The 57,671-nt window shown below is 42.4% G+C and carries 48 protein-coding genes, 1 tRNA gene and 1 riboswitch (1 of these 50 running past the window's edge); of the genes, 14 read left to right on the forward strand and 35 right to left on the reverse strand.

What is annotated here, in order from left to right:
• Positions 1-123: 123 nt before the first annotated feature.
• The 10 genes from G4417_RS11220 to G4417_RS11265 form a co-directional block, all read right to left on the reverse strand.
• Positions 124-1,212: a GntR family transcriptional regulator gene (locus G4417_RS11220; protein ID WP_173683496.1), complete on the reverse strand. Its 1,089-nt coding sequence runs from the start codon at positions 1,210-1,212 to the stop codon at positions 124-126.
• Between the two features lie 107 nt (positions 1,213-1,319).
• Entirely contained in the window at positions 1,320-2,174 is an 855-nt protein-coding gene (gene srtB, locus G4417_RS11225; RefSeq protein WP_173683497.1) for a class B sortase, read from the reverse strand.
• Complete coding sequence (locus G4417_RS11230) at positions 2,171-6,838, reverse strand: isopeptide-forming domain-containing fimbrial protein (protein WP_243872133.1); 4,668 nt, start codon at positions 6,836-6,838, stop codon at positions 2,171-2,173. Before G4417_RS11230 ends, srtB begins: the two co-directional genes overlap by 4 nt.
• Before the next feature lie 178 nt (positions 6,839-7,016).
• A complete protein-coding gene (locus G4417_RS11235; RefSeq protein ID WP_173683501.1) occupies positions 7,017-7,478 on the reverse strand; it encodes a DUF1700 domain-containing protein in 462 nt (153 codons plus the stop codon).
• Between the two features lie 300 nt (positions 7,479-7,778).
• Positions 7,779-8,657, reverse strand: a complete 879-nt coding sequence (gene aguB / locus G4417_RS11240; RefSeq protein WP_173683502.1) for an N-carbamoylputrescine amidase — start codon at positions 8,655-8,657, stop codon at positions 7,779-7,781.
• A 102-nt stretch (positions 8,658-8,759) separates the two neighbouring features.
• Positions 8,760-9,863: an agmatine deiminase gene (gene aguA / locus G4417_RS11245; protein ID WP_173683504.1), complete on the reverse strand. Its 1,104-nt coding sequence runs from the start codon at positions 9,861-9,863 to the stop codon at positions 8,760-8,762.
• A 34-nt stretch (positions 9,864-9,897) separates the two neighbouring features.
• Positions 9,898-11,019 carry a carboxynorspermidine decarboxylase gene (nspC, locus tag G4417_RS11250; RefSeq protein ID WP_173683505.1) on the reverse strand — a complete coding sequence of 374 codons (1,122 nt, stop codon included), beginning with the start codon at positions 11,017-11,019 and terminating at the stop codon, positions 9,898-9,900.
• The gene (locus tag G4417_RS11255) at positions 11,009-12,289 is read right to left on the reverse strand and encodes a saccharopine dehydrogenase family protein (RefSeq protein ID WP_173683506.1); all 1,281 of its coding nucleotides are present in this window, start codon (positions 12,287-12,289) and stop codon (positions 11,009-11,011) included. The genes nspC and G4417_RS11255 overlap by 11 nt, the downstream gene beginning before the upstream one ends.
• Positions 12,286-13,146 carry a polyamine aminopropyltransferase gene (gene speE, locus G4417_RS11260; protein ID WP_173683508.1) on the reverse strand — a complete coding sequence of 287 codons (861 nt, stop codon included), beginning with the start codon at positions 13,144-13,146 and terminating at the stop codon, positions 12,286-12,288. Before speE ends, G4417_RS11255 begins: the two co-directional genes overlap by 4 nt.
• A gap of 2 nt (positions 13,147-13,148) precedes the next feature.
• Positions 13,149-14,606 carry an aminotransferase class I/II-fold pyridoxal phosphate-dependent enzyme gene (locus tag G4417_RS11265; RefSeq protein WP_022380826.1) on the reverse strand — a complete coding sequence of 486 codons (1,458 nt, stop codon included), beginning with the start codon at positions 14,604-14,606 and terminating at the stop codon, positions 13,149-13,151.
• An 876-nt stretch (positions 14,607-15,482) separates the two neighbouring features.
• Positions 15,483-15,568, forward strand: a riboswitch (ZMP/ZTP riboswitch).
• A gap of 164 nt (positions 15,569-15,732) precedes the next feature.
• Between G4417_RS11265 and G4417_RS11270 the strand changes: the two genes are divergently transcribed.
• Complete coding sequence (locus tag G4417_RS11270; protein WP_008708136.1) at positions 15,733-17,418, forward strand: formate--tetrahydrofolate ligase; 1,686 nt, start codon at positions 15,733-15,735, stop codon at positions 17,416-17,418.
• Positions 17,419-17,526: 108 nt separating this feature from the next.
• Here the strand turns inward: G4417_RS11270 and G4417_RS11275 are convergent, their stop codons facing one another.
• Complete coding sequence (locus G4417_RS11275) at positions 17,527-18,969, reverse strand: aspartate ammonia-lyase (protein WP_008708134.1); 1,443 nt, start codon at positions 18,967-18,969, stop codon at positions 17,527-17,529.
• 97 nt (positions 18,970-19,066) lie between these two features.
• Between G4417_RS11275 and G4417_RS11280 the strand changes: the two genes are divergently transcribed.
• Positions 19,067-20,002, forward strand: coding sequence for a LysR family transcriptional regulator (locus G4417_RS11280; RefSeq protein ID WP_173683509.1), 936 nt, complete (start codon positions 19,067-19,069; stop codon positions 20,000-20,002).
• Between the two features lie 78 nt (positions 20,003-20,080).
• On the opposite strand, the gene G4417_RS11285 is transcribed toward G4417_RS11280, so the two are convergent.
• Together G4417_RS11285 and G4417_RS11290 are read right to left on the reverse strand one after the other, a co-directional pair.
• Positions 20,081-21,082: an asparaginase gene (locus tag G4417_RS11285; RefSeq protein WP_173683511.1), complete on the reverse strand. Its 1,002-nt coding sequence runs from the start codon at positions 21,080-21,082 to the stop codon at positions 20,081-20,083.
• Positions 21,079-22,512: a purine-cytosine permease family protein gene (locus G4417_RS11290; RefSeq protein WP_173683512.1), complete on the reverse strand. Its 1,434-nt coding sequence runs from the start codon at positions 22,510-22,512 to the stop codon at positions 21,079-21,081. Before G4417_RS11290 ends, G4417_RS11285 begins: the two co-directional genes overlap by 4 nt.
• 284 nt (positions 22,513-22,796) lie before the next feature.
• Here G4417_RS11290 and G4417_RS11295 point away from each other — a divergent pair, with 284 nt between their 5' ends.
• From G4417_RS11295 to G4417_RS11305, 3 genes are all read left to right on the forward strand, one after another.
• On the forward strand, positions 22,797-23,438 hold the full coding sequence (locus tag G4417_RS11295) for a GntR family transcriptional regulator (protein WP_173717688.1): 642 nt from the start codon (positions 22,797-22,799) through the stop codon (positions 23,436-23,438).
• A 19-nt stretch (positions 23,439-23,457) separates the two neighbouring features.
• A complete protein-coding gene (locus tag G4417_RS11300; RefSeq protein WP_173683514.1) occupies positions 23,458-24,207 on the forward strand; it encodes a creatininase family protein in 750 nt (249 codons plus the stop codon).
• A 65-nt stretch (positions 24,208-24,272) separates the two neighbouring features.
• Positions 24,273-25,616, forward strand: coding sequence for an aspartate aminotransferase family protein (locus tag G4417_RS11305; protein WP_173683515.1), 1,344 nt, complete (start codon positions 24,273-24,275; stop codon positions 25,614-25,616).
• A 194-nt stretch (positions 25,617-25,810) separates the two neighbouring features.
• Here G4417_RS11305 and xylB read toward each other — a convergent pair whose 3' ends face one another.
• The 11 genes from xylB to G4417_RS11360 form a co-directional block, all read right to left on the reverse strand.
• Positions 25,811-27,268, reverse strand: a complete 1,458-nt coding sequence (gene xylB / locus G4417_RS11310; protein ID WP_025578933.1) for a xylulokinase — start codon at positions 27,266-27,268, stop codon at positions 25,811-25,813.
• Positions 27,269-27,412: 144 nt separating this feature from the next.
• Entirely contained in the window at positions 27,413-28,894 is a 1,482-nt protein-coding gene (locus G4417_RS11315) for an L-fucose/L-arabinose isomerase family protein (RefSeq protein WP_173683516.1), read from the reverse strand.
• Positions 28,895-28,987: 93 nt separating this feature from the next.
• Positions 28,988-29,605, reverse strand: coding sequence for a DUF4867 family protein (locus G4417_RS11320; RefSeq protein WP_008708127.1), 618 nt, complete (start codon positions 29,603-29,605; stop codon positions 28,988-28,990).
• 94 nt (positions 29,606-29,699) lie between these two features.
• Complete coding sequence (locus G4417_RS11325) at positions 29,700-30,548, reverse strand: AraC family transcriptional regulator (protein WP_173683517.1); 849 nt, start codon at positions 30,546-30,548, stop codon at positions 29,700-29,702.
• 192 nt (positions 30,549-30,740) lie between these two features.
• Positions 30,741-31,178 carry a GatB/YqeY domain-containing protein gene (locus G4417_RS11330; RefSeq protein WP_173683518.1) on the reverse strand — a complete coding sequence of 146 codons (438 nt, stop codon included), beginning with the start codon at positions 31,176-31,178 and terminating at the stop codon, positions 30,741-30,743.
• Between the two features lie 156 nt (positions 31,179-31,334).
• Positions 31,335-32,888 carry an ATP-binding protein gene (locus G4417_RS11335; protein ID WP_173683519.1) on the reverse strand — a complete coding sequence of 518 codons (1,554 nt, stop codon included), beginning with the start codon at positions 32,886-32,888 and terminating at the stop codon, positions 31,335-31,337.
• A 116-nt stretch (positions 32,889-33,004) separates the two neighbouring features.
• Complete coding sequence (locus tag G4417_RS11340; protein WP_173683520.1) at positions 33,005-34,372, reverse strand: VWA-like domain-containing protein; 1,368 nt, start codon at positions 34,370-34,372, stop codon at positions 33,005-33,007.
• Between the two features lie 21 nt (positions 34,373-34,393).
• Positions 34,394-35,479, reverse strand: coding sequence for a leucine-rich repeat protein (locus G4417_RS11345; RefSeq protein ID WP_025578942.1), 1,086 nt, complete (start codon positions 35,477-35,479; stop codon positions 34,394-34,396).
• Between the two features lie 96 nt (positions 35,480-35,575).
• The gene (locus tag G4417_RS11350; protein ID WP_025578944.1) at positions 35,576-36,274 is read right to left on the reverse strand and encodes a metallophosphoesterase; all 699 of its coding nucleotides are present in this window, start codon (positions 36,272-36,274) and stop codon (positions 35,576-35,578) included.
• 31 nt (positions 36,275-36,305) lie between these two features.
• Entirely contained in the window at positions 36,306-36,824 is a 519-nt protein-coding gene (locus tag G4417_RS11355; protein WP_118614291.1) for a GNAT family N-acetyltransferase, read from the reverse strand.
• Between the two features lie 76 nt (positions 36,825-36,900).
• The gene (locus G4417_RS11360; RefSeq protein WP_020437247.1) at positions 36,901-37,137 is read right to left on the reverse strand and encodes a hypothetical protein; all 237 of its coding nucleotides are present in this window, start codon (positions 37,135-37,137) and stop codon (positions 36,901-36,903) included.
• 291 nt (positions 37,138-37,428) lie between these two features.
• Here G4417_RS11360 and G4417_RS11365 point away from each other — a divergent pair, with 291 nt between their 5' ends.
• Both G4417_RS11365 and G4417_RS11370 read left to right on the forward strand, forming a co-directional pair.
• On the forward strand, positions 37,429-38,460 hold the full coding sequence (locus tag G4417_RS11365; RefSeq protein ID WP_008708081.1) for a 3-deoxy-7-phosphoheptulonate synthase: 1,032 nt from the start codon (positions 37,429-37,431) through the stop codon (positions 38,458-38,460).
• Positions 38,454-39,203 carry a DUF5714 domain-containing protein gene (locus tag G4417_RS11370; protein WP_242832762.1) on the forward strand — a complete coding sequence of 250 codons (750 nt, stop codon included), beginning with the start codon at positions 38,454-38,456 and terminating at the stop codon, positions 39,201-39,203. Before G4417_RS11365 ends, G4417_RS11370 begins: the two co-directional genes overlap by 7 nt.
• A 75-nt stretch (positions 39,204-39,278) precedes the next feature.
• Here the strand turns inward: G4417_RS11370 and G4417_RS11375 are convergent, their stop codons facing one another.
• The 8 genes from G4417_RS11375 to G4417_RS11410 all read right to left on the reverse strand — a co-directional run bounded on the left by G4417_RS11375 (position 39,279) and on the right by G4417_RS11410 (position 48,468).
• Positions 39,279-40,475 (reverse strand): DVU_1553 family AMP-dependent CoA ligase, encoded by a 1,197-nt coding sequence (locus tag G4417_RS11375; RefSeq protein ID WP_330598287.1) that lies wholly within the window; start codon positions 40,473-40,475, stop codon positions 39,279-39,281.
• On the reverse strand, positions 40,472-41,797 hold the full coding sequence (gene trsS, locus G4417_RS11380) for a radical SAM (seleno)protein TrsS (RefSeq protein ID WP_019160626.1): 1,326 nt from the start codon (positions 41,795-41,797) through the stop codon (positions 40,472-40,474). Before trsS ends, G4417_RS11375 begins: the two co-directional genes overlap by 4 nt.
• Positions 41,794-42,225: a DVU_1555 family C-GCAxxG-C-C protein gene (locus G4417_RS11385; RefSeq protein ID WP_019160625.1), complete on the reverse strand. Its 432-nt coding sequence runs from the start codon at positions 42,223-42,225 to the stop codon at positions 41,794-41,796. Before G4417_RS11385 ends, trsS begins: the two co-directional genes overlap by 4 nt.
• Positions 42,226-42,228: 3 nt before the next feature.
• The gene (locus tag G4417_RS11390) at positions 42,229-42,762 is read right to left on the reverse strand and encodes a class I SAM-dependent methyltransferase (protein WP_019160624.1); all 534 of its coding nucleotides are present in this window, start codon (positions 42,760-42,762) and stop codon (positions 42,229-42,231) included.
• Entirely contained in the window at positions 42,763-42,984 is a 222-nt protein-coding gene (locus tag G4417_RS11395; RefSeq protein ID WP_019160623.1) for a DVU_1557 family redox protein, read from the reverse strand.
• The gene (locus G4417_RS11400) at positions 42,984-45,278 is read right to left on the reverse strand and encodes a pyridine nucleotide-disulfide oxidoreductase/dicluster-binding protein (protein WP_173683522.1); all 2,295 of its coding nucleotides are present in this window, start codon (positions 45,276-45,278) and stop codon (positions 42,984-42,986) included. Before G4417_RS11400 ends, G4417_RS11395 begins: the two co-directional genes overlap by 1 nt.
• Positions 45,279-45,361: 83 nt before the next feature.
• Entirely contained in the window at positions 45,362-48,124 is a 2,763-nt protein-coding gene (locus tag G4417_RS11405; RefSeq protein WP_019160621.1) for a molybdopterin-dependent aldehyde oxidoreductase, read from the reverse strand.
• Between the two features lie 83 nt (positions 48,125-48,207).
• Complete coding sequence (locus tag G4417_RS11410) at positions 48,208-48,468, reverse strand: hypothetical protein (protein WP_055199670.1); 261 nt, start codon at positions 48,466-48,468, stop codon at positions 48,208-48,210.
• A 210-nt stretch (positions 48,469-48,678) separates the two neighbouring features.
• Here G4417_RS11410 and G4417_RS11415 point away from each other — a divergent pair, with 210 nt between their 5' ends.
• From G4417_RS11415 to G4417_RS11430, 4 genes are all read left to right on the forward strand, one after another.
• Positions 48,679-49,608: an NTP transferase domain-containing protein gene (locus tag G4417_RS11415; RefSeq protein WP_173683524.1), complete on the forward strand. Its 930-nt coding sequence runs from the start codon at positions 48,679-48,681 to the stop codon at positions 49,606-49,608.
• A complete protein-coding gene (locus tag G4417_RS11420; RefSeq protein WP_173683526.1) occupies positions 49,601-50,674 on the forward strand; it encodes a histidine phosphatase family protein in 1,074 nt (357 codons plus the stop codon). The genes G4417_RS11415 and G4417_RS11420 overlap by 8 nt, the downstream gene beginning before the upstream one ends.
• A 65-nt stretch (positions 50,675-50,739) precedes the next feature.
• Complete coding sequence (locus G4417_RS11425; protein ID WP_019160617.1) at positions 50,740-51,765, forward strand: XdhC family protein; 1,026 nt, start codon at positions 50,740-50,742, stop codon at positions 51,763-51,765.
• Positions 51,765-52,622 carry a TylF/MycF/NovP-related O-methyltransferase gene (locus G4417_RS11430; RefSeq protein WP_243872134.1) on the forward strand — a complete coding sequence of 286 codons (858 nt, stop codon included), beginning with the start codon at positions 51,765-51,767 and terminating at the stop codon, positions 52,620-52,622. The genes G4417_RS11425 and G4417_RS11430 overlap by 1 nt, the downstream gene beginning before the upstream one ends.
• A gap of 90 nt (positions 52,623-52,712) precedes the next feature.
• Here G4417_RS11430 and G4417_RS11435 read toward each other — a convergent pair whose 3' ends face one another.
• On the reverse strand, positions 52,713-53,837 hold the full coding sequence (locus G4417_RS11435) for an ABC transporter substrate-binding protein (RefSeq protein WP_019160615.1): 1,125 nt from the start codon (positions 53,835-53,837) through the stop codon (positions 52,713-52,715).
• A 169-nt stretch (positions 53,838-54,006) separates the two neighbouring features.
• Between G4417_RS11435 and G4417_RS11440 the strand changes: the two genes are divergently transcribed.
• Genes G4417_RS11440 through G4417_RS11450 form a run of 3 tightly spaced genes read left to right on the forward strand, consistent with a single transcriptional unit; the run spans position 54,007 to position 56,430 of the window.
• Positions 54,007-55,050 carry a FecCD family ABC transporter permease gene (locus G4417_RS11440; RefSeq protein ID WP_019160614.1) on the forward strand — a complete coding sequence of 348 codons (1,044 nt, stop codon included), beginning with the start codon at positions 54,007-54,009 and terminating at the stop codon, positions 55,048-55,050.
• Between the two features lie 4 nt (positions 55,051-55,054).
• Entirely contained in the window at positions 55,055-55,861 is an 807-nt protein-coding gene (locus G4417_RS11445; protein ID WP_025578960.1) for an ABC transporter ATP-binding protein, read from the forward strand.
• Positions 55,858-56,430 carry a nucleoside-triphosphatase gene (locus tag G4417_RS11450; protein ID WP_202048524.1) on the forward strand — a complete coding sequence of 191 codons (573 nt, stop codon included), beginning with the start codon at positions 55,858-55,860 and terminating at the stop codon, positions 56,428-56,430. Before G4417_RS11445 ends, G4417_RS11450 begins: the two co-directional genes overlap by 4 nt.
• Positions 56,431-56,672: 242 nt before the next feature.
• Here the strand turns inward: G4417_RS11450 and G4417_RS11455 are convergent.
• Together G4417_RS11455 and G4417_RS11460 are read right to left on the reverse strand one after the other, a co-directional pair.
• A tRNA-Arg gene (locus G4417_RS11455) sits at positions 56,673-56,746 on the reverse strand.
• Positions 56,747-56,937: 191 nt separating this feature from the next.
• On the reverse strand, positions 56,938-57,671 hold the 3' portion of the coding sequence (locus G4417_RS11460; protein WP_022380789.1) for an ABC transporter permease. Its footprint extends 499 nt past the window's final position; only the last 734 of its 1,233 coding nucleotides appear in the window; its start codon lies beyond the right edge, outside the window; the stop codon is at positions 56,938-56,940.

Genomic DNA, 57,671 nt, shown 5'->3' on the forward strand with positions numbered 1-57,671 from the left:
AGACATACAAGCCAAAATTCCATTGCCGCAGGCAATCTGGAATGAATTTTGGCTACGTTGCTGTGAACGGAGTGAACAGTAACGTCCGCTATTCTATTGCGTAAATTAATGAACAGATACATTTTATTTCTTTCTGCATGAGCCCCTGATAATCAGTTCCGGATGAATCAGTCTTTCAACCCTGCTCTCTTCCTCGGGAACTCCATTAATTTTTTCCAGAATCAGTTCTGCTGCCATTTTTCCCAGCTTTTCCTGAGGATGGGCAATCGTTGTGATTCCGTTTCCACGCTGTGCATACAGCGAATTATCATAACCGGTAACTGAGATATCATCCGGTATTCTGACCCCCAGCTTTTCCAGTTCTTCCATAACCTGAACAGCTATCTGGTCATTATAGCAGACAATTCCATCCGGAAGTTGCCCGCTCTGCACCATTTCTTTTGCCATTAATGCGGGTTTTACTTTTCTGTCTTCTGTATGAAACCAGACAACGTCATCCGGATCATAGGAAATCCCGGCTTCCTGCAATGCCTTCACATATCCTTTGTGACGTTCCAGTCCCTGCATATCATCTGCCTTAAAGAAACCTTTAATCTTCTTATGTCCCAGTTGCAGCAGATATTTTGTCACAAGATAACCTCCCTGCGCATCATCCATAAGGATATGCGGCTTGTCCCGCATTTCTGAATAGATTCCCTGGATGAACACATATGGGATTTCAAACTTGTCCAGATTCTGATAAAGATTTCTGTGCTTACAGATCATCTCACTTTTACTTGGTTCAATGATCAGCCCGTCAATATCTTTCTTCAGAAGTTCCTCCAGACATCTGGCTTCTTTCTGCCTGCTGTTTGCTGTATTTTTCAGGATAATACTATAACCACTTTCTGAAAGGACATTATCCATTCCCTGTATCAGTCTCGGAAAAATATAATCAGAGATATATGTGGTAACTACTGCAATATTCTTTGATTTCTTGATATGACGCATATTCTCAGAGCAATAAGTGCCTTTTCCATGAAATGCCTCCACATATCCATCCTGTTCCAGGATTCCCAGTGCCTTGCGGACTGTATGTCTGCTCAGGGAATATTTCTGTGAAAGTTCGTTTTCTGAAGGAAGCTTCTCTCCCGGCCGGATAGCTCCTGATACAATATCACTTCTGAGCTGTTCCATCAGTGAGAAATATTTCGGCTTTCCATTATCTGTCATGTCTTCTTCCCTCCTGTATTTAGCATACAACTTGTACGCACATACGAACAAGTTGTTTTTTATGCATAAATTATACAAAATATCGGGGGATTTTTCATTAGTTTTTTCTACTCAGCCTTCTCTATTTCATAACAGATTCCGTGTACTGCCATACGAATTTCCTTATCCAGATGTGAATTGCAGGTTATCAGCGTCACCATTCTCTCTGTTTCATTCGGTTCTACGCCTGTATCATACATGGAATTGTTTTTCAATACAGACAATTGTCTCTTGTATGCACTACTTGACAGCTCATATCCATATTCAAATGCCGGACTGTGTGAAGATGCCTGTTCTACAGAAAAAATTCTGTACAGAAATTTTCTCTCCGGCGTCAGAATCTCTATCTCCGGACACAACTTCAGAAATTCCGGCTGTTCATAACGGTTCAGATTGGCAAACATCATATTTCCTTCCATGTTATGACCGTAAATAATACTGTGGGAACCTGTGAGATCTTTTTTATTATTATGTTCAAGAAAAATGCAGCCAAACAAGTCTTCTTCTTTTTTGAAATTATGCCTCAGATAATATTCATCATCTGTTCCCTGTACAACAGGATAAGAAATATCAGCTCCCGGTATGGTAATCCAGGCAGCCACCTGGGAGTTGATCTTTCTTAAATTCTCCCAGGAAATCCCGAAGGATTCCCTGATCTTATCTGCTTTGTCCGTATCTTTCTGATTCTTTTTATTTCTTTTCTTTTCGGATTTACTTTTTTCTTTTGAAGATGATCCATCTTTCTTTTCTATTTTTGGTATTTTTTCTCCATCTGATGTTGCTGCTATATCAGCAATTTCTTCATATCCCTGCTTTGCTGCAAGATTCTGTTCATAGCTTTTTATATAAAATCCGCCACAGTATATCAAAAGTCCCAGTGATGCTGCGATCACGCTTACAGCAAACGTCTTCAGTTTCTTCATTTCCGACGTATGCCTCTGATATTTTTCCTGCCTGTCAGAGATTTTCTGTATATCAGTACTCCACCGGCAAGCAGTATCAGTCCAAGTACACCAAGCACAGCCATTACTCTAAACGGTCTGGTATCTCCTGTTTTGGAGCTTCCTGCTACAGAACCATTCTGATAGCTTCCATAACCTGAAGAATATCCACCGGAATTTCCATAACTGCCTCCATTGCTTCCACTGTTTCCGTTATTATATGACGGTACAGGTGTTTTTGTCGGTGCAGGTGTCATTTTCGGACAGGTTCCCGGAGTAGTTGCAGGTACAGGTGTTGGTGTCAGTGCCGGAGATGGTGTTTCAGACGGTTTCGGTGTTTCAGACGGTTTCGGTGTTTCAGTCGGAGTCGGAGTTACAGATGGCCTGGGAACCATTTTTATATATACCTCATTCTGCGCAGATGTTTCCGGCGAAATATCTCCTTTTGCTCTGGCTGTATTTACAACTTTTGTCTGCTCCGTACTCTCTGTCTCAAATATAACCTCATAGCAAACCTCAATTTTATCCTTATCAGAAAGTGTTGTTCCTGTTTCAATCCTGAAACCTGTTTCAGATGCTTCTACCTTAATATCTTTTAGTTCCACATCATTTTTCTTTACAAAAATACTGTCTTTTATAAGTGTTATACCTTCCGTTTCAAATGCATCTTCAATCACGATGTTTTTATCTGTGATATCTTCTCTTAATTGTTTTACAGTCAGCTTATAATATCCTTTTTCGCCGGATAAATACTCTTTTTTATCGGATTCCTTAACGATCTCCAGAACCGGGCTGTGTACCTCAACTTCTTCTTCATCTGAAGCCGGTATATTTTCTCTGCTGTTTATCACTGCTGTATTGTGCACTTTCTGTCCTGCCAGCATTTCATCGATCACTGCCACCTGATACTCTACGATCATTTTCTTCTGAGTCTGGCAGTCCAGAGGATTATACATTACCTGTTCAGCCAGACCTCCTCTGTCATTATCACAGATACTGTATCTGCTATCTTTAATCAGTGCTTTTCCCGTATTCATTGTAAATGTATTGTCATCATTGATCTGTACTTCTGCATCTGTCACATTGCCATTCTCATCCATGAGGATCACTGAATCCTTCAAAAGGCGTACTCCCTGTGTATCAATCACATCATTAAGTACAACATCACGCGCCACACAACCAGTCTGTTCCTGAGTCATAACAATGCGGTATGTAATGATATCCCCATATTTATATGACGGTTTATCTGCATTTTTCTCTACCTTAAGAACCGGGGTATTTATCCATACCTTAGAAGTGTCTTTGACCGTCTGGGCATTATCTGCATATGCCTGAGCAGTATTTACAATTTCCATGCCATTGACACTTTCCTGTACTGTACAGCGGAAATTAACTGTAACAGGTATCTGATACGGAAGATCCGAGATTGTTACAATCCATCCCGTACCCTGACGTGTCACCTGACAGTTCACCTGTTTTTCTACAGTTTCCTTATAATTCTCAGGATTCAGTTCATTTCCCGCATCATCAGTACCTGCTGTGGGATACTGGATCACAGATGGTACTCCGCTTACTGTAACTGCTCCCTCTTCTCCATCCAGAGCCAGCCCTTCCGGAAGGGAAAGGTCACTGATCACCAGATTTCTGGCTATAGATCCTTTCTGAAGATTATTTACGGTAACCCGATAATTCACCTGTTCTCCAACACGGAATTCATTTTCAACACGTCCGTCACCGGTTGCCTGATATGGATTCTGGAAACTCTTATCAATAGAGAGAACTGCCGTGTTTACATAAACTTCCGCATCATCCTGTGCAGGTGCTGTATTCTGTGCCTGTACATTAGCTATATTGATACTCTCCATGCCATTTGCTTCTTCCGCAACTGTACAGATAAAAGAAATTGTGACCGGAACTCCTGCCGGAAGATCTGAGATATTCAATCTCCATCCTGTACCTTCCTGAAGAAATTCATAGCCAACCTGCTTCTCTGATGTTTCATTGTAAAGCTCCGGATTCAACTGGTTGGGCACATCCTCTGTTCCTGCTACAGGCTGCACAACACTCTGTGGAATTCCGATAACGGATACATTGTCAGCAGATGTCAGAACAAGACCTTCCGGCATCTGTGTGTCCCAGATTGTTACATTTCTCGCTATGGTACCTTCTTTTTTATTTTCTACCACTACATTATACTGTACCTGTTCTCCCACCTGCCATTCATAATGATCCGCTGTTTTCTCTATCCAGAACTCTCCTGAATTTACATAAACCTCTGCATCATCTGCTCTTTCTTCTGCATTCGAAGCTTTTACAGATGCTGCATTCACACTCTCATGTCCGTTAGCTTCCTCCTGTGCAATGCAATGAAAAATAATTGTCACAGGTGTACTGTATGGCAGATAAGAACAATAGAAAGTAAAACCATTTCCGTCTGCATCCAATCCGGTCTCTACCTGTCTTGTTTCATATGCCTGTCCTGTTTTCTTATCTGGTACAGGATAATTGATCTGTTTCTGTACTCCCAGAACCTCCACACTGTCAGCACCGCCTGCAAGCACCAGTCCCTGAGGCAGACTAATATCAGTTACATTCACATCTTTCGCAATTGTTCCTGCAGACACATTGTTTACCACAATCCTGTAGGTAACCTGCTCTCCTGTCTGCCATTCATATTTATCGGCTGTTTTACTGATTTCAAATTTCGGACTGTTGGGCCATACTTCTGCCAGATCTTTACGCGTTTCCTGCTCTCCTGTGTCTGAATTGATCAGATTATCGGCTGTAGCAGAAACAATATTTTCCCACTCCATTCCATTTGAAGTGTCCAAAGCCTGGCATTTAAATCGGACTGTAATCTTTTCCCCATATTTCAGAGACGGGCATTCTGCCTTCCAGCCATTGTCTCCGATTCTGGTCAGTATACAGTTCTCCGCATTTGTCTCTGTTGCATACTGTCCTTCCAGAAGCTGCAGACATGCCGGTATTTCATCTGTGACCACAACATTCAATGCCCTTACATCCGGTTTTGTCTGAGAAACCGTAACTTCATAATCTACAGTGTCTCCTACTTTCCATTCATATGCAGACACATTTTTTGCCACTTCAAGTTCCGGAGAAATTACACTTTTTACCCATACAATATCTGTATCCATGGTATCCCCTGTGCCACTCATACGTTCATAGCTCATAGACGCATGGTTAGGTATCAGGAGCGTATATCCGTCCTCTGCAATGTATTTTGAAATATTAATTTCGGATTCCGGTCTCATCTGTACTTTCAGAATAAATGTATAAGTCTGATTATCTGTAAAAGCTTCCTCCTGAAGGCTTTCTGCTTTTGCACTGCAGATTATCTTCTGTCCTTCAATAGCTGTATCAAACTGATCTGTCACATTCTGACCTGTATCATTTATGATATGTATCTTTGAAGTATCCTCTATTTTCAGGCATTCCTCCAATGTATCCTGAATCACAAATGAGCGAAGTTTATTTGGTGTTACTTCAGCCTGGATCATATACTGGAACTCTTCCCCCTGTACTGCTGTAAAAGGCTGATCTTTCGCTGCGACAGATGCCTGTTCCCAGGTACTGTCAACCTCTCCTACTCTTTTCTGTGGAGCTTTCTTCATCTCAATGTCTCCAAAACAGTATGAGGTAAAATCAAAATAAGCAAAGCCCTTACAAAACTTCTGTCCCTGAAAGTTCAGACAATAGGAGTTTCCTGAGCCATCCACATATTTTCTGATTACTCCCTGTGCCCATTTCTCTTTAGAACCTGCTTTTTCAATGCTGGCTTCTCTGCTGGCATCCCACATATCGAGCTTTTCCTGATGCGAGAACACAAGATTAAAATTATCTGTGTCATACAGCATATTCATCCAGCCTTTCTGATCATCAGGCTCTATGGCAACATTCTGGGAACCCACATAATTTCCGTTTACTTTAAGGAAATCATTATCTGACAGAATATAGATCTGATCCAGATTGCTGTCAGACGGGATTTCTACTGCCTGTGCAGCATCTATATCCCTGATTGTTCCATGACCACGAACCGACAGTACCTCTTCTGTCCCATGTTTCAGAAATTGGAAATTAACCTTTGCAGATCCTACAGAGTAAATAAAAACTCCAATACTGTTTCTGGAAAAGCCAACAACCGGATAGGACTCATTATTCTCCCAGCCAAAGCTTATCCCTCCGGCATTCTCTGTTTTTGTTATGGGTGTACGGATGTCATAACGTCTCTCCGCATTCTCAACTCCCATAAGACTAAGACGTACATCCACAATATTCCCGGCAGCATCTCTTCCAACATTATTATAACGGATTCCGGCACTTCCCGGCTTATAGTCCTCTGATACTCTCACAGTTTCTGCATCTCTGTCGCTTCTTCCATGATCAGAAAAAGCATCCCTGTCCTTGTTATCGCACCCAAAGATTTCATATGTGGTAATGCCTGGCTGGTACTTCATATTAAAACGGTATCCATAATCCACCGTCTGATCTGTCTGCCATATTTCTATCCCTTTTGCAGCAGCCTGCACCATATCCATCGGCAAAAAACTCAATATTGCCTGCATGACAAACAGCACTGCGAGCAGTAAAGCTCCCAGACGTTCCTTCCATTTTAAGTTACGTTTCATTTTCTGTCTCCTTTCCAGATAAAAATAAATGTGGGATTTTCCTGCACCTGACAGGATTAGAGAATAGAAATAAATTGACAGCCGCATCTTCATCGGCTTCAGAATTATGAATTATTATAAGATTTAAGATTTTTAAGATTCCGCGCAGGGTTTCTTTCCTGAAATCCTGCACAGATTTTCATTGATCATTTCTTTTCTTCAGCCATGAAAGAAAATAAAGAATAATTGCAAGGATAATAAAGAATGGAATCGCAACTCCGATTACCAGAATCAGTAAAATAATTATAACGGTTGCTGCAGCAATAACGATGGCCCTGCCATGCCAGGTAGAAAGATCGATTACTTTTTTCCATCTTTTCTCCTGCTGATGAGGAAGCTCTGTCTCATTGCCATAACTGCTTCCGTAAGAAGAATACTCTCCGTAATCTTCCTGTGTACTTCCATCATCTGTATCGATCAGAGTCTTTGCTATCAGATGCGGGTCTCCCAGTTCCTGCAATACTTCCTGCTCTGAACGTCCGCCACGTACCTGAGACTGTATATAATCTTCATAATACCTGATATGTGCCGCTGCTTTGCCCTCCTGCATCTGACCGGCAAGCTGGCTTCTCAGGATTTCCAAAAATTCTTTTCTGTTCATTTTTTACACTCCATTTTGCCAGAAATACATGTCAAAACTCTACTGCTCACTCCGTTATCAGTAGTACTCTTATTTTACCATATATACCGCAGGTAGCAACTAATATAATCATAAACTTTTTATGAAATTCTTATAAACTCAGTTACTGTTCACTCCGTTCTCAGTAACTGAGCCAAAATTCATTCCAGATTACCTGCGGCAATGGAATGAATTTTGGCTTGTATGTCTCGGGATTTTGGCATATTCATGCCAAAACACCTCGCGGGATAGTGGTGTGTGAACAATAACTAAACTCATACATCATTTCCCGACAATTTTTGCATACATTTCAGGTCTGCGGTCTCTGAAAAGTCCCCAGTTCAGTCTGTCTGCCTTTAATGCATCCAGGTCAAAAGTGCTTACAAGCACCCCCTCTTCCCCTCCGGGCAATTCTGCGCAGAGAGCACCTGTGTTGTCTGTGATAAAAGAGGAACCATAAAAATTAAGAGCAGATTTCTGCATGCCGTTATCCGGACATGGCTCTACTGTTTCCTCACCGATTCTGTTGGCAGCGATTACAGGGATCAGATTGGAGGCAGCGTGTCCCTGCATACATCTTCTCCAGTGTTCCATGCTGTCACATTCCAGGATGGGTTCACTTCCGATAGCAGTAGGATAAAAGAGAAACTCCGCTCCCTGCAACGCCATACATCTTGCCGTTTCCGGGAACCACTGATCCCAGCAGATTCCAACTCCAATGATTCCAAATCTGGTGTCAAAGACCTTAAAGCCGGTATCTCCCGGTGTGAAATAGAATTTTTCCTGATAATAATGGTCATCCGGAATATGTATTTTCCGGTAAACGCCAAGATTCTTCCCATCTGCATCCAGAACCGCAACGCTGTTATAAGTATTATTGACCTCTTTTTCATAAAAGCTGACCGGAATCACAATCCCCAGCTCTGCCGCTACCCTGCTGAAATGACGCACTGCAGGGTTTTCCTCTGCAGTCTGCGCATATTCATAATACTCATATCTGCGCTCCTGGCAGAAATAGGGCCGTTCAAAAAGCTCCGGAAGAAGAACAATCTCAGCTCCCTTTGCTGCTGCCTGACGCACCAGTTCCTCTGCATGGGCAATATTTTTCTCCACACTTTTACTGCATTTCATCTGAACTGCTGCCACTGTTACATTTCTCATCCTGTCTGTTCCTCCTGCTCCTGTTTACATAAGTAAGTTTTTTCATAACTTTCAGGTAATAACCCTCAAACACATGACTCTCAAAGTTTTTCTGCATCAAGGTCAGATATTCTTTCCGGGAATCTGCTGGGTAATACAGTGAATATTCCCACCGCCGACAATAATGGCTCTGGCATCAATGGGATAAATCCTTCTCTCCGGAAAACACTTCTGCAGAATCTCCACTGCCCTTTTGTCATTTTCATCCCCAAACTGAGGAAGGATAATCCCTCCATTGGAAATATAGAAATTCACATAACTGGCAGCCATCCGTTCTCCGGCTTCCCGTTCGTCTTCTCCCTCTTCAAACACAAAACCATCCACATCTTCCCGGGTAAGGCAAACCGGTTTCTGAGGAATCGGAAGCTTATGAATCTTAAATTTTCTGCCTTTTGCATCTGTTTCCTGTTCCAGCACCTTCAGATCAGCCAGAGACATGGCATACTGCGGATCTGTCTCATCCTCTGTCCATGCAAGCACAACCTCTCCAGGCCTTACAAAAGCGCACACGTTATCCACATGCTCATTGGTTTCATCCTGATAGATTCCACATGGAAGCCAGATAATCTTGTGGACACCGAGCCAGTACTTCAACTGTTCCTCTATCTGTTCCCTGCTCATCTGAGGATTGCGTCCCTGACTCAGAAGACAGGCCTCTGTAACAAGCAGAGTCCCCTCTCCGTCAGAATGGATGGAACCGCCCTCCAGCACAAAAGGTCTGGCATCCAGACATGGACAACCGAGAGTCCTGCAGATAAAGGCAGCCACCCTGTCGTCCTTCTCCCAGTTCCGGTAAAGTCCATCAAAGTCTCCTCCCCAGGCATTAAACTGCCAGTCAACTCCACAGACCGCCCCTTTCTCATCCAGAACCATGGTTGCTCCCACATCTCTGGCCCAGGCGTCATCTGTCTCGCATTCCAGCAAAGTCACACCGGAAACATTCCCAAGCTGATTCTTTGCATTCTCCATCTGAGCTTTGGAAACCAGCATATACACCTTTTCGCTCTCTCCAATAGCCTCTGCAACTTTCACAAATGCTTTCTGTGCTTCCCTTGCCCCATAATTCCAGGAACCGGGACGTTCCGGCCAGATCATCACACATCCCTCATGAGGCTCAAATTCTCCGGGCATACGATATTTTTTTCTGTTCTTCTCTGTAACTTCCATGTCTGTCTCCTTTTCTTTGATAGCCCGGCAGATATCAGGAAAGCCGGCTCTTAAAGTCTTCGTATCCGAAATGTCTGATAACCTCACACTCTCCGTCCTCATGCATAACCGCAATATCCGGCAGCGGCATACCGTTAAATGTATTATTCTTCACCATAGAATAAATCGCCATATCCATAAAATACAGCTTGTCCCCGATCCGGATTTCTCTGTCAAAGGAATAATCTCCGATTACATCTCCTGCCAGGCAGGTGCAGGAAGATAAGCGGTAGGTATATGCCTTCTCCCCTGCTTCCCCGCTGTCCTTAAGAGGCGGACGATAGGGCATCTCCAGCACATCCGGCATATGGCAGGCTGCAGAAGCATCCAGAACCAGCGTTCCGATTCCATTCTCCACAATGTCCATAACCTCTGTCACCAGATATCCGGCATTCAGGGCAATAGCCTCCCCGGGCTCCAGATAAATATCCAGATCATAGGTTTCCTTCATATGCCGAATACATTTTTCCAGTCGCTTTACATCATAATCCTCTCTGGTAATATGATGTCCGCCGCCCATATTCAACCAGGAAACCTCAGACAGAAATTCTCCAAACTTCTCCTCTACCGCCTGCAATGTTTTCTCCAGGTCATCTGCATTCTGTTCGCAGAGCGTATGGAAATGCAGTCCGTCGATCCATTTCAGACATTCCCCGTCAAAGTTCTCTCTGGTAACCCCCAGCCTGGAACCCGGCGCACAGGGATCATAGATTGCATGCTCCCCCTGAGTGGAGCATTCCGGATTAATACGGAGTCCCAGACTGGCTCTGGTACACACATCTTTAAATTTCTTCAGCTGTGCTGTGGAATTAAAAATAATATGGTCACAGATCCGATCCAGTTCCTCTATATCTTCTGTACGGTAAGCAGGGGAAAAAACATGATTCTCTTTCCCCATCTCTTCATGTCCAAGCCTTGCCTCAAACAGACCGCTGGCAGTGGTACCTGCCAGATATTTTCCGATCATGGGATACAGGGCAAAGCCGGAAAACGCTTTCTGCGCCAGAAGGATCTTACACCCGGTATCCTCCTGGACTTTTTTCAAAATCTCCAGATTCTCCCGCATCTTCTTCTCATCGATCACATAGCAGGGAGTTTGCAGTTGATCAATCTTCATTTGCTTTCCAGACCTTTACCAGTTCAGGATCTTCGCAGACTTTCCATGGAAGTCCCCATTTGTTCAGTGCTTCCATATATGGATCCGGATCAAATTCTTCCACATTAAATACACCCGGCTTCTTCCACTGTCCGGTCACTACCATCATGGAACCGATCATAGCCGGAACACCTGTTGTATAGGAGATTGCCTGGGATTCCACCTCTTTATAGCATTCCTGATGATCACATACATTATAAATATAAATACTTTTCTCTTTTCCGTCCTTAACACCTGTGAAAATACAGCCGATATTTGTTTTACCCACTGTTCTCGGACCCAGAGATGCAGGATCCGGCAGAAGAGCTTTCAAAAACTGGATCGGCACGATCTCCTGTCCATTAAATTCCACAGGTGCGGTGGAAAGCATTCCTACATTTTCCAGACATTTCATATGTGTCAGATAGCTCTGTCCGAATGTCATAAAGAAACGGATCCTCTGTACTCCCGGAATATTTTTTGCCAGTGATTCAATCTCTTCATGATGAAGAAGATACATATCCTTCTTTCCTACCTCAGGAAAATCGTAGACAGATTTAAATTCCATAGGCTCTGTTTCTACCCAATGTCCGTCTTCCCAGTAGGAACCATTTGCGGAAACCTCTCGAAGATTGATCTCCGGGTTAAAGTTTGTGGCAAAAGGATATCCATGATCACCGCCGTTACAGTCCAGAATATCAATGGTATGGATTTCATCAAAATAATGCTTCAGGGCATAAGCACTGAATACACTGGTAACGCCCGGATCAAAACCGGTTCCCAGAAGAGCAGTCAGTCCTGCTTTCTTAAATTTCTCATCATAAGCCCACTGCCAGGAATAATCGAAATATGCAGTAAAGCCTTTTTCTTTACATCTCTTTTCATAGATTGCACGCCATGTGGGATCTTCTGTATCCTCTGCTTCATAATTGGCAGTATCAATATAATCCGCACCGGCTTCCAGACATGCATCCATGATGGTAAGATCCTGATATGGAAGTGCCACATTCAGGACAGCATCCGGCTTATAGGCTCTGATCAATTCTGCGACCTCTGCTACATTATCCGCATCTACCTTTGCTGTCTCAATTTTTGTCTTCGTTGTACTTTCAATCTTCTCTTTGAGTGCATCGCATTTTTCCTTTGTCCTGCTTGCGATCATAATCTCTGTAAAAACATCGCTGTTCTGACAGCATTTGCGAATTGCCACTGAAGCTACCCCGCCACATCCGATTACCAATAATCTGCTCATAAACTGTTTTCCTCCTCTTCCAGTAAATCTTCTACATATTTTGGAAGCATAAATGCTCCTCTGTGAAGGTTTGTTGTATAATACCATGTTTCTATATTAAGATCATCAAACCTCTCCGGCCTGAAATCTTCCAGTGGATGATATTTCTTTGATGCAAATCCAAAAAGCCAGTATCCCGAGGGACAGGTAGGGATATGTGCCTGATAAACCCTGCTCACCGGAAATGACCGGAAAACCTTTCTGTGCATCTTTCTGCATTCCACCTCATCCTCATCATAAAAAGGACTTCCATGCTGATAAACCATGATTCCGTCATCTCTGAGAGCCGTATAACAGCTTCCGTAGAATTCCTTTGTAAAAAGTCCCTCTGTATGTCCCAGCGGATCTGTGGAATCATTGATGATCAGGTCATATCTGGCCTTTTTATTCCGCAGGAACCGAAGGCCGTCTTCATAATAAATGTTGACTCTCTCATCCTTCAGTCCCTGGGCAATATCCGGAAACATCTCCGCACATACATCCACAAACATTTTATCGGATTCCACCACATCAATGCTCTCAATCTGTGGATAATGGATCAGTTCTCTGGCAACTCCACCGTCACCGCCGCCGATGATCAGAACATTTTTTACATTGGGATGTACTGTCATTGGCACATGCGTAACCATCTCATCATAAATAAATTCATCTTTATCAGAGAATACGATCTCACCGTCCAGAGCCACAAATCTCCCAAATTCTTCAGACTCAAACACATCGATTCTCTGAAATTCACTTTCCCCTGAAAATAACTGTCGGTTAATCCGGACAGAAAGCTTTACATTTCCTGTATGGAACTCGGAATACCATAATTCCATGATCAGATACCCCCTTTCAGGACCTGAAGATGTTCTACCTTCGGATCCTCCATTCCCTGCATGGAACAGCCTTTGTCTCTTGCATAAAGAATGTATTCTACAATTTCCTGTGTCACCATTTCTCCAGGAGCAAGAATCGGGATTCCCGGAGGATAACACATAACAAATTCACCGCTGATCCTGCCTGCCGCCTGTTCCATGGGCAGAGATTCTTTCTCCGCATAAAATGCCTGCTGTGGAGACGCCACCACTGCAGGTGCGATATATTCCCCGGAAAGCATACCTGTGCTGTCCTTCTTATACAGACGTTCAATATCAGCCAGTGCCCCTACCAGTCTCTCAATATCCTGAAGCCTGTCTCCGATGGAAATGTAAGCCAGAATATTACAGATATCTCCAAACTCGATCTGAATATCATATTCATCTCTGAGAAGATCATAAACTTCAATACCTGCCAGCCCATTTCCCAGTGTATAAATGGAGAGTTTTGTAACATCAAAATCAAAAACACTGGTTCCATTGATCAGATCCATGCCATATGCATAATAACCGCCGATCTCATTGATCTCCTCTCTGGCATACTGCGCCATCCCTGCAACCTTTTCAAAGGATTCCTCTCCCCTGAGTGCCAGATTTCTTCTGGAGATATCCAGACTGGACAACAGAAGATAAGAAGCACTTGTAGTCTGAGTCAGATTGATGATCTGGCGCACTTTCTCTGCATTCATACTTTTATTCAAAAGCAGCAGCGAACTCTGTGTCAGACTTCCGCCGGATTTGTGCATGGAAACTGCCGCCATGTCAGCACCTGCCGCCATTCCGGATACAGGAAGGTTTCTGCCGAAATAAAGATGGGTTCCATGAGCCTCGTCTGCCAGCACCTTCATTCCTCTTGCATGAGCCTTCTTTACGATAGTCCGCAGATCCGAACAGATTCCATAATAGGTAGGGTTATTTACAAGAACCGCCACCGCATCCGGATTCTCATCCATAGCCTTCTCCACCTGGCTGACTTCCATGCCAAGGGAAATGCCTAACTGCGCATTCACCTCCGGGTTTACATAAACCGGAATTGCACCGCACAGTACCAGGGCATTGATGGCACTTTTATGTACATTTCGCGGCAGAATGATCTTATCCCCTGCCTTGCAGACAGACAGGATCATGCTCTGCACTGCAGATGTGGTTCCTCCTACCATAAGAAATGCGTGCGCTGCGCCAAAAGCATCTGCTGCAAGCTCCTCCGCTTCTCTGATCACCGAAACCGGGTGGCAGAGATTGTCCAGTGGCTTCATAGAATTAACATCCAACCCCACACATTTCTCTCCCAGCAACTGTGCAAGCTCCGGATTTCCTCTTCCTCTTTTATGTCCCGGCACATCAAAGGGAACGACTCTCTTCTTTCGGAAACGTTCCAGTGCTTCATATATGGGCGCATGCTGTTGTCTTTCATAATCCATTTGACATGTTCCTCTTTTCCTGTCGTCATGTACCGGCAAATACAGTTCTATCATTCAGCAATTGTATACTGCCTCAAAACCGGCACAATGATTCAATTATTTCTCTATATATTCAAGTCGAACGCATGTGAGACACATCCTCGCAAAGCGTTTATCTCCAACCATATCCTTTATATTTGCTATATCTGCACAAAAAAAGAAGCAGATAAGTTCATTCACCATCTGCTTCTCTCATGATCTATAGAATTTCTCAGGCTCTGTCTCTTTATATACTGACCGGATTTCCCGTATAAATCCGTCTGTATCCTGTGCCTGTTCCCGTATTCTGAAATATTCATGACTGCTGTCGTCTTCAATCGCTGGCAAATATATGCTATGCTCTTATTGACCGTTTCACAAGATGATGTGTGCTTACGCACTGATTATTATAAAATAATCAACTTATAAAATTTGAGCTCCTAACTCAATCAATAATGTGGTGTCTCCCACCCGGCAACTGCCCCGCCTGTCCGTATGGCTTAACATTCAGAAACTGTCTCTGAATGTGAGCAAATATTTGCATGAAAACGATAGTGTCTTTTCATACTAAAGATGAGAATAACATATCTTCTGAACTGTTGTCAATTCCATTTTCCATATTTTGTACAGTCTTTACCCGCTTTTTATATTTTCTTCATTTATCAGGGAAAACTGTGTTTATTTTTTAACAATTTCTTCCCTTGAGAAAACGTATTTTCTTTCATGACCAGGGATTACAATTCTCTTCTCTTATCAATTTGCACAACTTTTATCCAGTTTACTCACATTTTTTGACGTTTCAACAAAATTTTCTTGACATTTTTTTCTCAAAATGATATATTGTATTCATCAATTGAAAGAACCTTCGAGTACTGACGGAAAGAGTGGAGTGCAAACCACGTGGAGTCGGAGGTTTGTGGGAGCCGACCGTCTGGGCAGTATTTGAAATATTCAGATACTGGCCTTTTTTTATAACTTTCAGGGCAGAAATCAGGAATACCAGGCAGACCGGCCAATACTTCTTTCAATTAATAATTGTTGCTGATCGCGGAGTGAACAGCAACAGAAGTTTTTCATGTTATGCGGAAACGAAAGGAGAAAAACAATTATGGGATTCAAATCAGACATTGAAATTGCACAGGAATGCGAGATGCTTCCAATTACTCAGATCGCAGAGAAAGCAGGTATTGACGACAAATATCTGGAGCAGTACGGAAAATACAAAGCAAAAATCGACTACAATCTTCTGAAAGAAAGTGATAAGAAGGATGGAAAATTAATCCTCGTTACAGCTATCAACCCAACTCCAGCAGGAGAAGGTAAAACTACTACTACTGTAGGTCTTGCAGATGGTATGCAGAGACTTGGCAAGAGTGTTATGGTAGCTCTTCGTGAGCCATCCTTAGGACCGGTATTCGGTGTAAAAGGTGGTGCAGCAGGCGGCGGATATGCACAGGTTGTTCCTATGGAAGATATTAACCTTCACTTCACAGGTGACTTCCATGCCATTGGCGCAGCTAACAACTTACTGGCAGCTATGATCGATAACCATATCTTCCAGGGCAATGCATTAAACATCGACCCACGTAAGATCACATGGAGAAGATGTGTAGATATGAACGACCGTCAGCTTCGTAACGTAGTAGATGGTCTTGGTGGAAAGACAAACGGTATGCCTCGTGAAGACGGATACGACATCACAGTTGCATCTGAAATCATGGCAGTTCTCTGTCTTGCAAGCGACATCAAAGACCTGAAAGAAAGATTATCCAAGATCATCATCGGATATACATACGGAAAAGTTTCCGAGCAGAAACCTGTAACAGCAGGTGACCTTCACGCAGAAGGCGCTATGACAGCCCTGTTAAAAGATGCTCTGAAACCAAACCTTGTACAGACTCTGGAACACGTTCCTGCAATCGTACATGGCGGACCATTCGCAAACATCGCTCATGGATGTAACTCTGTAACAGCTACAAAGATGGCTATGAAGCTTGCTGATTATGCAATCACAGAAGCTGGTTTCGGTGCTGACCTTGGTGCTGAGAAATTCCTTGATATCAAATGCCGTATGGCTGGTTTAAAACCAAGCGCAGTTGTAATCGTAGCTACAGTACGTGCCCTGAAATACAACGGCGGTGTTGCTAAAGCTGACCTTAACAATGAAAACCTGGAAGCTCTTGAAAAAGGTATCCCGAACCTGTTAAAACACGTTTCCAACATCAAAAACGTATACAAACTTCCATGTGTTGTTGCTATCAACGCATTCCCTACAGATACAAAAGCAGAGCTTGACTTTGTAGAAGCTAAATGTAAAGAACTGGGCGTTAACGTTGCTCTTTCTGAAGTGTGGGCAAAAGGCGGCGAAGGCGGAATCAAACTTGCAGAAGAAGTTATCCGTCTTGTTGAAGAACCAAACGACTTCTCCTATGCATATGAACTGGAAGGTTCTATCGAAGACAAACTGAACCAGATCGTTCAGAAAGTATATGGCGGTAAGAAAGTAGTTCTGACAGCTAACGCTCAGAAACAGGCGAAACAGTTAGAAGCTCTTGGCTTCGGCAACTGCCCGATCTGTGTAGCTAAGACTCAGTACAGCTTAACAGATGATCAGACTAAACTGGGTGCTCCTACTGACTTCGAGGTTACAGTACGTAACCTGAAGATTTCCGCAGGTGCAGGATTCATCGTAGCTCTTACAGGCGAGATCATGACAATGCCAGGTCTTCCTAAAGTTCCGGCTGCTGAGAGAATCGACGTAGACGAGACAGGTAAGATCACAGGTCTGTTCTAATCCGGTTGAAATCAATCGAATAATTCAAAAATATAAAAATCATATTTATATATGATATGTGTCCAGACGATTTTACAGGCGGGAAAATTTTCCCGCCTGTTTTTTTCTTTATTTTTTTATAAGATAATCTTTTCCGGAAATACCAGGTTCCGTCATATGGATCGGATCCAGAATACGATTAAGTTCATCCTCGTCCATAAGCTTTTCTTTCAGAATCAGACTTCTTACAGATTCGCCTGTCTTAATTGCCTTTTTTGCAATATCCGCAGCCTTCTGATATCCAAGATGGGGGCTGATTGCAGTGATAATACCTACACTGTTTTCTACCAGATAACGGCATCTTTCTTCATTTGCCGTAATTCCTACAATACAATTATCCACCAATGTCTGGACTGCATAGCCAAGAGTATCGATAGACTGGAACATGCAATAGAAAATAATCGGCTCAAACGCATTTAATTCCAGCTGACCAGCCTCTGCAGCCATAGTAATGGTAACATCATTACCAATAATATTAAAAGCAACCTGATTCACTACTTCAGGAATAACCGGATTAACTTTACCTGGCATAATAGAGGAACCATTCTGTTTTGCCGGAAGATTAATCTCTCCAAAACCAGTACGTGGACCGGAGGACATCAGACGGAGATCATTTGACATTTTGGAAAGAGTTACTGCACATGCTTTCACAGCACCGGAAACGGCTACAAATGGATCCAGATTCTGAGTGGAATCAATCAGATCAAAAGCCTGTATAAAGTCCATTCCCGATATTTCAGTGAGATTTGGAACAATTCTTCTCAGATAGCCCTCATCTGCATTAATTCCTGTTCCAATAGCAGTACCTCCCATATTAAGAGTCCGCATTTCATCCATTGCTTTATCCATTCTGTGAATATCACGCATGATTGCTACCGAATATGCCTTAAATTCCTGTCCCAGACGAATTGGTACTGCATCCTGCATCTGTGTACGCCCCATTTTTATTATGTGATCAAACTCTGTAGCTTTTTCATTAAGAGCATCATAGAGGCGAAGAAGCTGTTTTTTCAGATTCTGCAACAAACGAAGAGAAGTCATTTTACCGGCAGTAGGAATAACGTCATTGGTAGACTGTCCACAATTCACATCATCGTTAGGATTTATAATTGTATAATCGCCTTTTTTTCCTCCCAGTATCTCAATCGCACGATTTGCAATTACTTCATTGGCATTCATATTTAAAGATGTGCCAGCTCCTCCCTGAACAGGATCCACAATAAATTCATTATGGAATTTTCCTGAAACAATTTCATCACATGCCTGGACAATCGCCTGTGCTTTTTTCTTCTCAAGAAGCCCCACCTCACAATTGGTTATCGCTGCTGCTTTTTTTATGTATGCAAGACTGTTAATGATTTCCGGATGCATATTCAGCCCCGTAATGTGGAAATTTTCAGCCGCACGTAAGGATTGTACTCCATAATATACATCTTCCGGAATATCCTTTACACCAATAGAATCCCTTTCTACACGATAGTCTGTTTTTTTCATAGTTATTCGCCCTCCCATGTATTTGCCCTCATTATATATCTCTGTTATAATATAATCAAATACATATATTTTTATAAAATATATAGTGTTTAAGTTATATATCAGAGGAGTTTATATGTTTCAGGGAATGGAATACATCTATGAGGTATACAAGGAAAAAAGCTTTTCCAAAGCTGCTGCTGCTCTTTTCATTTCGCAGCCTTCTTTAAGTGCAAATGTAAAACGTGTGGAAAACCGCATTGGTTATCCTATTTTTGATCGAAGTACCAAACCTTTACAGTTAACTGAAGTCGGAAAACATTATATACAGGCTATTGAAAAAGTCATGGATATTGAAAATAATCTCGAAAACTACCTACTGGATCTGGGAAATCTCAAAACAGGAACTCTTAATGTAGGTGGCAGTAACTTTTTTTCTTCGTGGATTCTGCCTCCCCTTATTGCTGATTTTTCCCAAAAATTCCCCCTTGTTCAAATTTCTCTTGTAGAAGAAAGTACAGCAAAGCTATCCCAGTTTCTCCAGGCCGGAAAGTTAGATCTGATGATTGATAACTGTATTCTGGATAACCAGATTTTTGAACATTATATCTACCGGAAAGAACAACTTCTTCTTGCAGTTCCCAAAAATTATTCAATCAATACCAGACTGCAGGAATATCAGATTCCTATTGAGGAAATCCGGAACGGGCAGTTCCGTTCTTCTCATATTCCTTCTGTTCCATTAAACAAATTCGAGAACGAACCATTTATTATTCTTCGTTCAGATAATGATACCGGTAAGCGTGCACTTACCATTTGTCAGGAAAATCACTTTTCGCCTTCTGTAGTATTTCGCCTGGATCAGCAGATGACTGCCTATAATATTGCATGTTTGGGAATGGGTATCACTTTCATCGGGGATCTTCTGCTCTCCAGAGTTCCAACAAATTCAGAACTTGTTTTTTATAAGCTGCCCGGCCAGAGCAGTAAACGCACTGTATTTTTTTACTGGAAGAAAGGCCGCTATATCAGCAGAGCCATGGAAGAATTCCTGAAGCTGCCCTTTTCCTGATATGCCATACATATCAAAAACTGCCGCCTCCACAGATTTTACTTGTGAAGACGGCAGCTTTTCTTTATCAATAGCTTTTTATTCGCATCTCAGGAGATCACAGGAAACCGGAGTATAAAATTCTTTCTGAAAGCTCTCAAAATCATTACACTTTCCAAGAAGCCACATCAACTTTGCGACTATTGCCTCCGTTGTCATATCATATGCCTGAAGGAGATGATATCTGGACATTGCCCTGAATCCAACCTCATACAATTCTACATCACTTCCCTCCAGCATTACCTGTGTAGCAATCACAACAATACATTTTTTTCTGTTAAGACATTCCAGTTTTTCCAGAAAATTTCTTTCATCTGCAAACGGAATTCCACCAACCCCATAACTTTCTATAACTACTGCTTCATAATGATTACTGATGTAATCCAATATATCTGGTGTGATTCCCGGAACAAGCTTCAAAAGAAATACTTTGGGCACCAAACGGGAATAAAAGCTGGTTGGACCGGAGTCACCTGATATATCTACATAACGAATTACTCTGTCATTATCTATAAATGCCACAATGGGATAATTGATACTGTCAAAAGCGTTAAAACTCTTGGAACGTACTTTTCTGGCGCGTGTGCCCAGTATTACTTCTCCGTTAAATATCAGAAAAACACCATTTACATTTTCTTCACATGCAAAGCGAAAGCTGTCTCTTAGATTTTTGCGGGCATCTGTAACCGTTTTAACCAGAGGTTTTTGTGCTCCTGTGATCACAACCGGCTTGTGAGGATTTTGAATCATATATGAAAGAGCTGCCGCTGTATATGCCATCGTATCCGTACCATGGGTGATAACAAATCCATCATAACAGTCAAAACGCTTTTCTATCGCCTGAACGATCATTTGCCAGTGTTCCGGTTGAATATTAGTACTGTCTACGTTCAGCAGAGACAGTATTTCTACCTGGCAGAAATCTGTTATGCCAGACAGGCTTTCTCTAAGTTCTTCTTCCGAGATTCCCGGACGCAGCCCCTGTTCAGTTTCTACAGAGGCAATTGTACCTCCTGTTAATATCAATAAAATACGCTTCATTTTTTCAATCCTGAAACAAGCTTTTCATCCACCGCTGCATCTGGTGTCATTTTATAAATAACAATATAAACGATAAAGGAAATTACCATTGCAACCAGACCTGACGGTAAATCTAAAGGAAGAGTTATCTTATACTGGAATACAAATCCTAAGATTGCTCCTACAGCAAAAGAGATTACCCCTGCCCAGCGGAAATTTGGATGTTTATTTAAAAGTTCCATATTGTATTTGTCTTTATTCTTTCTTCCAATTACGAAATAATCTGCAAGGATCGGCGCACATAATGGCGGAGCCATAGATCCCAGAATATTAATGAAATTTGCAAAAAACAGCTGATAAAATGCAAATGAACCAAGAACAGTTCCTATAACTCCTGCAATAATAACCAGTTTTTTTCTGGAAACATTGATTCCAAATGCATTCAAAGACGGGCCCGTATACAGAGCATTGCAATAAAGTTCACTATTGTCTGTTGTCCAGAGAGCTGTTGTCCATACCACAACACCTAAAATCGCAACAATAAAGTTCACGCCAAGCATCCAAAGTACATAATTAAAATTGCCAATATATACTGTGCCAATATATCCTACAATATTTAAAATAGGATTAGTAAGAATAAAGCAGGCAGCTGCACATCCCCAGACTGCTTTTGTGCTCTTATTGAAACGGAACATGTCAACGCCCATAACCGCACCTGCAATCCAGCTTCCCACTACTGCAGTAATTGCTTCTCCCATGCCAAGTCCGTGAAGTTCATTTGCTTTATCCAAAAAGCCACCAACGCCGCCACACTGAACTACATAAATAATTCCTACTACAACAGCTACGATCAGAATCAATGGAGCAAAAACATCTGATACTTTTTCTATTGCTCCCATTCCCTTCACTGCTGTAAAAGTGAAAACCAGTCCCCAGAAAACGCAGGCGATTACTACTTCCAGTGTAATAGGTGCTACTCCGGAAAATCCGTATTTTGACGGGTCAAATACAATCACTCCAGTCGGATTTCCGATGAATGCTCCCCATATATCACCAATCATTCCAAGAATACTTGAGAACCACCCTAAAGTCAGCAATGCCATTACAGCCATTGGTATAGCACTTCCCTTATATCCATAAGAAAAACGTGCAAGCAAAGAAAGATTTAACCCTGTTTTCTGTGCGACAATCCCAAGGAAACATGTAACCAGATACAATGCTCCCATACCAAGAATAATAGCCATCATTGCCTGTGAAGGTGGCATACCGCCTGTTCCACCGTAACCGCCTAAAGTTCCGCCAATGATCAGACCGGTTACTGCATATCCAAAACCGATCCATACCATGAACTGGCTTCGGGTCGAACGACGTGCCGACATCGGAACTGGTTCCAGCATAAATTCTCCGTCATTTCCCGGCATATCTACAGTAGTGTTGTTTTTTTCTTCCATAGCTTTCTGTTCCTTTCCCTTTTTAATTCATTCATTCTTTACCCTTTCCAAAGAGCCTCCACTTATGTCCGCACAAACGTATACCAGATGTATATCACAGAAATACATCCGCGTCAATAATTTTCTAAATCTTTCTTCAAAACCGTCGAAAGTAACAATCTTTTTCTGTGATTTTTGTTAGTATTCTGGTGATATACGTAGTTGCAAGTTACTGGTATTACATTTATAATGTGTTTAAATTCATTTATTCCATTCTTTATCTTTTTATTGAGGAGTGTCCATATATGATATCAAACGTTAATAAAAAAAATTTTTCTACTACGGAGACCATTCTGCAGCAGCTTCGAAATGATATTAATAATCTACACTATAATGATCAATTCATTACAGAAGCAGAAGTCTCGTCCCGTTTTCAAGTAAGCAGAACACCTGCAAGAGAAGCACTGAATATATTATGTCAGGAAGGTATCCTTGAAAAAATTCCCCGAAAGGGTTATCTAATCCGTAAACTGTCTCTTTCAGAGCTTCAGGAACTATGTCAATATCGTTCTATTCTTGAAGGTGGAGCTGTTGAATATGCAATCCGATTTGCATCTGATTCCGAACTGGAAAAAATTTATCAGATTGCCAATAAAAAAATTGATTTGAATGATTCTAATTTTTATAATCATTACAATGAGCTTAATCTGGAGTTCCATCTTTCCATTGCTCGTATTACGAATAACTCCTATCTGATTTCGGCAATGGAAAATGTTTTTTATCGACTCCGAAGAGATCTTGTAATTGATGGACGTTCTAATCTTGAAAATTCTCTGGACATGCATATTCAGCTGGCAGCGGCTATGAAGAAACGGGATTTGGAGCAGGCTCGCAGAATTACAGCTGATCAGATTGAATTCGTAGAAAAAAGATTATATTTACATTAAATCAAAGGAGAATACGATTATGTTAAATGAATTATGGAAAATGACAGCCCATCAGGTAAAAGAGGCAAACTTTACAAAAGCAATCATTTCAATTGGTTCCTGCGAAGCACACGGACAGCATATTGCCGAAGGATGCGATACTTTAGTCGCTTATAAATTGTCCAAACAAATTGCAGACCAGGTTGATGGTATGATGGTCATTCCTCCAATCACTATCGGCTACAGTGCACATTATGACAGTTTTCCATTTTCTCTGACATTAAGTTATGATACAACTATTGCAGTTCTCTACGATACTATTGAATCTGTTCTTCGCAATGGTATTAATCATATTTTTATCATGAACGGACATGATGGAAATATTGCACCAATTGAAATTGCTTCCCGAAAAATCAAAGAAAAATATCCGGATGCTCAAATCGCCGCACTCACACAGTGGTGGGTTGCTGCCGGAAATCTTCTTCCTAAAGACACTTTTGAAGTATGGGATGGACTGGGACATGCAGGCGAGGGTGAGACTTCAATTGCTTACTATCTGTTTCCTGACTGGTGTGAACCGGAATATGCAACATGTGTAGTGCCGAATCTCCCATCAGAAGTAGAAATAAAATGGGATTTCTCAGAGCTTACAGATACTGCCCAGACAGGTGATGCTACAAAAGGTACCGCTGAAAAAGGTAAAAAAATGAACGATGTTATCGTTGAACATGTAGTAAAAACCTTAAAAGAGCTTGATGCTACAGACTGGAAATATAAACCTGTAAAATAATTTCAGCTTAGACACGCTCTAATATTTCTATTGATATCAGCACCCGGTAAATGAGGATTGTGAATATGGACGAACACAAAATCAGAACTGAATATGTAAACAGAGATCGTCAGGTGATATCTAATGTATTAAAAAATCGTTTTTATCCTATGGTATCCAGCAGATCCAAGGATTCATATATTTTCGATGTAGAAGATCATAAGTGTCTGGATATGTCTTCTGGATGGGCAGTTATGAATGCCGGATATGGAAATGAACAGCTGGCCAACGTATTATATGAAAGTTATAAAAGAGACGGATTTGCATCTCTTGTTTCCGGAATGAGTGTAGAAAGTATCACTCTGGCAGAAATGCTTATCCAGATGACACCTGGGAATTTTGAAAAAAAAGTTTGGTATGGCCTTTCCGGATCAGATGCAAATGAATTTATAGCAAAAATGGTTCCTCAGGTAAAAAAAGGAAAAAAAATTATAACTTTTAAAGGATCTTATCATGGTCAGACTATGGGCGCCTATGCAATCTCCGGTCATCCATCACTTCAGAGTTTTGGTGGCAAGGGAACTTATCTTGATTTTCCAAACTGTTACCGTTGCAAATTCAAACAAGAAGAAACATGCAATGGAGAATGTTATAAAACCTTTGAAGAGCAGCTTGCTGCAATTGGAATAGCAAAATCAGATGTCGGAGCTATTGAGATTGAGGCATTTCTCTGCGACGGAGGTGATATGCCATTCCCTGCCGAATACATGCAGACACTTGAGAAATTCTGTCATGAAAATGACGCTTATCTCATTGTAGATGAGGTAAAAACCGGTATGGGACGCTCAGGAAAATGGTTTTGCTTTGAGCATGCCGGCATTACACCTGATGTAGTGGTTGTCGGAAAGGCATTAGGAGCAGGAATGCCTATCAGTGCAGTAATCGGCCCTAAGGAACTTATGGATGCCGGCATTGCACAGCATCTGTTCACCACTGCCGGAAATTTACCTTTATGTGCACTGGCTATCGAAAACATCAAACTGTTAGAGGAAAATAATCTTCTGGAAAATGCTGATGAACGTGGTAAACAGCTTCTCGATTTATTAAAAAATCTCCAGGATCAAACAGATGTAATCGGAGATATACGCGGTGTCGGACTTTCTATTGGTATAGAATTTATCCAAAACAAAGATTCCAAAGAACCAGATGGCGATTTTACTGCACGTCTTGTGTATCGCTTATTTGAGCTGGGCCTGGTATGCTTTTCTACCGGCGAATTCTCTAATGTCATTGAATGGACTCCTCCATTGACTATCACAGAAGAAGAGTGTAAAGATGCCGTAAAGATACTTCAGCAAGCTATCCTTGATGTAAAATCCGGTATGGTAAGTGATGAAGACATAGCAGAATATATCCTTGGTTCCTGCTAATTAATCCACATAATCCCAATGGGGTTGTTGCACTGAATAATGCAACAACCCCATTTTCTTTTTAACTCATATTTTTCTATTCTGGCACAATAGAGCGTGTATCAAGCGGATAAAATCATCTGCTTTGCTACTTTCTCATAACCGAATAACTGCTTATTGCTTTTCACAACCGCCACAGTACTTCCTTGATTCCATTAGAACAGTGGCTTCATAGCCGGATACAGAGTTCTGAACTTCTGATATCTCTCTTCATATTTTGCAACCAGTTCAGGATCCGGTTCTACTGTATCAACAACTTTGGCAAATTTCTTACCGATGGTTTCTACATCCGGGTAAGCACCACAGCCTACTGCTGCCAGCATAGCTCCACCCATGGACGGTCCTTCTTCGTTCTCCAGAACATCAACCTTCAGGTTCATAACGTTTGCAATGATCTTCTTCCACAGTGGGCTCTTAGCTCCACCACCGCAGATCTTGGTTCTCTCAATCTTGATTCCAAGGTTTCTTGCAACTTCCAGGGAATCACGAAGACCAAAGGCAACACCTTCCAGAACAGCCTGTGTCATGTCTGCTCTTGTGCTGTCCATGGACATTCCGAAGAATACACCTCTTGCATCAGGATTATTATGAGGTGAACGTTCTCCCATCAAATATGGAAGGAAGAATACATGATTCTCTCCCAGCTTCTGAATTGGAGCCTGCTCTGCTGCGAAATCCTTTGTCTGAAGGATCTCCTCTGCCCACCATTTGTTACAGGAAGCTGCGCTGAGCATGCATCCCATCAGATGATAGCTTCCATCTGCATGACAGAAAGAATGAAGTGCGTTATTTTCGTCCACACCAAAGTTTTTACTGGAAATAAACACAGTTCCGGATGTTCCAAGAGAAATATTACACTGACCGTCACCAACTGTACCTGTTCCTACAGCAGCTGCCGCATTGTCACCTGCACCTGCAACAACTTTTACATTCTCACTGAATCCAAGTTCTTTCGCAATCTCAGGTTTCAGAGTTCCTACTACTTCCCAACTCTCATACAGTTTCGGAAGCTGCTCTTCTGTGATTCCACAGATCTCCAGCATTTCTTTTGACCAGCAGCGGTTCTTCACATCAAGAAGAAGCATACCGGAAGCATCAGAAACATCTGTACAAAAAGAACCGGACAGACGATATGCCAGATAATCCTTAGGAAGCATAATCTTTACTACCTTCTTAAAGTTCTCAGGCTCATTTTTCTGCATCCAGAGGATCTTCGGTGCTGTGAAACCTGCGAAAGCAATATTTGCTGTATACTGTGAAAGTTTGTCTTTTCCGATCACTGTATTCAGATATTCTGTCTCTTCGCCTGTACGTCCGTCATTCCAGAGGATTGCAGGACGGATCACATTATCATCCTTGTCAAGTGTTACCAGACCATGCATCTGGCCGCCAAAACCAATTCCTGCTACCTGCGCTCTGTCGATATCCTTTGTCAGCTCTTTCATGCCTTCCATACTCTGCGCAAACCAGTCTTCCGGTTTCTGCTCAGACCAGCCCGGATGTGGGAAGAATAAAGGATATTCTCTGGATACGATGTTACAGATTTTTCCTGATTCTTCCATAAGAAGAAGTTTTACAGCGGAAGTACCAAGATCAATACCGATATAATACATAAGTGCTCTCCTTTTCTATTTCTAATCTAATACATCCCAGAGCAAAGCCCCGGGATGCCTTTAATATAGTGTCAGTTTATTTATTCTGTATTCAGATTCATTCACATCACATGAACATTAATAACCCGTTTTACTGATTTCTCATTAACCCCATGGATTCTCTGTCGGATATCTTACACCTGCCGGCTGGTTGTATCCAATCTTCTTAACATCCAGTCCAAGGAATTTCACTACCTCATAGAATGCTTTTCCGTAATGTCCAAACATAACTGCTCCATGATGCGGATAGTTGCCCTCGATCAGTACGTGACGGTAGAATCTTCCCATTTCTTTGATTGCGAAAATACCGATACCACCGAATGATCTTGTAGGTACATCCAGTACTTCACCTTCTGCAACATAAGAAACCAGCTCGCCCTCGGAATTGCACTGTAAACGATAGAATGTAATGTCAGATGCAGCAATATCACCTTCAAGAGTTCCTCTTGTAAAGTCTGGTTCAGATCCTGCCGGCTCAAGAAGTCTGTGCTGGATCAGCTGATATTTAACAGCTCTGGAATCACACATCTTGCATGCAGGAGTATTTCCACAATGGAATCCCATAAATGTATCAGTAAGCTTGTAATCGTATTTTCCTTTAATATCTTCATCATAGATATACTGTGGAACAGAGTTGTTGATATCAAGCAGTGTAACTGCATCATTGGAAATGCAAAGTCCGATGTACTCGCTGAGTGCTCCGTAGATATCAACCTCACAGGATACCGGAATTCCTCTGGAAACCAGACGGCTATTTACATAGCAAGGTTCAAATCCAAACTGTGACGGGAATGCAGGCCAACATTTGTCAGCAAATGCAACGTATTTTCTTGCTCCCTTATGAGCCTCTGCCCAGTCAAGAAGTGTAAGCTCAAACTGTGCCATTTTCACATTAAGGTCAGCATAATATTTGCCTTCGCCCATCTCTTTTGCCATATCTGCACAAACTTCCGGGATACGAGGATCATTTTCATGCTCTTTGAAAGAAACAAGAAGATCAAGCTCTGAGTTCTCTTCAATCTCAACGCCCAGCTCATAGAGACCTTTAATAGGTGCGTTGCATGCGAAGAAGTCCTGTGGACGCGGTCCAAAAGTAATGATCTTAAGATTGCTGACACCGATGACTGCACGTGCAACCGGTACGAAATCAGCGATCATCTTTGCAATATCATCTGCTGTTCCAACAGGATATTCAGGAATATATGCTTTCAGATGACGCATTTTTAAGTTGTAGGAGCAGTTAAGCATACCACAATAAGCATCACCTCTGCCGTTGATCATATCGCCGTCACCTTCTGCTGCTGCTACATACATGCAAGGTCCGTCAAATCTCTCTGCGATCAGAGTTTCAGGAGTTTCAGGTCCGAAGTTTCCAAGGAAAACAACCAGCGCATTACACTCTGCTTTGTTTACATCTTCAAGAGCTTTCTCCATATCCTTTTCATTCTCAACAGTTACAGGACATTCATAAAGTTCACCTTTATAAGCTTCCTTGATTGCTGCACGTCTCTTCTCAGAAAGCTGAATCGGAAAACAGTCACGGCTTACTGCAATTAATCCAAGTTTTACTACTGGTATATTGTTCATAATATAAATTCCTCCATATTTGATATGTATTTATATGATTTTGTTATTCATTTACTATATTCTGATACTCTGCTGCCACAGATTCCGAGCAGCTCAGTCAATGGTGATATTCTCTCCACGAAGTCCGTTTACTGCACCCTCGATTGCTGCATCCTCATGTGCAATGAGCCATTTGTTCTTAGCTGTCAGCAGGCTGTCCTCGCCTGTCTTAGCTGTCTCAAATGTAAGATCTGTATTGGTTCCTGCCGGAAGTACGACTACACACTGGAAACCGCCATCCTGTACATTGCATGGCGCATAATGAAGTGTAGTTGCATATACTTCAATACCTGTTCCTGCAGGTACCAGGAATGCTTCGATCTTAGAAGTATCATATGTAAAATCATCTGTGATATCCTGCTGGCTTCCGATAAGCAGCACCAAATCTGTTACCGCTACATTGATCTCTGAACTGCGGTGATATTCTACTGCATTTAATTTCTTATTATGTCCGTTGCAGTATCCAATTTCGATCGGGATTCCGCCAAATCCTTTATTCTGCAGTGCTTTTGCTACATCCAGAGCTTCCAGCTCCTCAACAGATGGTACATAAACCACATCATCCGGAACCGGTGTATGTTTCATTTCTTTGAGAAGAGCACTGAAGTCATACCCTTCAAGCACCTTTCCATATTTACGGAAGGAAGCATCTGTTACATTCTGAATTTTCACTTCAAAAACCTCCTTATATTCTGTCGATATTACGTTTTCTTGACTGTGCTTAGAATATATCAGAATAAAGGGTACTTTTCGCCAGTTTTCTTGTCTAATCTATAGCGTTTTTTTGACCTTTTTCATTTATCTGTTTTCGCATCTCACTTGGAAGTATCCCATATCTTTTCTGAAATTCTCCGGAAAAACCCCTGCTGCTGCAAAATCCATTATCTAGTGCAATCTGACTAATTGTATGGTCTGTATTCAGCAAATCCCTGTACGCATATGCCATACGGATATCCTGCAGATAAGTTTTATAGTTGATTTTTGCATATTTTTGAAACATTCGCGACAAATATGCATCCGAGTATCCAAAAGTAGCCGCCACATCAGAAAGCTTCAGTTCCTCCCTGTAATGCTCACGCATATATGTGGTGATTTTTGACAATGCATCCAGACGGCGGCTGTGTCGGATATCCTTCTCCCTGGTCTCTGTCACACGGTAATCCTTCACCAGGATATACATGATCTCGTAAAAAATAGAAATTGTCCGGAACTCATATCCAATTTTCCGCTCGGAATACACATGATATAATTTACGAAGCAAAGAAGCCAGTTTCTTATCCACCAGCTCCTCCTGCCCCCGAAAACGGATATATCTCTGGGCAGTAAAATAATTCTCAAACTGTTTCAGAGGAATCTGCAGAACTACTGTTTTATTTTTCTCCACAGCATGGATAGAGTGAATCTCATTGGAATTAATGATTATCTGCTCTCCAGCTTTCAGCGGATATTCATCCTTATTTACAAAAAAATCCAGGCGCCCCTCCATCACAGCAAAAATCTCTACAGACGTATGCCAGTGCTTCTCACGCACATAATTGCCATTTCCTCCTTCAAAAAGAAAAACCTTAAACGGAAGTCCCTCATTAGGAATGATCAGTTCATGCTGAAACTCCATATATATTCACCTCCTAACAAAATAACCGCAGTATTCGGATACTCCAATATACTGCGGCTATTTCGATAACTATCCAGCTTTCTGCATACCAAATCTGCTGGATGATCCTATTCTTCACATAGTCCCACCCTCTGCTTATTGCTTTTCGCAATTGAAGCAGGGGGACTTACTTGATTCGGTTAAGATAACACATTATTTGCAGAGCTCTGCCACAACCTGATTAATTACCTTTCCGTCTGCTTTTCCTTTCATATCAGCCATAACAGCCTTCATGATCTGACCTTTATTTTTTGTTGCGATCACATCTGCAAATTTTTCTTCCAGATATGCTTTTACCTCTGCTGCATTCATCTGTTTTGGTGCATATTTGGCAATCACATCATATCTTGCCTGGTATTCAGCCTTCAGATCCTCACGGCTCTCCGGGCAGGTATCCAGCTGTTCTTTTACAGTTTTCAGTTCTTTCAGAATCACTCTGTCCACCAGATCACTCTTAATCTCATCACGGCATCCCTCATCGATCGCTACTTTTTTTACTGCAGAGATCAGAGAGGAGACTGCTTCTTTTGTTACTTTATCTTTGGCTTTCATAGCTGCAACCATATCTTTTCTTAATACTTCTAATTCCATTTTATATTCCTCCTCGTTTTTTCTAGTGATTCCATATCGTTCTACTGCTGCACAGTCAAATGCGCCTGCATTCCTGATATTTTTCACTCAAATCATAATTCTATTCATCAGCATACCACGATTTATCTGAAAATCCAATGCTAATTGGCATAAAAATTAATTTTTTAGTCCCCGCTTCATCGTGTTCTCCAGTTCCTCCATTTGTCCCAGGATCAGTTTCTGTCTGTCATCAAACAGTAGTCCCTTGTTGTGACGGTAATACTGGTCAGAACCATTTTCCCGGATAAACCAGATACTATAAAAGTTTGCATTCAGTTCCGTAATAAATGCTACCATTTCCTGGCTGTCACCAAAGGCAGCTTCCATAAAATCAAAAACATTCTGAAGCGTCTGAGATATATATTCTGTCTGAGTTTCCAGGCTGTCTGCCTCCGCTGCAAAAACAGTTTTTGCCTGCTCATAAGTATCTTTTTCCGAAATTTCAGCAGCTTTATTATCCTCTGTTTTATCTTCAGAACCAGTTTCTCCCCTCAGTTCTATCCATAATTTCTCAAGAAAATCCACTGTACGGATAAATACTTTTTCTTCATTTTTAGTGAGAAGCTCAGATTTTTTTGCAGTCTGAAAATCATTTTCTGCCTTTTTATAAATGGATTCCAGCGTCATTTCCGGAAGGTTATCTCTGTATTCTGTCATGTAACCATAGAGCTTTGTCACATAGGCATCCATAAAATAACAGTCTGCAAATAACTGGCTGAGCTTTCCGTTCAGCAGACCAACAATACTCAGATGCTCATCCAGTGAAGCATTGCGGATCTTACCCAGAGTGATCGGTGTCCATTTACCCTGAAGCAGATCCTCCACTGCATAGTCTGTCTTATACTTATTGTATAATGCCAGATATGCGGCAAAATCTTTTGCGATCATTGGATGCTGGATATACTGATATACCACCTCTCTGTCCACTTCTTTATCCAGTGTTTCATATACCTGTATCAGCCTTGAAAGATCTTCCCAGCCTCTGGCAGTGGCAAAAATCCGTCCGTCTACTGTGTTCTCCATTCTGTAGAAATTCTTTCTGCGAAGCTCCAGATAAGAGATCACAGCCGGATGGATTCCCTGCTCATAGGCATATTCTTTCCATACTTCAAAGTCCGGCTGCACATCAATCCTCTTGATTCTGTCAAGAGTTACCACATCAAATTCACGAACAGATTTATTGTATTCCGGCGGGTTTCCTGCTGTCACGATCACCCATCCCTCCGGTACTTTCTGATTGCCAAAGGTCTTTCCCTGAAGAAACTGCAGCATCATAGGTGCCAGAGTTTCTGATACACAATTGATCTCATCAATAAAAAGAATCCCTTCTTTCAGGCCTGTCTTCTCCATCTTCTCATAGACAGAGGCAATAATTTCACTCATAGTATATTCTGTGACAGAAAAAGTCTCCTGACCAAAGGTTTTCTCTTTGATAAACGGCAGTCCTACTGCACTCTGACGGGTGTGATGGGTGATAGTATAAGATACCAGACCTACCTTACATTCCCTGGCGATCTGTTCCATAATCTGCGTCTTTCCAATACCCGGTGCCCCCATAAGGAGAATTGGTCTCTGGCGTATGGCCGGGATCAGGTATTCTCCAAATTCATCCTTCGCAAGATATGCTTCTATTGAGTCCTTTATCTCCTGTTTTGCTCGTTTTATATCCATAATGTAAATCCTTTCCTGCTGAACACTTCTTACTTTTACTCAGTTTTCTCATTTCCTTGATATCCACGAATTGCTCCGCGATTTGCAGCTCCCGCAATTATAATTTTCTCTCTTCATTACCTGTCTGGCTTCTCAAAATCATCCTCATCCAAAATCAGTTTCATGGCCCATACCGGCACATCCACATCTCTGTAATTATCCTGCATAAACACAAATGCAGTCTTATATGATGGCATTTTCTTCGGGTAAATTCCGAATCCGTCTGTAAAATAGATCATCCCTTTCAGGTTATGAAATTCATGCTGTTCCAACAGTTTATCCACCCATTCAAATGCAGGCCTGAAATCTGTTCCGCCATCTCCATACAATTCCAGATGTTCCATATAGTCTTTCATTTCTTTCTGAGAAGTAATCTTTTTATCTGTGTGGACTTTCTCATCACACTGAATGATGTGCACATTTATTTTTGTAAAAAAGCTCTCACTCTCACTAAGTACACCGTAGGTTTCCTCCAGAAACTTTCTCACCAGTTCTCCTGAACAGGACATGGAAGTATCGATGACGATCACAAATTCCTCTATCTTCTTAACTTCTTTGGATTCCAGTGGTTCTATCAGCGGCATGTTTCCATAGAGACGCAGACCATAGGTATAGAAATTGTAATCAAAACTGTCATCATCCACTGCCAGTTCTTCATGAAAAACTGCAAATTTCCGCAGGAATTCTCTGTAATCATACCTGCTTCTGTTCTCTGTTTTTATCTGCTCCAGGAAACCTCCGTCCCGCTCACCTGCCTCCTGGGAAAAGGTTTCCAGATCCGTCTCGATTCCATCATTGATCTCCCCCCATTTGCGGCTGAGCATGGGATTCGGTTTCTGATCCGGTTTCTTACTTTCCCAGTATCTGTGGTCATCTGTGCGAAATTCCTGTTCCAGATTTGTAAGATCCTTTTCGTTCAGATTCCATTCTGACAATATTTTATATACTCTCTGTGCGTTGAGGGTTTTTCCCTCTTTTTCAAGGAGACGGTAGGTTTCCCTTCGCAGAAGACTGCGTGAGAAACGGATACTCCGATAGTTCATCCCATCTATCATATGCTCCACTGCAATGTCACAACTCAGATCACGCATACGTTCCTGGATTGTGATTCCATCGTCTGCCCTCTTCTTACCTTCTGTACCGCTCCATGCAAAATGCCGGAAAATACAGTGGAATACCATATGCAGATACCCTCTGTTCACCAGAATCCTGTTCTCTCTATATAAGCCTCCCAGCATCTGCGGCTGGAAATACATCACTCTTCCATCCGTTCCAAATCCATGGACCTGACCATCCATCTGATAAGAAAAACTGCTCAGCGCCACATCCAAAAACCGCATTCCCAGATATAATTCATCCCGCGCAACCCTGAGAATACTGCTGCCGATTTCCTGCAAACGCTCTGCTCTTTCTGCTATTTCCTGTATTTTATCCTCTGGCTGCATTATTATTTTCCTCTATATCTATCACAGTTCAAACCTCTTTTTTCTTAGTATAGTTCTTCTATTCAAAGATTTTTCTGTAGTTTGTGATTGTTCATTTTTCCCCTGCTCTGTCCTGTCAGCTTCCTGACTATTTTGCAACTTATCCACATCTATACGTTCACTTCCTGCCGTATTATCCACCAGATTTGCTCTTTCATTCATCAAAAATGCGGATACTTCCGTTTCTTTTCTCTTAGATGCACAATCCAACGCAGAATCAATTCCCTCCAGTGTCCAGAGTTTTTGCGAGGATATCACTTCCAATCTGTGCATATCCTCCTGCTTTACCAGATATTCTGCAATATCTCCCAGATTCTTACGGATATATTCCCTGTAATTCTCCCTGGCTTTCCCGGTCAGTTCATAAGGAAACTCCAGTCTGCCAAATGACATATCAACCAGAACTTCCAGCTTATCCATGGCTACCGCCATTTCAAAAAGCCTGTCATATTCCTGATAATTCAGCTCCTTATCATAAAAACACTGCCTGTAATTACTGCCTGATCCATGATATTCCGTATACAAAATACGCGCCGGAGTGTTCTCAACCGCCTCATCATAATGCTCCGGAAATACAAGTCTGGCTTCTTCATACTCATAAAGAAAGTTTACATCTATCCTCTGCCACATCTCGCCCAGCATTTCCTTAACGCCTGACTTCTTTCCCTGTCTCATATGAACAGTCAGCTTCTCCAATGCATGGCAGCCTGTAAATGCACCACAGCCTATCTGCATCAGGCTGTCAGAAAACTCCAGCTTTTTCAGATTCCCGCAGCCATAAAAAATATATCGTCCAATCTCTTTTAAAGTGTAAGGAAAAACAATCTCCTCCACGTCATTTCCTGCCAGAACATGCTCTTCTCTGCCAAACCCAAGACCCTCTGACACTTCCCACAGGCTGGCATTTTTCAGTTCTTCTTTCTCATCCATATGACTGGAGAATGCATACGGTGCCGCACTAATTACCAATTTGTCATCTATCATTCCCGGAATCTCAACTCTGCTTTCTATTCCAAAACACCGCAGAATTTCAATCCCGCCAGATTTCTCTCTGTAGTAAATCTTCATTTTCTCATTTCTCCCCGAAGATATTTTCTCTCAAAGCACATAAAATCATCCCTGAAAAGTATAATACTTCCCAGGGATTTTTTCCAGACAATATAATTAGCGTAAAACCAACTCCGGTTTAAAATTCAGATAGTCTCCTGACACCAGCTTGTACTCTATTCCATCCACATAGCCTTTAAAGCTGTCATCATATCGCTTCTCTCCATGACAGTGAGAATAGATTACCTTCTCGGCGCCAAATTCCTGTGCCATCAGGGTAAACGGACTCTCCATCTCTCCAATACTTGTAGGCGGATAATGAAGAAACATGATAAACTTCTCATATCCTGCAGCCTTCGCCCCTTCAAAAGAGCAGCGCAGCCGCCCCAGCTCCCGCTCCCGGATCTTCAAGAAATGCTCATAGCTGTCTTTTCCTTCATAACAGTAGCCCTTGGTTCCCACCAGCGCATAATCCTCATATGTATAAAAATTATTCTGCAAAAATTCCAGCTTTCCCCAGAACATCTCATTCAGATCTTCTGTCTTCTTTGCATCCCAGAACATATCGTGATTTCCCCGAAGCAGAATCTTCCTGCCCGGCAGAGCCATAATAAAATCCAGATCCGCCTGACACTCTGCAAGATCTCTCCCCCAGGAATGATCTCCGGTAATCACTACTGTATCATTCTCTGTCACTCTCTTCTTCCAGTATTTCTCAATCTTAACTACATGATTCTTCCATCTTTTATCAAATACATCCATAGGTTTATTGACTGTAAACGAAAGATGAAAATCACCGATTGCGTATAGGCTCATTGTACACTCTCCTGTCTGTTCTGATTGTTAATTATTTTTCAATCTTGATGCTCATAGCATGCCAGGCTTCTCCGCCCCAGGTGGAATTTGCCTGGCCCAGATCTGTAAAGCCAAATTTCTCATACATCTTCACTTTTTCATCCAGACAGGTGAGGAAAAGTTTCTTTCGTCCTTTTTGAGCTTCCCTCTGGCAGTATCTGGATACCAGTTCACGGCCCAGGCCCTGCATACGATATTCCGGACGGACGTCCAGACCCAGAAGCATGATATTTTTGCCTTCAGGATTACTCAGAGAAATATCTGTGAAGAATTCATCTCTGAAAGCCTCCTCATCTGTAGGAACTCCATTAAGAAATGCAGCCAGCTTTCCGGTTTCCTTATCCTCAGCTACCAGAAATGTTTCTGCTGTTGCTTTTATTCTCTCTGTCAGACTTTTCGGAGAACATGCCTCATTTGGCGGGAAACAGATCTGCTCGATCTCTATCGCCTGCTGTGTCTCCTCCGGTCTGATACATCTGAATTCAAATCTATCCATATTGTTTGTACTCATTTTATTATCCTTCTCCTGTTATCTTGTTATTTCCTGCATATTCGGGATCTGCAAGTTTCCCATATAGTTGTTTTATCTACATCGGGCAGCTTCTCTTTGATTTCTCATCCAAATCTTCCCGTACGTAGTGTGCATTAAACTCCATGTTAATGTCGCGGATTTCCTTTGTACCATCAATATATTCCTGATACATCTCTGTCAGTCCCGCCATACAGCCATCACAGCTTGCAGAAATATTTCCAAAAGATTCTTCCACAATCTGTTTTCTTTCCTCTCTGGTTGTGTCCTTTATCAAAATACTCTTAATTTCCATAACCTTCACCCCGACTTTCTTTGGTATTCTTTTGATATTTCTTTCCTCATACCTTTTATTTGATTGTAACATCTGAAAGCATTTTTGTGAAGCTAAGAAACAGGCATAAAAAACGGTCTGATTACATTCTCTCAAAATATGTCAGTTTAAAGTGTTAAAGTACTGGAATTTTAGATAACACCATGTTATACTTGTAAAGGAAAATGTGCAGGCAGTCCGGTCAGGTATAAAGTATTCCTGAGTTCCGGCATTATCAAAGACCTGCATGTACTTATATGGAGGAAACAGATCATGTCTATGAAAATCAATCACGAGCTCCCTTTACCGGAGGTTCTGAAATCTCAGTACCCTCTCAGCCAGGAACTCAAAGAAGTAAAAAAACAGCGCGATGAAGAAATACGCCGTATCTTCACCGGTGAATCAGATAAATTTATCGTCCTTGTAGGACCTTGTTCCGCTGATAACGAAGATACAGTCTGCGAATATGTACGCAAACTGAAAACAGTGGCAGATAAAGTCTCTGACAAACTGATGATCATCCCGCGAGTTTATACAAATAAGCCCCGTACCACAGGTGACGGTTACAAAGGAATGCTTCATCAGCCAGACCCTGATAAGGCTCCTGACCTTCTTGCCGGAATTATTGCTATCCGCAAGATGCACATGAGAGTTATGCAGGAGACAGGACTCTCTTCTGCAGATGAGATGCTTTATCCTGAAAACCGCAGCTATCTGGATGATATTCTCTCCTATGAAGCTGTAGGTGCACGTTCTGTGGAGAACCAGCAGCATCGTCTCACTGCCAGTGGCATGGATATTCCTGTCGGTATGAAGAATCCTACCAGCGGTGATCTCTCTGTTATGCTGAATTCTGTCACTGCTGCACAGCATCCTCACCACTTCATCTACAGAGGAAATGATGTGGAAACTTCAGGAAATGATCTGGCACACACAATTCTCAGAGGTGGTGTAAACCAGTACGGACAGACTATTCCTAACTACCACTATGAAGATCTGATACATCTGTCTGCTTTGTATGCCAAAAAGGACCTTAAGAACCCTGCCATCATCATAGATGCCAACCACTCAAACTCCAACAAGCAATACAAGGAACAGATCCGTATTGTTTCAGAAGTACTTCACAGCCGTAACTATAATCCAGACCTCAGAAAGCTGGTTAAAGGTGTTATGATCGAAAGCTACCTTCTCGAAGGCCGCCAGGATATCAGTGATCATATGACTCCTGGCTGTTCCATCACAGATCCTTGCCTCGGATGGGAAGATACAGAACGGCTTATCTATGATATTGCTGAGAAATGCTGATTTTTATGGATAATACAAATAATTCCTGCTGTTGTGGAGAGACAGAACATTTTTCAGGCTGCCTGATCTGTGGAGCACCGGTCACATACAGCGTCGAAAGTTCTGTGAAAACCTGTAGCATCTGCCACAAAGAGCAGCTGACAAATGCTGTCTGTGAAAATGGCCATTTTGTCTGTGATGCCTGTCACAGCTATGGTACTTATATACCGGTGATCATAGCCCTCAGAAGCAGCACAGAGAAGGATCCCCTGCTGCTTCTGGAAGAGATCATGGACCTTCCTTCTGTCCACATGCATGGACCTGAACATCATGCCATTGTTCCCAGTGTTCTTCTGACTGCACTTCGCAATAATGGAGAGCGTATGAATTACGATACCGCATTATCTGAAATCTGTAAAAGAGCGAGGCAGGTTCCCGGTGGTACCTGCGGTTACTGGGGAGTGTGTGGTGCAGCAGCAGGTGCCGGAATCTTTATGTCTGTTATGACCGGATCCGGTCCCCTCCATAAGGATGCATGGCCCTTTCCTCAGAAGCTTGTCTCTGTTATTTTATCCAAACTGGCTGATGTTGGTGGTCCGCGCTGCTGTAAACGCACCAGCAGAATTGCTATTGAAGAAGCGATCAGGTTTTACAGGCAGTTCAGCTCTGTAAAGATTCCGCTGTCTTCTGTACTATGTAAATATTTTGAAGATAATAAAGAATGTATCAGAGAGGACTGTCCGTATTATCCTGTGAACAAATAACTATTCATAAAATAAAAAACAGAACGAAATCCGACTGATAGTCAATGGGTTTCGTTCTGTTTTCTAATAGTTTCTCTATAAAATAATACGTTTCGCAGGATACAATGCCCTATCGCTCCATTCTGCTTTTCTGCAGTCCAAAGAAATAATATTCTTCTCTGTGCAGACATTTCTGATCAGTTCTTCTCCGTTATCTGATATAAAAAGTGCTGTGATTTCTTTTTTCCCTCCAACACTCCTTACACAGTAATCTACCAGTTCCGGAAACTGAAACAGTAATTCATCCATTTCTCTCATACTTTTGGACTGGTCGATGCGCCTTACAAAATCCAGACGCCTTACCTCACTTCCGCAGATACATTTTCCGGGGATGATACGTGTATGATCGCCGGTTCTGTATCTGATCAGAGGCTGTGCCTCCATCCCAATGGTTGTGATCACCAGTTCTCCCCATTGACCGTCAGGCAGAACATTTCCCTCTTTATCTATGATCTCTATGATACAGTGATTCTCTCGCATGTGCATGCCCTCATGAGCCTGACAGCAGATCGCGCCCCCAAGTCCCATCTCTCTGGAACCATAATGAGGCCAGAGTGGTGTTCCCAGAATTTTTTCTATTTCTTTCATTACTGTTTCCGGACAGGCATCCCCTGATATCAGTGCTCTCTTTATACTTCCTTTTCCACACATTCTGAGCATGGAAAGCAGTGCTGTCGGCATACCTACATAAGTGTCCGGCTGTTCCTCTTCCAGAATTGTTTTTAACTCACCATAGGTTTTACTGTTCCCGGTTAAAAGGGGATGTGCGCCTATACGTCTGATTGCTTCAGCGATCAGCTCTCCCAATCCAAAAGGACCGGAAAACGGCATGGCAACCATAGTCCTGCTTCCCGGATAAATAAACTCACCAAGTCCGGCCATAAAAAGTTCTATGGTATGTTCACAATCTCCTTCTGTATAAAATACACGTTTACCTGCACCGGTTGTTCCGCTTGTCTGTTCTGAAATGATCCTCTGTATTTCTCCCTGAGAGCACAGTAACATCCTGCCCCCTTTCTGAGCAAGGTCGGATTCCGTTGTAAAGGGAAAGTTTTTCAGATCAGCAAGGCTTTCCAGCCTTTCCGGCAGATCCCTGTAAAATCCCTGCCTTTCTTTTTCTCTTTTCAGAACAGCATTCAGTTTATCCAGCTGTATTTTGTTTATTGTTTCCCTTGTAATATCTGTAATTTCTTCCTGCTTACAGATCATTGCATCTATATTGGATCGTTTCACTTTCTGTATAAATAGGTTCCTTTCAGATTAGTCAGATTATATGCACAGAACGGCACCATTCCATAATCAGAATCCACTTCACAGATATAACAGCGTTTCAGACGGTCAAGATCCAGATTCCAGGCATCCTGAAAGATCATGCCTGATACTGCAAAGGTTTCATTATGTATCCGGATCAGAAACTCATCCAGCGCATCTGTCTGTGTCATTTCTCCTTCATCATAGTTTTTTGTACTGTAGCTCCACTGATTTTCCACATACTGTCTGGAATCATCACTGGTAGTACAGCAGCATCCTTTTCCTGATTTTTTTTCAAGAAGCTTCAGTTCCCGCTCCCCTTTTCTCAGATAACTTGCATGGAAGGAGCAGTAGGGATTCTCTGCTCCGCCGCCTGCAAAATCCTCAATTTTCATCAGTCCCTCTGTCTGTTCTTCCATAAGTCTCAGCATCTTTGGTATGGTGATGGGATTTGTGGGACGCTTCTGGGAACATCTGCCAAAATAACTGATAGGCTGAAAATGTACGCCACGGACAAAGGGCATATGATCCAGACCAAATTTCAGGATATCCCCTACCTGCATATCATTTACTCCCGGCGCTATGACCGGCACAAGAGCAATACCAAGCTCCGCTTCTGAGCAGTTTAAGACCGCCTTTTTCTTCAGTTCCATCATAGCCTGTCCACGTAAAGTCTCATAAACCTGATCTGTCACACCGTCAAACTGAAGAAATACTGTATTCAGTCCTGCTTTTTTCAGCTTTCTGGCATATCCATCTTCCCTGGCAAGCCGGATCCCATTGGTATTTAACTGAAAAAATGTAAATCCTTTTTCTCTTCCCATATGTATGATCTCAGGCAGATCATCTCTCATGGTTGGTTCTCCTCCTGAGAGCTGTATATTAAAGGGACCTCCATGAGCCATAAGAAAATCATACTGTTTTTCTATTTCACAGATAGGAAGATCTCTGTTTTCCCCGCCTTCTCCTGCTGAAGCAAAGCAGACAGGGCAGTGCATATTACAGCGTTTTGTGACTTCCAGGATCATACAGCACCCTTTTCTTTCATGTTCCTCACAGAGTCCGCAATTATCCGGACAGGATTTTTCTTTAACCTTCGGATTTACAGGAGTTTCTGCTGAGAGATTTTCTCTTCCCCAGGAAAGATAATCTGTTACATTTCCCTCCCAGATCAGAGTCTGAAATTTCCCATGAGCATTACATTCCTTTACCAGATAAATCCCGTCTTCACCAATACACTTTTTGGCAGGAACTACCTTCATACATTCCGGACAGACACTTTTTGTTTTGCCGATGGTGATCAAAGCTCCAGTACCTCCCGTTCTGTCAGTATTTCCATAACTTTTGTATAAGTATCTGCAATAAGTCCGGGACATTTCTCCATAATTATGCCCCAGTCCAGATGAGTGATATCCTTACAGTAAAAAGCTCCAAATTCTTCCTCTGTCTTTTGGCGGAACCACTGATATAATTCCTGTACAGCCGGCTTCATCTGTGCATCTTCCTTCTCTTCAGGAGCCAGATTGCCGAGAAAATATCCGATGGCACAGGCACTTCCTGTCAGACATCCACAGGTATCTCCACAGTAACCAATTCCTCCCCCAAGGCCTCCCATTGCCTTTACAAGCTGTGGATTTTCCTCTCCTATGGTTTCCAGAGTCATAATCATAATAATTTGTGAACAATGATATCCCCTGCTTCCTAATTCCATTATTCTTTCGTAAAGATCCATACATTACTCCTTTCTGCCAACCACCATGGTATAGCCTATTTTTCTGCCTTTGTATTCATTCTGTAAAAGCTTATGATCCTCGCAGCAGAATGAATCATTCCAGATTGCTTCCAGATAATATTCTCTCCAGAGAGCAGTCTGGTCCTCCTGACAGAGAATCATAAACCCTGTTTCTTTCACAATTTCCAAAAGATTGCCCGGATCCAGATCTGACAGTAAAAGAAATCCTCCCTTTTTCAGTACACGCCAGCATTCAGAAACTGCCTTTTTCTGATCTCTGCTGACAAAAAATGCACACTGGCTGATACAGAGATCCATACTGTCTGCTGCATACTGAAGGTCCAGAAAATCTCCCCTCTGCACCTCACTGCTTCGCGGAGCAAGATCCACCCCCTGCACATTCAGGCCAAATGCTTTCATGATCCGCACTGTCTCTCCCTCTCCTGCTCCCAGATCCAGAGCTTTCATTCCTTTTTTCAGTTCTATGCTTTTCAGAAGATGAAGTGTCTGCTCTTCCCCTCCGGGATGTCTGTTCATCTATTTATCCTCCAGTGCACGTTCCACTGCCAGAACCTTTCCAAGAGCCAGCTCCTCCGGAACATAGACAAAGCCACATTTGGGACAGACCGGCATCTCAACAGGAAAACCGTTCTCCAGATACATAAATTTTGCTTTTCCTTTTACAAGAGGAACCTTGCATTTCATGCAGGTCAGCTTTCCCTCAGGATCAATGGTATAATATGTTCTCTCTGCTGCCATTACTGTCCCACCCTTTTCATAATATTCATTCTGTGACTGTATGCTCTGCGTACCAGATACCCTTCTTCAGTTTCCACAAATCGCACCCAGAATGTCACATTTCCAAGTCTGCTCCTTGTCACCAGTTCTTTTGTCTCTTCATCAAAAATCGCTTCCTGGTTTTCTCTGTAATCTGATAATACACGCTCCACATCACTTTTCAGTATCATACGTTCATCCATCATACTGATGGCATCTTCTGTATATGCAACGGTATAATCTTTTTTCTCCATCATCAGTTCCTCATTCCATATATTTTTTAAAAGCTTCTCTTTTAGCACAAGCCGGTTGTAGCGTTTTTCACTGATATCCGGCATATTGACGGCATTTGTGCCATACAGAAGTTCAAGGATATGTCTGGATTCCCTGCCTTCCCTGACAAATCGGTCCCTGCATGCCATGCAGTACGTTATATATGGGGCATCGGATCGTTCCAGACACTTTTCTGTCATTTTATCTGCCATCTCTTTATTAGCGTAGGAAGTCAGTCCGCCGTATCCGCAACAGGGAGACAGATCTCTGGAATATTCTGTGTTTACAACAGTGCACCCCATATCTGCAAGAAGCTCTCTTATTATGTCCTGTGTCTGCGCATCACCCCTGGCTCCGCAGGCATCATGTATTGCAACAGGTATCTCCAGCCCTTTTGCCTGTGCGGGAAGTCCGATTTCCTTTAAGATCTCCCAGATTCCTGTGACTCTGACACCAAGACTCTCTTTTAACTGTTTCATACAGCTTGGACAGCCTGCTATGATCATAGGATCTCCCAGCTTTGCAAGCTCCTGCTTCAACTGTTCATTTACCTTTTCTGTCATTTCATAGCGTCCTGCCCATTCACTGATAGCACCACAACATCCCAGCATCAGAGCAACACCGCCCTCTGTCCTCCTGCAAAGATCCTCATATGCCTCTGTGACAACATCCGGCGCTATAGCTCCTGCCTGACATCCCGGGAAAAATACATATCTGCAGGTTTCATATCCCGGCTGAGGTCTGCATAAGAAAGCCTCCGAATTGGAGAACAGCATATCCATCAGTGCAAATTCATGAGGTGCCAAAGGCATCTTGTCTGTAGATACCATATTTTCTCTTGCAGACTTGCAGACCTGGCTCATATCAAACCCATTTGGGCAGATTACAGTACACTGTCCGCAGAGTGAACAGGAATTCATCGGTTTATTCATCTGGTGATCTCCCATAATGATCTGGGTATTATTATAGATTTCACGTGCAAGAAGACCAGGATACTTTTTATATTCACTTAAATAGACACAGCTTTTCATACACTCATCACAGTGACACTGAATGCATCGCTTTGCTTCCTCCATAGCTTCTTCTTTTGAATATCCATCTATGCTGCAGGGAATCTTTTTAGAGCCTTTCATCCCTTCCATATTTGTATAGAGCCTGGTGGTAACTGCCCCTTCACTGCCTCTGTTACTGTGGGGTGAAAGGTTCTGCACAAGGAGATCTACAGTCAGGGCAGCTCTTTTTGCAGCAAAAGCCGCATCCATCACAGACTGGGCCGGACCGCTGACGATCCCTGCCTGTTCTCTCAGCATGATCTCTGCGTCTGCTGCTTCCTCAGGAGCCAGCTTTTTGGCCACCTCCTCTGAAGCACAGACCACATCTGCCTCCTTCATTTTCTCTCTGATAAACGGAAGGTCAAGACTGCATCCGAATTCAAAGGAAAGATCCATGGAACTGAGACGTTTTGCTTCATTTCTACAATCTGATTCCGAAAGCTCCGGTGCTGCTGCTGCAATATAGGCTTCATGATCTTTCTCCTGACAGTAAATGGTTGCAGGATACATCTTCTTTTCCAGTTCCCCTGCAAGAAACAGCGGGAATAATCCTGAGCCAAAAATCACAGCCTTTTTTTTCTTTCTGATACGAAATACACTGCTCCGTTTTCCAGGTTCCCCATATCGGACAATGGCACGCTCTACTTCACGTATGGATATGCCATCACCCAGCTCACAAAGCCTGCATTTCTCCTCACAGGGTGCAGTACAGCCGCTACAGAGGATCATGGGAAATGGTGTGATCTTCTCATAGATCCCCAGAGCTTTCTTAAAATTTCCTTTTGCAGCATAAAACAGCATTTCTTTTGTATCTGCTTTGAAAGGACAGGCTGCAACACAGTACGCCGGCTGTTCATGAACACAGAGGCTGATCATATGATCCATCTCTTCCTTTGACATTCGATTTACGTGATAAACATGAGTGGAACCTCTCTCCTGTATATATGTCATAACCCGATACTCCTTTCATTTCCAAAGGGGAGACAGTCTCCCGTCTCCCCTTATTATATCATATGATAAAATTATACTGAGAATTATTTCTCAAGTTCCTTTAATGCTGCAAGAACCTTTTCCGGGCGGGCAGGAACACGTGTGATACGTGCGCCTGTAGCATTGTAGATTGCATTCAGGATTGCAGGATGAGGAGCATCCAGCGGAGCCTCACCACAGCCGGCAGCACCGTAAGGACCGCTTGGGCGATATGTTTCATTGAAATGAAGTTCAATATCATCCGGTGCATCATTTGGATACGGAATACCACAGTTCTTCAGAGAAGTATCATGGTTCAGATCCTCGAAATCTTCTGTAAGAGCAAGACCGATGCCCTGTACAAGACCGCCGTAGAAGTTGCCTTCTACAAGAAGTCTGTTCATGATCGTACCTACGTCAGCCACACAGGTGAATTTTTCAACTTTAACTTTACCTGTTTCTGTATTAACAGCAACTTCCGGAAGGAAGATCGTGTACATGTAGGTTGCAAACGGATCACCCTGTGCTGTATCCTGATCGATCGGATGATCTGCACAGAAGGTTGTCACCCAGTTACCTTCATATTTTGTTGCAAGACCTTCAGCCACCATCTCATCATAAGTACGGAAGGTTCCGTCTTCTTTCTTCATAGCTGCCACAAGGTTTTCTGCTGCCAGACGACATGCATTACCTGACATAACCTGTGAACGTGATCCACCTGCAGGACCTGCATTAGGACATGTCTTGGTGTCATTCATAACAAGTTTGATCTGTTCCGGTCTGATTCCTGCCTGACGAAGTGTTTCATGAGATGATACAAGAACACCCATATCAGCGCCCTGTCCATGGTCTTCCCATGCAGCATACATTGTAACTGTTCCATCCGGATTCAGCTCTGCAAATGCGTTTGATGTATCAACACCGTCAAGGCCACAGCCATATACACCGAGAGATACACCGATGCCATATTTGATCTTACCATCAGAAGCTGCATTCTTTTCAGCCACACGTTTCTTAGCTGCCTCATACAGTGGACGTGCTGTCTTGAACAGATCTTCTTCACAGTATACTTCAGGCGGATAACCTGTAGGGATCGTACTACCTTCGGATTCTTTGTAACAGTTCATTTCACGGATATCGAACGGGTCGATTCCCATCTTTGCTGCCAGAACATCTATCGCAATCTCAGATCCCATGTAAGACTGCGGAGAACCGTAAGCACGGAATGCGGAACCCCATGCGTGGTTTGTAAATACTGTTGTAGATTTATTGCGGATAGAATTGATTCCGTAGCCCGCACCTGTAAACTGAGAAAGTCTCATTGTAAGCAGGTCACCGAATTCTGAGTATGGACCATGATCCACATAGTTATTGCCCCAGAGTGCAAGAAGCTTACCGTTTTCATCTGCTGCAAGCTTGATATTCATAAATGCAGGAGATCTCTTTCCTGTATATGTAATATTCTGGAACTGATTAAATACCAGAGATACTGGACGTTCAAGAATCTTAACAGCAGCGCCGATCAAAGCCTCATTTGTAGGAGAGAACTTGTAACCAAAGGTTCCTCCTGCATGGTTCTGAACAATTCGTAAGTTCTCCATTGGCACGCCGATACCATCAGCGATCATAGGCATATGCAGATGGATACCAATGGATTTGGAATGAACAGTTATCATACCGTCTTCGTCAATATAACCATAACCGCAGTCCGGCTCAAGATGAAGATGAGGCTGACGTGAACAGTAAGATTCTATCTCAACCTGCTGTGAATCCGGAATGCTGTCCCAGTCAAAATCAGGACCCTTGATACAGTTTGTCTCAAAGAATGCGTTCGGAGTACCGGGATGGATCTCCGCTGCATCCGGTGCGATGGCATCCATTGCATTCATGTATGCAGGAAGCTCTTCAATCTCAACTTTAACTGCTTCTGCTGCTGCACGTGCATGCTCTTCTGTATCAGCAGCTACGATGGCAATCGCATCACCAAACTGGAAGATTTTTTCATCGCAGAGTACAGGACGTTCAAAACCGTCTGTTTTGTTGTGTTTTGGAAGCATTACAAGACCATTGATCTTATTGGTTCCGCCTGCTGCCTTAATATCTTTTGCTGTGATAACACGGACAACACCAGGCATGCTCTCTGCTTCTGTTGTGTCAATGCTGAGGATATTTGCATGAGAAACCTTTGCCTGTGTAAGAGCAAGACGAAGTGTTCCTGATGGCATCTTTAACGCATCATCTGCGCCGAAGTCCCAGGTACCTGTTACCTTCTGTGCTGCTGAAGGACGGATATAGTTTGTTCCAACAATAGAATCACCTGTCTGTTTGAACACAAGATCTTCCTTTGTCATCTCACCGCGCATAACTGCTGCTGCAGCCATAGTAGCATCGATCAGCGGCTTGTAACCTGTACAACGGCAGAGATTACGCTGTTTGTTAAACCAGTCTCTTACCTCTTCACGGGTAGGGCTTGGATTATTATCCAGAAGCACTTTTGCGGAAATAATAAAGCCCGGTGAACAGAAACCGCACTGTGCACATCCATATGCCATCCACGCAACCTGAATCGGGTGCATATCAGAAATTGTTCCCACACCTTCAATAGTTGTGATCTCTGCATGATCGGGAACACGGCTCATCTTGTAGATACAGGATCTTGTAACTTTTCCGTTCATAATAACATTACAGGCTCCACAATGCCCTTCACCGCAGCCGATCTTACATCCTGTAAGAAGAAGGTGATTACGGAGTACCTGCGCCAGTGTCTCATCCTTATCAAGAATAAGTATTCTCTCAACACCATTAATCTTCAATGTCTTTTTAATCATGTTCCATACCTCCTTTAAAAACACGCATTCCGTAACTGTTAGCGCCTTCACAATGACTGCTGAATAGTTACGTTATTTTAATATTACCGATCTTCAGGCTTATGCACTCCACACGGATCATGATCAGCCCCTTTGCCTGTCAGATCTTTCAGTCTCTCTATTCCTCTGGCAGAATAGAAAACAATGGAAGAGCTACTCCCGTCCAGATTCTCACCGCTGAGTTTTAAAACATTTGCATTCTCATAATAATCGATGGGAAGCGTCCGGCTGTATACAACCCCTGTACGCTCATCTTTTACCTGTACAGTAACTTCTTTTGCGGTAATCTCAAAAATCTTATCCATAAAAAAGTTCTCCTGTCCACGTTATTTTATATATCCATATTACCATATTTTTGCACAATTATACAAATTGCAAATAATTAATAGTTGGCTATTTTATATATTCCAGACAATTTTATTTTGTTTTATTTAAAATTTTAACTATTTTTATTCTTTTATATGTTATAATAATATCAAATTTGTATAATATCATTGAAAGAAGGAGGTATCTGAATGCAGACAGGCGCCCTCATCGTGGCTGCGGGGAAATCATCACGAATGGGAGACTTTAAACCCATGCTTCAGCTTGGCTCCATTTCCATCGCACAGCGCGTGATCAATAATTTCCGGCAGGCCGGAATCTCCAAAGTAGTAGTGGTAACCGGATATCATGCAGATGTTCTGGAATGCCACCTGGCTTCCAATAATGTAGTCTTTCTTCGAAATGAGAACTATGCAAACACTCATATGTTTGATTCTGTCAGGATCGGACTTGAGTATCTGAAAGACAAAGTGGATACGGTACTCTTTACACCTGTTGATGTTCCGCTGTTCACAGCCCAGACAGTCACGCAAATGCTCTCTCTGGGGCGTCCCCTTGTAACTCCGGTCTGTAATGGCAATCCCGGTCATCCCATTCTGATTCGTTCCACACTGATTGATTCCATTCTAAGTGATGACGGAAAATCAGGACTTAAAGGTGCTGTGGATAATTGCGGGGAACCCATGTATTATCTTAATGTAGAGGATCCCGGTATTATTCATGATGCTGATACACCAGAGGATTACGATGAACTCCTCCGCATACACAACCAGAGCCTGATCCGTTCTGAAATCCATATTCAGCTAGCCCGGGAAAAAGTTTTTTTTGATGAAAAGCTCTATTCGCTGCTTACACTGATCCATGAAACAGGATCTGTCCGTGATGCCTGTGAGCGCATGCACATTTCCTATTCTACCAGCTGGAACCTGATCCATACCCTGGAATCACAGCTTCATGAACCTCTGATCATCAGAAGCCAGGGCGGTACAAGGGGAAGCCATAGCGAACTGACACCATACGGCGAAGAATTTCTGAAACGATATGCCCGTTTTTCAGAAGAAACACGTTCCTGTTCAAAAAAAATATTTGAAGAATGTTTCGGAGGATTTTTTAATGCGTAGCCTTTATCTGGTCCGGCATGGAAAACCACAGTATCCGGATGAACATTCTTACTGTGTGGGACAGACAGATTTCTCTCTATCCATGCTTGGACACTTGCAGGCAGTCCTTCTTAATGAAGAATTGTCTGATAAAATATCAAGGATATACTGCAGTCCTTTGTTAAGAGCTGTTGAGACAGCAGGCCATATGGCACCTGAGCTTCCACATATAATTGTTTCTGATCTGTCAGAACGAAATCTGGGAGAATGGGATGGCCTTTCTTTTGATAAAATACGCCAGAGATGGCCGGACATTTATAAAGCCCGTGAAAATAACCCTGATCATCCGATCCCGGGAGCAGAAACTCCTACTGCATCTGGTTTTCGCTTTTCGCAGGCAGTTCATAAGATTCTTTGCGCTTCTGAAGGTGATATTGCAGTGGTAGCTCATACAGATGTAATCTCTTCTTATATATATGCATTACATTCCGGTATGTACAGCAGGCAGCGGTTTCGTCTTCCCTGTGGCTCTTACTATCATCTGGAAGTGAATGAAAGAAATAATATTTCTTTCTCTGATCCCAGTTATATACTGCCTCATCCTGAATTAAATGACGGGCTATGCTTCAGGCTTCGCAATGCGGTTTCTCTGCCCCGTCATGTACAAGCTCACAGTGATGCTGTTACTGAACTTGCCTGTTGTTTATGCAATATGTTGGAATCCAATGGTTATATCTTTGATCAGAAGCTTGTTCGCTCCGGTGCACTTCTGCATGATATTGCCAGACTTCAGAGGCATCACACCAAAACAGGCGGTGAACTTTTCTTACAGTTAGGTTATCCTGAGATCAGCCAGATTATTTCACAGCACCATGGTCTGCTGGAAACCAAGCTGGATGAAGCAGCTATTGTATTTCTGGCTGATAAACTGATTCAGGAAACACAACGTGTAACCATAGAAAAAAGATTTACCGACAGCATGAGTAAATGCAAAAGTCCGGAAGCTTGCAAAGCTCATGAGCAGCAGTTAGAACAAGCCCGCAAACTGCAGGACATGATACAGTCACTCTGCCATATCACGCTTTAGTCCAGACAGACATACACAACCGAAGCAGAAAAATCACTTAATTTAGTTAGGAGGTATTTTATTATATGAGAATATTATTTCAGACAATAAAACAACAATTCCTGGAGGGAAACGATCTTGTACTTGTTTCCGTCACAGCATCCTCAGGGTCTACGCCAAGAGGTGCCGGTTCCCGCATGCTGGTCGGAAAAAACGGCAGAATTTCCGGAACCATCGGAGGTGGAGCTGTAGAATATCGTGCTGAATGTATGGCATTGGATATTCTTGAAAAAAAGGAATCCTGCCAGCATGAATTCCGGCTGAATCATAAAGATGTTGAAAATATTGGCATGATCTGTGGTGGTGATGTTACGGCCTTTTTCCAGTATCTTAATCATAACGATCCGATTATTATGGAAATCACAGAAACTGCGGAAAAATTCTATGAAGAGCGAAAAGATTTCTGGCTGATCTGCGATCTTCTCACCACCTCCGGTGTGAGCCTCTACAGTCCTGCATGCGGTCTCATCGGAACTGCCAATGTTCCTTCTTCTGTATTATCATCTTTATCTGCAAAGCCACACCGATATCACAGTGAAGATTATGATCTGTTTTCTGAACAGATTGGAACCTCAGAAACTGTCTATGTATTCGGCGGCGGACATGTCTCACAAAAGCTTGTCCCAATCCTTGCAAGCGTTGATTTTCGCTGTGTTGTCCTGGATGACCGGCCGGAATTTACAGATCCTGCTCTTTTCCCGGGAGCAGTTGAAACAATACTTTGTGATTTCAACCATCTAAAGCAGTATGTTTCTATCACAGCTGCTGATTATTGCTGCGTCATGACACGCGGACATTCCTATGATACCATTGTACAGGCACAGCTTCTCGCTACACCTGCATGCTATATAGGCGTCATTGGAAGCCGCGCAAAAAAAGCTGCTGTATTTCGCCGTCTGATTGAAGAATACAACATTAATGAACAAGATTTAAACCGTATCATCTCACCTATAGGACTGGAGATCAAAGCAGAAACACCGGCTGAAATCGCCATTTCCATCACAGGACAGATGATCCAGGTTCGTGCTGACAGAAAGGCTACATCAAAATGATGGCAAAATCAGTATATAAAGCTGTAATATTTGGTGCCGGACAAATTGGACAAATGACAGCAAGACTTCTCAACAGTCCCTGTCAGCTCCTGTGCTTTGCTGATAATGACCCCCATAAACACGGATCCTATATTGGGAATATTCCAGTCTGTTCTCCGGATGCTGCAATAGCACTTCTCCCGGATCTGGTCATCCTGGGAGTTCTGGATGAAGAACGGCGTAATTCTATGATAAAACAGATGGAAAACCTGGGTTATCACGGACCTTTTCGTGATCCCTCCGTCCTTCGCATGTTTGACGCACGGGTTGCTGTTATGCGTCTTTTATCTGAGCAGATCTATCAATTGGATATTCCGGGAAATGTTGCAGAACTGGGTGTTTTCCGAGGTGAATTTTCTTCCCTGATCAGTGCAGCCTTTCCAGACCGAAAAATCCATCTTTTTGATACTTTTGAGGGCTTTTCAGAAAAGGATATCACAATAGAAGCCTCCGGTAATCTGTCCCGCGCCAAAACAGGTGATTTTTCTTCTACTGATATTGACTCTGTTCTTCATGTTATGCCAGATCCTACACGTACTGTGATCCACAAAGGATGGTTTCCAGATACCTTTTCCGATGTTAGAGATGAAACTTTTTGTTTTGTATCTCTGGACGCGGATCTCTATGCTCCAACTGCTGCTGCACTTCCTCTGTTCTATGAACGCCTGGCCACCGGAGGAGTTCTCTTGGTTCACGATGTGTACAGTACACAGTTTTCCGGATGCCGAAAAGCGGTTGGGGAATTCTGTCTGAAAAACCATCTGTTTGCAGATCCTGTATGCGATCTGCATGGAAGCGCAATAATCCGAAAATTATAAAAAGAAACGCCGGAACCGGTATTTACCGGAACCAGCGTTTCTTTTTTATTTATTTATTGTATAGCCCTTTTCCACGTCCATGTCTAACCTTTATAAAGTTCCTTTCAGAACATTTTCCAATTGTTCATCGGACAGATCAACATGATAAAAAAGATCGAAAAATTTATGTATTTCTTCATTGATATCACATTTAATATATTCCGGATAAATCAATGCTGAGAACCATCGCATACCGATCAGACGATTTGGTCCTGCCGGACGATCCACCCAGCTAAACGGTGCATTCGGAGTTCCATAAACCTTTTGGTCCTGTACTGCTTTTAATGAAGCATAATCAGGATTGCTCAGGATATCTTCTGCTGCAGAACTTCCGCTTTTATCTGCCTTTGGTTCACCATTTACAACAATCACATCCGGATCCCATGCAAGAAGCTGTTCTGCTGAAATCTGAACACGAGATCCATCTCCCAATTCCAGATCTGCAACATTGACTGCATTGATGGCATCAAGAATCTGTGCATGCTGGGATCCCCTGGGTGCAGTTTCCAGTGAATCCTCTCCATTACCGAAGTATACACTGACTTTCTTTTCTTCTGGAATATCTGAAAGCGCATTAATATCAGTAAATACCTGCTCCGCATACTGGGCAAGCTCTTCTGCATGATCTTCTACACCAAGAAGTTCGCCCATAAAACGAAAAGCTTCCGCAGAATTATTAAGCTCGTTGTCTACTGCAACAACCGGAATTCCAAGGCTTTCTGATAACGCATCGCAATCAGAAACCATTGCATCATTAATCTTTCCACTATTAATAGCAATTGTAGGATTGGCAGCAATTACTGCTTCATAATTGACAGCATCACCCATTCCAAAATTAGGGAGATCCTGATATTTGTCCAGAATAATAGATTTCTCAACATCATTCAGTTCATAATTCCACCCAAGAAGCTTATCCGGTGCAACCATATACAGAAAAATTGCAGCTACCGGACCCGCTGAAAAAACAGATTCAATATTTTCTGCTGTTGGGACAGTTACTTTTCTTCCTGCCATGTCTGTGATCTCACGGGTTTCAGCAGTTTTCTGCGTGGCATCCTGCTCCGCACTCTGCGTCGGCTCTTCAGTAGCAGCTTTCGTCTCAGAATATCCTGTTAAAAGACTGACTGACATCACCAGACATATAAACAGAGCCCAAAGTTGTCTGTGCTTTTTCATAAACTCTCTCCTTTCTTTTCTCCGCATTACTCATAATTGACGCTTATTGAAATTGACTATACAATTTTTAAGTATTATAATGTATATACGAATAGTTTTTAAAAACAATTCGGTTTTTCTGAGTATAACACCGTAAATTTGATTAGTCAAGTTACAAGGATGAAGGATTATGAATCTGACAGCTAATGAAAAAAATGCCGCCACTGCCCGACAAAGACGATATGTTCTGCTGTTGGCGGTTATGCTGGTACTTTTGTTTATCATTATAGTACTCTCATTCTGGGTGGGATATTATCCGCTTACACCAGTGCAGGTACTAAATGCATTTTTATCAAAATTTGGTTTTAAAGGAGATATTTTACCCCAGGCAGTTACCATATTCTGGAATATCCGTCTGCCCCGTATTCTGTCTGCTTTATTTATTGGTGCTTCCCTCTCGGTAGCAGGTGCAACCTATCAGGGAATGTTTCGCAATCCACTGGTATCTCCGGATATCCTTGGAGTTTCTTCCGGCGCAAGTCTCGGAGCTGCTTTTGCAATTTTAAACGGAGCTTCCAACTGGATGATTCAGCTTTCTGCTTTTGCAGGTGGTGTGGCCGCAGTAGCCACATCCTATCTTATCAGCCGAAAATCCGCACATTCCCAGACTCTCAGTCTTGTTCTGACCGGAACTATGATCATGTCACTCTGCAATGCCGGTGTCACAATGATCAAATATGTCGCAGACCCCAATGATGTTCTCCAGCAAATTACTTTCTGGCTTATGGGCAGCTTAACCAAAACCACAACCAAATCCTTTTGCTGGAGTGTTCTTCCAATGATCATTGGATTAAGTCTGATTTTTATTTTTCGATGGCAGATCAATCTGCTGACTTTGGATGAAGAAGAAGCCAAAAGTTTAGGAATCAATGTGCGTAAATATCGTCTGATTTTTATAGTCGCTTCCACATTACTCAGCGCCGCTGCAGTCTGTCTTGGAGGATTGATCGGATGGGTCGGGCTGATGATCCCCCATCTGGCACGTGCACTGGTTGGCGTTGATTACAGAAGGCTGATACCTGCAAGTGCGATCCTTGGCGGCGGATACCTGATACTTGTTGATGATATTTCCCGTTCCCTTTTGTCCATGGAACTTCCACTTGGCGTTGTCACAAGTATCATGGGCGCCCCCTTCTTTATCTATCTTATCATCAAACGAAAGGAGCGCGCGTAATTATATGCTTCTGGAAATTGAAAATGTTTTTGGCGGTTACGGCAATGGTGATATTTTAAAAGGTATCAGCTGCAGCGCAGACTATGGTGATGTGCTTTGTCTGCTTGGTCCTAATGGTTGCGGAAAGACCACTCTGTTCCGCATGATATTAGGTTCCCTTCCTGTTTCTAATGGAAAAATAAAGATAGCCGGAAAAAATATTAGTGACTTTACAACCAAAACACTGGCAAATATGATTGCATATATTCCCCAATATCATTCCCCTGTATTTGCCTATACAGTTCTTGATATAGTAATTATGGGGCGTGCTTCTCATTTCTCCGCATTTGAAACCCCAAAAGAGCCTGATCAGGAAGCAGCTTTTGCTGCCTTGGAGAAAGTAAATGCCCTGCCTCTTGCCAACAGGAAATATACTTCCTTAAGCGGAGGACAAAGGCAATTGGTTTTAATTGCCCGTGCAATCTGTCAGTCTGCAAAAATCTTCATCATGGACGAGCCAGCCGCCAATCTGGATTATGCAAATCATCAGCTTCTCATGGAAGTAATTTCAGGGCTGGCCAACCAGGGATATTGCATTATTATGTCAACACATAGTCCTGAGCATCCCTTTTCCGTGGGAAACAAAGTTCTTCTCATGAAATCCGGAAAGGTTATGGGATTTGGCTCTCCCAAAGAAATCATTACATCTGAAACCTTACAATCTGTTTACGATATTGAAATGGATGTGATAACTACACACGACCGCTATGGCCGTGAACGAACTATCTGTTTACCGGTAAACAGCTCAGCCAAAACAGTTCATGAGAAATGATACGTGGGTTACAATTATGGAACTATTATAAAATAAAATGGGACTTTACTATGACTCAACATATATTTTTAACTGGTAAAAAACACATTGGAAAATCTACATTGATCCAAAAGATATTGGATGATTATAAGAAAACCGCTGATGGATTCCTGACTGTCCGCACAAAAGACTATCTAAAGAATCAGTATTCAGTTCATATGTACCATCTAAAAGAGAAGGAATTCCCAAACGAATCTAATCTTTTGTTTTTATGCGGAAAAACAGATGAACACACTGCCGATACCTTTGATCTTCTTGGATGCAATATTCTTTCCATGTGTTCTGACTGCTCTTTAATTGTTATGGATGAACTTGGTCCACATGAAGCAGACGCTACTTTATTTCGTAAAAAAATCTTAAACCTTTTGGATGGGCAGACTCCCATTTTAGGGGTATTACAGGAACCTGCAGAATCTTTCTGGCCTGAAATTGTAAATCACCCAAAGGTTGAAATCATTACAATTTCTGAAGACAATCGGAATGACAGAGCTTTACTCAATTACATTCAATGTAAAATTTCTTCTCCTTAATGATTACTCCCGGGGCTATGCCATCGGAACTAACCAAAGGGTCAAGTAGCCTTGTCAAGTAAAAAAATAACCGCTAGAAGCCTTGATTTCTAGCGGTTCTACGTGCGTTAGAGGTTGCTGCGTGCCAGTGGCACGCGTTTAGCAACGACCGGAGCGAAGCGTAGATCGAACCCGTTCGAGTCCGACCCGGACTCGAATAAAAAAATAAGACAGTGCATTTGCACTGTCTTATTTTTTATTAGCGTGCGTTAGAGGATTCGAACCCCCGGCCTTTTGGTCCGTAGCCAAACGCTCTATCCAGCTGAGCTAAACGCACATCCTTGTGAAGTTCTTATCTCGTGTCCCTCACAACAATGAGTATTCTACTCTATACTGGAGCATTTGTCAACACTTTTTTTGAATTTTTTATTTTTTTCTTTTGATTCGCAAAATTATAACAATTTACAACTATTCTGTAATGATATCAGAACACAGGTACACCAAAATACCATCGCAGTTCTGTTTTCATTAATTCCGCCGCAAAGCCTCGATCGGGCTCAGTTTTGCTGCTTTCTTCGCAGGATAAATTCCAAAGAATACTCCTACTGCACAGGAAAACAAAGTCGCCGCCATAATTGTACTCAGGCTGATTCCCGGAGTGATGGACATTCCCATACTGCTGCTTATGATTGAACAGATCACATATCCGCCAATCACACCCAGAACAATTCCTATCACCCCTCCAATCACCGTCAGAATTGCCGCCTCTGCCAGAAACTGCATCATAATAGAAGAGGTTTTCGCTCCCAGTGACTTACGGATACCAATCTCTCTGGTACGTTCTGTTACGGAAACCAGCATAATATTCATAACGCCGATACCGCCAACCAGAAGGGAAATTCCCGCCACAAAGGAGATAAAAGCAGTCACCATATCCAGCATCTGATTCATAGAGCTCATAATATCCTGAAAGCTCTGTACCTGAAAGTAATCTTTTCCTGCACACTGATGTCTTTTTTCCATCAGTTTTACCACTTTGTCAGCAACATCCTGACTGTTTAAGCTCTTATCTGCCTGCATTGTTACTGAGAAAAAGTAATCGGATACACCGGTGAATTCATTCATTGTAGTATAGGGAACATTAATAGTCACCGGCATTCCCTCATAAGTATAACTGACAAAGGTTCCATTTTCTTTCTGGGTTGTCACCCCGCAGATACGAAGACTTTTGGTCAGTCCATAACAATTGACATCTACAGTCA

Origin of the sequence: Blautia wexlerae, assembly GCF_013300825.1 — a bacterium.
Lineage (GTDB): Bacteria > Bacillota > Clostridia > Lachnospirales > Lachnospiraceae > Blautia_A > Blautia_A wexlerae_B.

Excerpts from the sequence above, each read along its gene's own strand:
- G4417_RS11370 (WP_242832762.1), top strand. The coding sequence starts at position 38,454 with ATGCTGATTTTTATGGATAATACAAATAATTCCTGCTGTTGTGGAGAG.
- G4417_RS11315 (WP_173683516.1), bottom strand. The coding sequence starts at position 28,894 with ATGAACAATATACCAGTAGTAAAACTTGGATTAATTGCAGTAAGCCGT.
- G4417_RS11355 (WP_118614291.1), bottom strand. The coding sequence starts at position 36,824 with ATGAGTACAAACAATATGGATAGATTTGAATTCAGATGTATCAGACCG.
- G4417_RS11330 (WP_173683518.1), bottom strand. The coding sequence starts at position 31,178 with ATGGAATTAGAAGTATTAAGAAAAGATATGGTTGCAGCTATGAAAGCC.
- aguB (WP_173683502.1), bottom strand. The coding sequence starts at position 8,657 with ATGAGAAATGTAACAGTGGCAGCAGTTCAGATGAAATGCAGTAAAAGT.
- speE (WP_173683508.1), bottom strand. The coding sequence starts at position 13,146 with ATGGAATTATGGTATTCCGAGTTCCATACAGGAAATGTAAAGCTTTCT.
- G4417_RS11430 (WP_243872134.1), top strand. The coding sequence starts at position 51,765 with ATGGCAAAATCAGTATATAAAGCTGTAATATTTGGTGCCGGACAAATT.
- G4417_RS11335 (WP_173683519.1), bottom strand. The coding sequence starts at position 32,888 with ATGGATATAAAACGAGCAAAACAGGAGATAAAGGACTCAATAGAAGCA.
- srtB (WP_173683497.1), bottom strand. The coding sequence starts at position 2,174 with ATGAAGAAACTGAAGACGTTTGCTGTAAGCGTGATCGCAGCATCACTG.
- G4417_RS11410 (WP_055199670.1), bottom strand. The coding sequence starts at position 48,468 with ATGGATAAGATTTTTGAGATTACCGCAAAAGAAGTTACTGTACAGGTA.
- G4417_RS11425 (WP_019160617.1), top strand. The coding sequence starts at position 50,740 with ATGAGAATATTATTTCAGACAATAAAACAACAATTCCTGGAGGGAAAC.
- G4417_RS11340 (WP_173683520.1), bottom strand. The coding sequence starts at position 34,372 with ATGCAGCCAGAGGATAAAATACAGGAAATAGCAGAAAGAGCAGAGCGT.
- aguA (WP_173683504.1), bottom strand. The coding sequence starts at position 9,863 with ATGGAAGTTACAGAGAAGAACAGAAAAAAATATCGTATGCCCGGAGAA.
- G4417_RS11230 (WP_243872133.1), bottom strand. The coding sequence starts at position 6,838 with ATGAAACGTAACTTAAAATGGAAGGAACGTCTGGGAGCTTTACTGCTC.
- G4417_RS11300 (WP_173683514.1), top strand. The coding sequence starts at position 23,458 with ATGTTAAATGAATTATGGAAAATGACAGCCCATCAGGTAAAAGAGGCA.
- G4417_RS11285 (WP_173683511.1), bottom strand. The coding sequence starts at position 21,082 with ATGAAGCGTATTTTATTGATATTAACAGGAGGTACAATTGCCTCTGTA.
- G4417_RS11345 (WP_025578942.1), bottom strand. The coding sequence starts at position 35,479 with ATGAAGATTTACTACAGAGAGAAATCTGGCGGGATTGAAATTCTGCGG.
- G4417_RS11220 (WP_173683496.1), bottom strand. The coding sequence starts at position 1,212 with ATGACAGATAATGGAAAGCCGAAATATTTCTCACTGATGGAACAGCTC.
- G4417_RS11395 (WP_019160623.1), bottom strand. The coding sequence starts at position 42,984 with ATGGCAGCAGAGAGAACATATTATACCATTGATCCTGAGGGAAAGCTG.
- G4417_RS11305 (WP_173683515.1), top strand. The coding sequence starts at position 24,273 with ATGGACGAACACAAAATCAGAACTGAATATGTAAACAGAGATCGTCAG.
- G4417_RS11290 (WP_173683512.1), bottom strand. The coding sequence starts at position 22,512 with ATGGAAGAAAAAAACAACACTACTGTAGATATGCCGGGAAATGACGGA.
- G4417_RS11360 (WP_020437247.1), bottom strand. The coding sequence starts at position 37,137 with ATGGAAATTAAGAGTATTTTGATAAAGGACACAACCAGAGAGGAAAGA.
- G4417_RS11325 (WP_173683517.1), bottom strand. The coding sequence starts at position 30,548 with ATGGAGTTTCAGCATGAACTGATCATTCCTAATGAGGGACTTCCGTTT.
- G4417_RS11400 (WP_173683522.1), bottom strand. The coding sequence starts at position 45,278 with ATGACATATATACAGGAGAGAGGTTCCACTCATGTTTATCACGTAAAT.
- G4417_RS11435 (WP_019160615.1), bottom strand. The coding sequence starts at position 53,837 with ATGAAAAAGCACAGACAACTTTGGGCTCTGTTTATATGTCTGGTGATG.
- xylB (WP_025578933.1), bottom strand. The coding sequence starts at position 27,268 with ATGTATTATATCGGTATTGATCTTGGTACTTCCGCTGTAAAACTTCTT.
- G4417_RS11265 (WP_022380826.1), bottom strand. The coding sequence starts at position 14,606 with ATGGATTATGAAAGACAACAGCATGCGCCCATATATGAAGCACTGGAA.
- G4417_RS11385 (WP_019160625.1), bottom strand. The coding sequence starts at position 42,225 with ATGGATCTTTACGAAAGAATAATGGAATTAGGAAGCAGGGGATATCAT.
- G4417_RS11390 (WP_019160624.1), bottom strand. The coding sequence starts at position 42,762 with ATGAACAGACATCCCGGAGGGGAAGAGCAGACACTTCATCTTCTGAAA.
- G4417_RS11350 (WP_025578944.1), bottom strand. The coding sequence starts at position 36,274 with ATGAGCCTATACGCAATCGGTGATTTTCATCTTTCGTTTACAGTCAAT.
- G4417_RS11365 (WP_008708081.1), top strand. The coding sequence starts at position 37,429 with ATGTCTATGAAAATCAATCACGAGCTCCCTTTACCGGAGGTTCTGAAA.
- G4417_RS11405 (WP_019160621.1), bottom strand. The coding sequence starts at position 48,124 with ATGATTAAAAAGACATTGAAGATTAATGGTGTTGAGAGAATACTTATT.
- nspC (WP_173683505.1), bottom strand. The coding sequence starts at position 11,019 with ATGAAGATTGATCAACTGCAAACTCCCTGCTATGTGATCGATGAGAAG.
- G4417_RS11235 (WP_173683501.1), bottom strand. The coding sequence starts at position 7,478 with ATGAACAGAAAAGAATTTTTGGAAATCCTGAGAAGCCAGCTTGCCGGT.
- G4417_RS11450 (WP_202048524.1), top strand. The coding sequence starts at position 55,858 with ATGATACGTGGGTTACAATTATGGAACTATTATAAAATAAAATGGGAC.
- G4417_RS11275 (WP_008708134.1), bottom strand. The coding sequence starts at position 18,969 with ATGGGAGGGCGAATAACTATGAAAAAAACAGACTATCGTGTAGAAAGG.
- G4417_RS11280 (WP_173683509.1), top strand. The coding sequence starts at position 19,067 with ATGTTTCAGGGAATGGAATACATCTATGAGGTATACAAGGAAAAAAGC.
- G4417_RS11445 (WP_025578960.1), top strand. The coding sequence starts at position 55,055 with ATGCTTCTGGAAATTGAAAATGTTTTTGGCGGTTACGGCAATGGTGAT.
- G4417_RS11440 (WP_019160614.1), top strand. The coding sequence starts at position 54,007 with ATGAATCTGACAGCTAATGAAAAAAATGCCGCCACTGCCCGACAAAGA.
- G4417_RS11415 (WP_173683524.1), top strand. The coding sequence starts at position 48,679 with ATGCAGACAGGCGCCCTCATCGTGGCTGCGGGGAAATCATCACGAATG.
- G4417_RS11255 (WP_173683506.1), bottom strand. The coding sequence starts at position 12,289 with ATGAGCAGATTATTGGTAATCGGATGTGGCGGGGTAGCTTCAGTGGCA.
- G4417_RS11270 (WP_008708136.1), top strand. The coding sequence starts at position 15,733 with ATGGGATTCAAATCAGACATTGAAATTGCACAGGAATGCGAGATGCTT.
- G4417_RS11420 (WP_173683526.1), top strand. The coding sequence starts at position 49,601 with ATGCGTAGCCTTTATCTGGTCCGGCATGGAAAACCACAGTATCCGGAT.
- G4417_RS11295 (WP_173717688.1), top strand. The coding sequence starts at position 22,797 with ATGATATCAAACGTTAATAAAAAAAATTTTTCTACTACGGAGACCATT.